At 71.8% G+C, this 57671-nt stretch carries 45 protein-coding genes and 2 pseudogenes; 32 read left to right on the forward strand and 15 right to left on the reverse strand.

Annotated features, from left to right (window positions below; genetic code table 11):
• The first annotated feature begins 356 nt into the window (after positions 1-356).
• From OHA89_RS22115 to OHA89_RS22125, 3 genes are all read left to right on the forward strand, one after another.
• The gene (locus OHA89_RS22115; protein WP_406366910.1) at positions 357-734 is read left to right on the forward strand and encodes a hypothetical protein; all 378 of its coding nucleotides are present in this window, start codon (positions 357-359) and stop codon (positions 732-734) included.
• Between the two features lie 131 nt (positions 735-865).
• Positions 866-4852 carry a hypothetical protein gene (locus OHA89_RS22120; RefSeq protein ID WP_406366911.1) on the forward strand — a complete coding sequence of 1329 codons (3987 nt, stop codon included), beginning with the start codon at positions 866-868 and terminating at the stop codon, positions 4850-4852.
• Positions 4853-4938: 86 nt separating this feature from the next.
• Positions 4939-6279: a CoA transferase gene (locus tag OHA89_RS22125; protein WP_406366912.1), complete on the forward strand. Its 1341-nt coding sequence runs from the start codon at positions 4939-4941 to the stop codon at positions 6277-6279.
• A 27-nt stretch (positions 6280-6306) separates the two neighbouring features.
• Here OHA89_RS22125 and OHA89_RS22130 read toward each other — a convergent pair whose 3' ends face one another.
• Positions 6307-6810 (reverse strand): GNAT family N-acetyltransferase, encoded by a 504-nt coding sequence (locus OHA89_RS22130; RefSeq protein ID WP_266609457.1) that lies wholly within the window; start codon positions 6808-6810, stop codon positions 6307-6309.
• A 38-nt stretch (positions 6811-6848) separates the two neighbouring features.
• Between OHA89_RS22130 and OHA89_RS22135 the strand changes: the two are divergent.
• Positions 6849-7472: pseudogene (locus OHA89_RS22135) on the forward strand (exodeoxyribonuclease III); the annotation flags it as partial.
• On the opposite strand, the pseudogene OHA89_RS22140 reads toward OHA89_RS22135, so the two are convergent.
• Positions 7471-7758: pseudogene (locus OHA89_RS22140) on the reverse strand (MerR family transcriptional regulator); the annotation flags it as partial. The pseudogenes OHA89_RS22135 and OHA89_RS22140 overlap by 2 nt on opposite strands.
• Positions 7759-7863: 105 nt before the next feature.
• Here OHA89_RS22140 and OHA89_RS22145 point away from each other — a divergent pair.
• The 4 genes from OHA89_RS22145 (at position 7864) to OHA89_RS22160 (ending at position 11521) form a co-directional block, all read left to right on the forward strand.
• Positions 7864-9426: an NAD(P)/FAD-dependent oxidoreductase gene (locus tag OHA89_RS22145; RefSeq protein ID WP_257555922.1), complete on the forward strand. Its 1563-nt coding sequence runs from the start codon at positions 7864-7866 to the stop codon at positions 9424-9426.
• Positions 9423-10358 (forward strand): alpha/beta fold hydrolase, encoded by a 936-nt coding sequence (locus OHA89_RS22150; RefSeq protein ID WP_266609460.1) that lies wholly within the window; start codon positions 9423-9425, stop codon positions 10356-10358. The genes OHA89_RS22145 and OHA89_RS22150 overlap by 4 nt, the downstream gene beginning before the upstream one ends.
• Positions 10355-11239, forward strand: a complete 885-nt coding sequence (locus OHA89_RS22155; RefSeq protein ID WP_257555925.1) for an SDR family oxidoreductase — start codon at positions 10355-10357, stop codon at positions 11237-11239. The genes OHA89_RS22150 and OHA89_RS22155 overlap by 4 nt, the downstream gene beginning before the upstream one ends.
• 78 nt (positions 11240-11317) lie before the next feature.
• A complete protein-coding gene (locus OHA89_RS22160; RefSeq protein WP_266609461.1) occupies positions 11318-11521 on the forward strand; it encodes a hypothetical protein in 204 nt (67 codons plus the stop codon).
• A 109-nt stretch (positions 11522-11630) separates the two neighbouring features.
• On the opposite strand, the gene OHA89_RS22165 is transcribed toward OHA89_RS22160, so the two are convergent.
• Complete coding sequence (locus OHA89_RS22165; protein WP_266609462.1) at positions 11631-14894, reverse strand: S41 family peptidase; 3264 nt, start codon at positions 14892-14894, stop codon at positions 11631-11633.
• Positions 14895-15063: 169 nt separating this feature from the next.
• On the opposite strand from OHA89_RS22165, the gene OHA89_RS22170 reads away from it, so the two are divergent.
• Complete coding sequence (locus OHA89_RS22170; protein WP_215144686.1) at positions 15064-15654, forward strand: TetR/AcrR family transcriptional regulator; 591 nt, start codon at positions 15064-15066, stop codon at positions 15652-15654.
• A 131-nt stretch (positions 15655-15785) separates the two neighbouring features.
• Positions 15786-17987, forward strand: a complete 2202-nt coding sequence (locus OHA89_RS22175; RefSeq protein WP_266609463.1) for an MMPL family transporter — start codon at positions 15786-15788, stop codon at positions 17985-17987.
• 76 nt (positions 17988-18063) lie between these two features.
• On the opposite strand, the gene OHA89_RS22180 is transcribed toward OHA89_RS22175, so the two are convergent.
• A complete protein-coding gene (locus OHA89_RS22180) occupies positions 18064-18486 on the reverse strand; it encodes an SsgA family sporulation/cell division regulator (protein ID WP_406366913.1) in 423 nt (140 codons plus the stop codon).
• A 165-nt stretch (positions 18487-18651) separates the two neighbouring features.
• On the opposite strand from OHA89_RS22180, the gene OHA89_RS22185 reads away from it, so the two are divergent.
• Genes OHA89_RS22185 through OHA89_RS22200 form a run of 4 tightly spaced genes read left to right on the forward strand, consistent with a single transcriptional unit; the run spans position 18652 to position 22441 of the window.
• Positions 18652-19731 (forward strand): energy-coupling factor ABC transporter permease, encoded by a 1080-nt coding sequence (locus tag OHA89_RS22185; protein WP_257555935.1) that lies wholly within the window; start codon positions 18652-18654, stop codon positions 19729-19731.
• Between the two features lies 1 nt (position 19732).
• A complete protein-coding gene (gene cbiQ, locus OHA89_RS22190; protein WP_257555937.1) occupies positions 19733-20494 on the forward strand; it encodes a cobalt ECF transporter T component CbiQ in 762 nt (253 codons plus the stop codon).
• Positions 20482-21240, forward strand: a complete 759-nt coding sequence (locus OHA89_RS22195; protein WP_215144697.1) for an energy-coupling factor ABC transporter ATP-binding protein — start codon at positions 20482-20484, stop codon at positions 21238-21240. The genes cbiQ and OHA89_RS22195 overlap by 13 nt, the downstream gene beginning before the upstream one ends.
• A gap of 37 nt (positions 21241-21277) precedes the next feature.
• Entirely contained in the window at positions 21278-22441 is a 1164-nt protein-coding gene (locus OHA89_RS22200; RefSeq protein WP_406368553.1) for a serine hydrolase domain-containing protein, read from the forward strand.
• Positions 22442-22450: 9 nt separating this feature from the next.
• Here OHA89_RS22200 and OHA89_RS22205 read toward each other — a convergent pair whose 3' ends face one another.
• Complete coding sequence (locus OHA89_RS22205; protein ID WP_406366915.1) at positions 22451-22930, reverse strand: YbaK/EbsC family protein; 480 nt, start codon at positions 22928-22930, stop codon at positions 22451-22453.
• 64 nt (positions 22931-22994) lie between these two features.
• Positions 22995-24635 carry a penicillin-binding transpeptidase domain-containing protein gene (locus OHA89_RS22210; protein WP_257555943.1) on the reverse strand — a complete coding sequence of 547 codons (1641 nt, stop codon included), beginning with the start codon at positions 24633-24635 and terminating at the stop codon, positions 22995-22997.
• Positions 24636-24817: 182 nt separating this feature from the next.
• Here OHA89_RS22210 and OHA89_RS22215 point away from each other — a divergent pair, with 182 nt between their 5' ends.
• Positions 24818-25483 (forward strand): histone deacetylase, encoded by a 666-nt coding sequence (locus OHA89_RS22215; protein WP_406366917.1) that lies wholly within the window; start codon positions 24818-24820, stop codon positions 25481-25483.
• A gap of 396 nt (positions 25484-25879) precedes the next feature.
• Positions 25880-26782 (forward strand): helix-turn-helix domain-containing protein, encoded by a 903-nt coding sequence (locus tag OHA89_RS22220; protein WP_406366919.1) that lies wholly within the window; start codon positions 25880-25882, stop codon positions 26780-26782.
• 127 nt (positions 26783-26909) lie between these two features.
• Here OHA89_RS22220 and OHA89_RS22225 read toward each other — a convergent pair whose 3' ends face one another.
• Positions 26910-28733 carry an ice-binding family protein gene (locus tag OHA89_RS22225; protein ID WP_406366920.1) on the reverse strand — a complete coding sequence of 608 codons (1824 nt, stop codon included), beginning with the start codon at positions 28731-28733 and terminating at the stop codon, positions 26910-26912.
• Positions 28734-29034: 301 nt separating this feature from the next.
• Positions 29035-30807, reverse strand: a complete 1773-nt coding sequence (locus tag OHA89_RS22230) for a dolichyl-phosphate-mannose--protein mannosyltransferase (protein ID WP_406366921.1) — start codon at positions 30805-30807, stop codon at positions 29035-29037.
• Between the two features lie 78 nt (positions 30808-30885).
• On the opposite strand from OHA89_RS22230, the gene rsmI reads away from it, so the two are divergent.
• From rsmI to OHA89_RS22295, 13 genes are all read left to right on the forward strand, one after another.
• Positions 30886-31782 carry a 16S rRNA (cytidine(1402)-2'-O)-methyltransferase gene (rsmI, locus tag OHA89_RS22235; protein WP_257555951.1) on the forward strand — a complete coding sequence of 299 codons (897 nt, stop codon included), beginning with the start codon at positions 30886-30888 and terminating at the stop codon, positions 31780-31782.
• Positions 31783-31942: 160 nt separating this feature from the next.
• Positions 31943-32449, forward strand: a complete 507-nt coding sequence (locus OHA89_RS22240; RefSeq protein WP_266609471.1) for a hypothetical protein — start codon at positions 31943-31945, stop codon at positions 32447-32449.
• A 10-nt stretch (positions 32450-32459) separates the two neighbouring features.
• Positions 32460-33350 carry a TatD family hydrolase gene (locus OHA89_RS22245; RefSeq protein ID WP_266609472.1) on the forward strand — a complete coding sequence of 297 codons (891 nt, stop codon included), beginning with the start codon at positions 32460-32462 and terminating at the stop codon, positions 33348-33350.
• A 320-nt stretch (positions 33351-33670) separates the two neighbouring features.
• A complete protein-coding gene (locus OHA89_RS22250; protein WP_406368555.1) occupies positions 33671-34930 on the forward strand; it encodes a ubiquitin-like domain-containing protein in 1260 nt (419 codons plus the stop codon).
• Positions 34927-35829, forward strand: coding sequence for a 16S rRNA (adenine(1518)-N(6)/adenine(1519)-N(6))-dimethyltransferase RsmA (rsmA, locus tag OHA89_RS22255; protein WP_257555958.1), 903 nt, complete (start codon positions 34927-34929; stop codon positions 35827-35829). Before OHA89_RS22250 ends, rsmA begins: the two co-directional genes overlap by 4 nt.
• Positions 35826-36734, forward strand: a complete 909-nt coding sequence (locus OHA89_RS22260) for a 4-(cytidine 5'-diphospho)-2-C-methyl-D-erythritol kinase (protein WP_406366924.1) — start codon at positions 35826-35828, stop codon at positions 36732-36734. Before rsmA ends, OHA89_RS22260 begins: the two co-directional genes overlap by 4 nt.
• 220 nt (positions 36735-36954) lie before the next feature.
• Positions 36955-38280, forward strand: coding sequence for an acyltransferase family protein (locus OHA89_RS22265; protein ID WP_406366925.1), 1326 nt, complete (start codon positions 36955-36957; stop codon positions 38278-38280).
• 28 nt (positions 38281-38308) lie between these two features.
• Positions 38309-40114, forward strand: a complete 1806-nt coding sequence (locus OHA89_RS22270; protein ID WP_266609475.1) for an ABC-F family ATP-binding cassette domain-containing protein — start codon at positions 38309-38311, stop codon at positions 40112-40114.
• A 154-nt stretch (positions 40115-40268) separates the two neighbouring features.
• Positions 40269-41894 (forward strand): PQQ-binding-like beta-propeller repeat protein, encoded by a 1626-nt coding sequence (locus OHA89_RS22275; protein ID WP_266609476.1) that lies wholly within the window; start codon positions 40269-40271, stop codon positions 41892-41894.
• A gap of 52 nt (positions 41895-41946) precedes the next feature.
• Positions 41947-43647 (forward strand): PQQ-binding-like beta-propeller repeat protein, encoded by a 1701-nt coding sequence (locus OHA89_RS22280; RefSeq protein WP_266609477.1) that lies wholly within the window; start codon positions 41947-41949, stop codon positions 43645-43647.
• A 128-nt stretch (positions 43648-43775) separates the two neighbouring features.
• Positions 43776-44465: a LuxR C-terminal-related transcriptional regulator gene (locus OHA89_RS22285; protein WP_215144766.1), complete on the forward strand. Its 690-nt coding sequence runs from the start codon at positions 43776-43778 to the stop codon at positions 44463-44465.
• A 60-nt stretch (positions 44466-44525) separates the two neighbouring features.
• Positions 44526-45500, forward strand: a complete 975-nt coding sequence (galE, locus tag OHA89_RS22290) for a UDP-glucose 4-epimerase GalE (protein WP_257555968.1) — start codon at positions 44526-44528, stop codon at positions 45498-45500.
• Positions 45501-45977: 477 nt separating this feature from the next.
• The gene (locus OHA89_RS22295) at positions 45978-46748 is read left to right on the forward strand and encodes a response regulator transcription factor (protein WP_215144724.1); all 771 of its coding nucleotides are present in this window, start codon (positions 45978-45980) and stop codon (positions 46746-46748) included.
• Here OHA89_RS22295 and OHA89_RS22300 read toward each other — a convergent pair.
• Positions 46707-47204, reverse strand: a complete 498-nt coding sequence (locus OHA89_RS22300) for a MarR family winged helix-turn-helix transcriptional regulator (RefSeq protein ID WP_215144726.1) — start codon at positions 47202-47204, stop codon at positions 46707-46709. The genes OHA89_RS22295 and OHA89_RS22300 overlap by 42 nt on opposite strands.
• A gap of 161 nt (positions 47205-47365) precedes the next feature.
• Here OHA89_RS22300 and OHA89_RS22305 point away from each other — a divergent pair, with 161 nt between their 5' ends.
• Entirely contained in the window at positions 47366-48223 is an 858-nt protein-coding gene (locus tag OHA89_RS22305; protein WP_406366927.1) for a trans-aconitate 2-methyltransferase, read from the forward strand.
• A 2-nt stretch (positions 48224-48225) separates the two neighbouring features.
• On the forward strand, positions 48226-48618 hold the full coding sequence (locus OHA89_RS22310; protein WP_266609479.1) for a VOC family protein: 393 nt from the start codon (positions 48226-48228) through the stop codon (positions 48616-48618).
• A gap of 82 nt (positions 48619-48700) precedes the next feature.
• Here OHA89_RS22310 and OHA89_RS22315 read toward each other — a convergent pair whose 3' ends face one another.
• On the reverse strand, positions 48701-49375 hold the full coding sequence (locus OHA89_RS22315) for a TetR family transcriptional regulator (RefSeq protein WP_386186608.1): 675 nt from the start codon (positions 49373-49375) through the stop codon (positions 48701-48703).
• Entirely contained in the window at positions 49372-50373 is a 1002-nt protein-coding gene (locus OHA89_RS22320; protein WP_406366928.1) for an acyl-CoA desaturase, read from the reverse strand. Before OHA89_RS22320 ends, OHA89_RS22315 begins: the two co-directional genes overlap by 4 nt.
• Positions 50374-50696: 323 nt before the next feature.
• On the opposite strand from OHA89_RS22320, the gene ppc reads away from it, so the two are divergent.
• Positions 50697-53468 carry a phosphoenolpyruvate carboxylase gene (gene ppc / locus OHA89_RS22325; RefSeq protein WP_406366929.1) on the forward strand — a complete coding sequence of 924 codons (2772 nt, stop codon included), beginning with the start codon at positions 50697-50699 and terminating at the stop codon, positions 53466-53468.
• An 87-nt stretch (positions 53469-53555) separates the two neighbouring features.
• Here the strand turns inward: ppc and pth are convergent, their stop codons facing one another.
• The 4 genes from pth to glmU form a co-directional block, all read right to left on the reverse strand.
• Positions 53556-54146, reverse strand: a complete 591-nt coding sequence (gene pth, locus OHA89_RS22330) for an aminoacyl-tRNA hydrolase (RefSeq protein ID WP_215144736.1) — start codon at positions 54144-54146, stop codon at positions 53556-53558.
• A 99-nt stretch (positions 54147-54245) separates the two neighbouring features.
• A complete protein-coding gene (locus OHA89_RS22335) occupies positions 54246-54830 on the reverse strand; it encodes a 50S ribosomal protein L25/general stress protein Ctc (RefSeq protein WP_257555977.1) in 585 nt (194 codons plus the stop codon).
• Positions 54831-55020: 190 nt separating this feature from the next.
• The gene (locus tag OHA89_RS22340) at positions 55021-55998 is read right to left on the reverse strand and encodes a ribose-phosphate diphosphokinase (RefSeq protein WP_215144740.1); all 978 of its coding nucleotides are present in this window, start codon (positions 55996-55998) and stop codon (positions 55021-55023) included.
• Between the two features lie 134 nt (positions 55999-56132).
• Positions 56133-57578, reverse strand: a complete 1446-nt coding sequence (gene glmU / locus OHA89_RS22345) for a bifunctional UDP-N-acetylglucosamine diphosphorylase/glucosamine-1-phosphate N-acetyltransferase GlmU (protein ID WP_266609481.1) — start codon at positions 57576-57578, stop codon at positions 56133-56135.
• Positions 57579-57671: the final 93 nt, after the last annotated feature.

Consider the following 57671-nt stretch of genomic DNA (forward strand, 5'->3'; position numbering starts at 1 on the left):
TGACGAACTCCGGAATCCGGTGCGTGGCCGGACTCGCGTTGCTCGCGTCGGTCACAGCTTGTGGAAGCTCGACGAAGCCTCAACAACCGCTGCCGGCCTCTGAGCTGCAACCGCTGTCGGCTGCTGAGCTGCGAACACACCTCCTGCCCGCAAGTCTGCCGGGCGGCTGGACCTCTGTGGCGGATCCCGAGGACGAGAACCCGAAGGGAGCCTCGGGCGCGGCGGCAACACCGCCGTCCTGTACGGACCTTCTCGACGGGCAGACTGTTGTGGATGCGAGTACGACGGCGTCGTCTGCGTCCGCAAGAGCCACGTTCAGCGGCGGAAAGTCCGCTGGGGGCGGCGTCATCCCCGGCATGGAAACGCTCTACTCGCTCCCGGGTGACGGTGCGCACCAGGCGATGCAGGACATGCGCAACCTGGTGGGCCGGTGCCGGAGCGTGGATCTGCCACGCGCGTCATGGGAGCCTGCCGAGACCGCCGGTTTCGCCGTCGCCGAAGGCCCCCGGCTCGGAGACGAGAGCCTCGTCATCCAGGCGGTGGTCACGACGAGCACCACGGGTGACTCGCAACGCGCTGACGCGACTGTCGTACGCGTGGGCGGTTCGCTCGTGGTCATCAGCACCGTCCTCTCGCTGACCCGGGCGGAGGCCGATACCGTCGCGACGTTCGTGCCCGCTGCCGTGGCGCAGGTCAAGTCGGACCATCCCGAGCCGGTCGACGCGGTCTCGTGACACCCGCTTTCCCGGTGCTACGTACTCACGCGTAAACCCCCTGCGAACCTCCAGCACCAGGTGGTTAAACTCCCCCTGCCCGTAACTCCCGTGATGGCACCGGGGTCGGGATCGCTTGAACTGGGGGGTTCATGAACTTGCTGCCCATTGGCAGAAGAACGCGCGGAAGACGGGGAAGAGGCCGCGGGGCTGTTGCCGCAGGCGCCCTGCTGCTCGCCGTACTGACCGCGGTCGGCGGCCAGACCGGATCCGCGTTCGCGGCGGCCGCGCCGCCCGAGGCCACCGCCGCGCCGCAGGCCGAGCCCACCGCGCCGGCCGCGGCCGGGCCCAAGGCTCCGCCGAAGGCGGACCCGAAGGCCGACCACGAGGCCGCCGCCCGTGCGCTCGAGAAGAGCGACGTGGCGGAGGCCTGCCCGGCGGCCCTCGCGCCGCACACGACCGTCAACTGCACGGTCGAGCCCTACAAGACGGTCTCCTTCACGCTCGCGCTGCCGCAGCAGAAGGACGTGGTGCTCCTCGAGGTCCTCGCCACGCGGGGATGGGCCTACCCCAAGCTGATCGCGCCGGACGGCGCGGCGGTGACCTGCGAGAGCGTCACCGCCTACTCGAGCGGGGTGCTCCGCTGCCCCACCGGCCAGGCGGGGACGTACACGCTGGAGGTCAGGGACAACAGCGGCATGGAGAACGACATCGCGGTGTCGTACGTCCCGCTGCTCTCCTCCACCGCCTGCAAGGCGGTCGGCGCCGCCGACCGCAAGCTCGGTGCCCCGACCGTGTTCCACGGTTCGCTGGCCGTCGGCTCGGCGGGCGACTGCTACACGCTGGACCTTGCCGCGAACGACGTGCTGCGCACGCACGCCTCCACCTACCGGGTGCTGCAGACGGTCTACGACGCCACCGGCAAGGAGATCTGCACCTCGCGGAGCCACGAGGGCGACACGCTCGACTGCAAGCTCACGGGCACCGCGCCGTACCGGATGTCGGTGCTGCAGGGCTCGGGCGCCGAGCAGACCTACGACGTCACCGTGGCGCGGCTCTCCAATCCGGAGGGCTGCGCGGTGGTGGAGCCGCAGGCGTTCGGGACCGCTCCTGACCTGAGCTCCACGGCACGCTGCCGCACCCTGCGGGTCACGCAGGCCGGCGTGTACGCCTTCGAGCCGGTCTCCTCCGGTGCCGCCCCGTACGGCGGGCTGTTCGCGTCCGACGGCACTCCGGTCGCCGACTGCGCCCAGGGCACCTGCCAGCTGGCTCCCGGTGACCGCACCTGGGTCGTCGACCCCCGCAGCGCCGCCGAAGCCGGTGCGTTCGGGATGGCCTTCCACTCCGCCAAGGAGACCCGCGGCTGCACCGCGACCCACGACAACGGCCTGGTGGCCGGTCCGGCCGCCGGCACGTTCGGGGGACCCGGGCAGAAGCTCTGCCTGACGCTTCCCACCGCCACCGGCAAGGGCGTCTACCTGATCAACCGGCCGCCCGCCGAGGGCACGAACGCCACCGTCGTCGTCTACGACGCGGCGGGCGCCGAGCAGTGCAAGAACGACGGCCGCTTCTACACCGTCTGCAAGCTGACCGGCACCGCGCCGTTCCGCGCCGTGCTGAGCGGCACCCCGGCCCTGGCGTACGGCCTGGTCGTCCACCGCACCGGCGAGACCGCGGGCTGCACCGCCTGGCAGCAGACCGGCTTCGACGGCACCTGGGGCGCCGAGGTCTCGCTGACCCCGGCCGACCCGCTGCGCTGCATGAGCGTGCCGGCGGACCGGCACTCCACCGCGGAGATGCTCGACTACGCCAACAACGCCAACACGGTGAACGCGTCGGTCCGGCTGATCGACCCCGCGGGCAACGAGGCCTGCTCCACGGTCGGTTCCTCCACCACCATCTGCACGCTCGCGGCCGGTGTCACCTACACCGCCCCGCTGATCCTCGCGGGCTGGCAGCCGGACACGTACAAGCTGGTCCGGCGTGACGTATCGGCGACCGCGAAGTGCGCCGCGCCCGCCTCGACGGCAGTCGGCGGCCAGTCGCTCCCGCTGGACCTGACCTCCGCGCTCGACGCCCGCTGCGTGCGGGTCACCGGCGCGGCCACGGACAAGATCTGGCTGAGCTCGCGGACCCTCGCGGACCCGCGGTACGCACCGTCGACGCTGCTGATGGCGGTCGACGCCAACGGCAAGTACCTCTGCCGCGGTGCCTCCTGCCGGGTCACCGGCTCGACCTCGTACGTGGCGATCGTGCTGGCCTCCGGTTACAAGGACAAGCCGATCCACACCGACGTGGACACCTGGAGGGTGGGCACGGCGGCCGGCTGGGCGCCGGAGTGCACCGCCAACCCCATCTCGGTCAACGGCTTCCCGGCGCGGAGCGGGGTGCTCTCCGAGTCCTCGACGGGCTACTGCGCCGTGATCGACGTGAAGCCCAATCAGGCGTTCAAGATCGCCGGCACCACCAGCACGACCACCAACGAGAACCCGTCGCTGAACCTGCACGGTGCCGCTCAGTGGACGAGCACGGGCGTCGAGTTCCAGTGCAACCAGTCGTGGGGCGTGTTCGGTGCCCGGTGCCTGACCCTCGGGAACGCCGAGGCCGGCCAGGCCGTTCTCCTGCTGAGCGCCGGTCGCAGTGCCACGCCCGTGGAGTTCAGCATGCAGGGACTGTGCGACTCCGAGTGCGTCTACCCGCAACCGGGGGCTCTGCCCACGTCGATCAGCCCCGCGACCGGCGCCGCCGGGACGCAGACCCACGCCGTCGTCCGCGGTACGGGGCTCACCCTGGACAGCAAGATCCATCTGGTGCGCAGTGACATCGGGGGCGATCCGAGGCCGGTCATGAAGGTGCTCTCCGTGAACACCGACGGCACCGCTCTCGATGTGCTGGTCGACACCAACGGGCTGGAGCCGGGCACCTACGACGTGGTGCGCGACGGCTACGTGTCCACTCCCGGAGTGCCCTCTCCGGGCTACCTGCCGAAGGCGTACACGGTGACGGCGGCCGCGGCCGCGGCGAAGAGCCGGTTCGTGCCGATCACGCCCTCGCGGTTCCTGGACACGCGTGACGGCACCGGGGCGACGAAGGCGCGGGTCGGTCCGGGTGGCGTGGTCACCCTTCAGGTGGCCGGCGTCAAGGGCGTCCCGGCGACCGGGGTGACCGCGGTCGTCATGAACGTGACCGCCGTCAACCCGACCGAAGCCGGGCACGTGATGGTGTACCCGAACGGGCAGCCGAAGCCCTCGGTGTCCAACCTCAACTTCTCGGCCGGGCAGATCGTCCCCAACCTGGTGACGGTCCCGGTCGTGAACGGCAAGGTGGACCTGCGCAACAACGCCGGTTCGGTGGACCTGATCGCGGACGTGACCGGGTACTTCACCGACAAGGCCGCGACCGGCTCGGCATTCACGCCGATCACGCCGTCGCGGTTCCTGGACACGCGTGACGGCACCGGGGCCAACAAGGCCCGGGTCGGTCCCGGTGGGGTCGTGACCCTGCAGGTGGCCGGTGTGAAGGGTGTTCCGGCGAGCGGGGTGACCGCGGTCGTCATGAACGTGACCGCCGTCAACCCGACCGAGGCCGGGCACGTGACCGTCTACCCGAACGGGCAGGCGGCGCCGGGGGTGTCGAACCTCAACTTCACCGCCGGGCAGGTCGTCCCCAACCTGGTGACCGTTCCGGTCGTCAACGGCAAGGTCGACCTGCGCAACAACTCGGGCTCGGTGGACCTGATCGCCGACGTCACGGGCTACTACTCGGCGAACGGGTCGACGTTCTCGGCCGGTTCCCCGGTGCGGCTGCTCGACACCCGCACCGGCACCGGCGCCCGCGCCGGGGCCGTCGGCCAGGGCGGCGTCGTCAGCCTCCAGGTCGCAGGGGTCGAGGGCGTGCCGCTGACCGGGGTGACCGCGGTGGTCCTCAACGTCACCGTCACCAACCCCACCCAGGACGGTCACCTCATCGTCCAGCCGCACGGGGTCGCACGTCCCAACGTGTCGAACCTCAACTTCCTGGCCGGCCAGACCGTCTCCAACCTGGTCGTGGTCCCGGTCGTGGACGGTCGGGTGACCTTCTACAACAACACCGGTTCAGCCGATGTGATCGCCGACCTGAACGGCTGGTTCACCTCCTGACCGACCTGTGCGAACACCGAGGGGCCCGTCCGATCTCGCGATCGAACGGGCCCCTCGGCCGTGAAAAACGGCCTGAGAATGGGCCCATGACGATCACGGGTGAGCAGGACGGCGCGACGGCGCAGGCGTGGGGTGCGCTCGGTGGGGCACCGGAGCTCGCCGGGCGGGTGCGGTACCGCGGGGCGCCGGGGCTGGGGCAGGGGCCGCTGCCCGTACGGGAGTTGGCGCGGGCCACCGTCGGAGCGTGCGCCCTGGCCGCGGCGGAGCTGGCCGCCGTACGGGCCGGGGGCGGGGCGGCCGACGCGGACCCGTCCGCCGTGGACGAGGGCGCGGTGGCCACGGCCTTCGTCAGCGAGCGGCACCTGCGGGTGCGGGGGCGGGAGCCGGTGAACTTCGCGCCGCTGTCCGGCTTCTGGCGGGGGGCGGACGGCTGGGTGCGCACCCACGCCAACTATCCGCACCACGAGGCCGCGCTGGTACGGGCCCTGGGGCTGCGGTCCGCGACGCCGGAGGCGCTACGGGCCGCGGTGGCGGGCCGGACGGCCGCCGAGGTGCAGGAACGCGTGTACGGGGAGGGCGGGCTCGCGGTCGCGGTGGCGCAGGAGTACGGGGACCCGCGGCCGCTGGTCGAGGCCGCAGGGGAGTCCGGGGCGCCGGGCCGGACGCTCGGGCGGGCCCCCGCAGGGCTGCCCGCGGCCGGGGTGCGGGTGCTGGACCTGACCCGGGTGATCGCGGGGCCGGTCGCGACGCGCACGCTCGGAATGCTGGGCGCGGACGTGCTGCGGATCGACTCGCCGGGGCTGCCGGAGGCGCCCGACACGTATGCGGACACCGGCTTCGGCAAGCGGTCGGCGCTGCTGGACCTCGCGGCCACGGCGGACCGGACGGTGTTCGAGGGGCTGCTGGCCGAGGCGGACGTGGTGGTGACCGGATACCGGCCGGGTGCGCTGGAGCGGCACGGGCTCGGGGCGGCGGAACTGCTGGAGCGGCGGCCGGGGCTGGTGGTGGCCCAGCTGTGCGCGTGGGGCTGGGACGGGCCGTGGGCCGGGCGGCGGGGGTTCGACTCGCTGGTGCAGGCGGGCTACGGGATCGCCGCGCGGTACGCCGGTCCGGGCGGCGTGCCGGGGGTGCTGCCGGCGCAGGCGCTCGACCACGGCACGGGGTACCTGGTGGCGGCCGGTGTCCTGCGGGCGCTGGCGGAGGGGGGCGGGCGCGCCCTGCGGTTCTCCCTGGCGGGAACGGCATCGTGGCTGGTCCGCGACGTCCCGGCGGCCGGGCCCGCTGCCTCGGGGTACGCGGCGGAGCCGTGGCTGCGGGAAACGGACTCGGGATACGGCCCGCTCCGGTACGCCGCCGGCCCCTTCGGGGACTGGGCCCGCGGGCCCTCCCGCTGGGGCACGGACCGGGCCGCCTGGCTCCCGCGTTAGGGCCTCTGGAGCGGTGCGAGGGACGCGTCAAGAAGGAGAATGCAGCAGTTTCGTCATGCAGCGGCTGGAGTCGTGGAAGCGGTAGTGGCCGAACTTGGCGGACAGGGCGTAGCCGGCGGACAGGTAGAGGGATATCGCCTCCGGCTGCTGGTCGCCCGTCTCCAGGACCATCCGGGTACGGCCCGCCGCGCGGGCGTCGTCCTCGAGCACTGCCAGGATCCGGCGGGCCAGGCCCAGGCCGCGGGCCTCCGGTATGACGTACATGCGCTTCAGCTCGGCGTCGCCGTCCGAGTAGCCCTCGTCGTTCTGCTCCTGGCCGCGCCACCCGCCGCTGGCGACGGGCGCGCCCGCGGCGTCGTACGCCAGCAGGTAGAGGCCCCGCGGCGGGACGAACATGGCGGGGTCGAGGAAGGTGGCGTCGCCCTCGCCGTCGTTGTACCGCGCCTGGTACTCCAGCTGGACCTGGTCACTGAGTTTGACCGCGTCCGGGTGGTCGTAAGGCACTGGCTGGAGCTGGATCCCGTGAGACATCCGGACATCGTACGGAACCCTGCCGCTATGGTGCAGGGATGCTCATCGTGACCTCCGTGAATGTGAATGGGATCCGCGCTGCCGCCAAGAAGGGCTTCGGGGCGTGGCTCGAGGGATCCGACGCCGACGTGGTCTGCCTTCAGGAGGTACGGGCCGAGGAGGGGCAGATTCCGGACGAGGTCCGGAGCCCCGAGGGCTGGCACACCGTGTTCGCGCCGGCCGCCGCCAAGGGCCGGGCCGGGGTCGCGCTCTACACGCGCCGCGCGCCCGAGCGCGTGCAGGTGGGGTTCGGGAGTGACGAGTTCGACACGAGCGGGCGGTACCTCGAGATCGACCTGCCCGGCGTGACCGTCGCCAGCCTCTACCTGCCCTCCGGTGAGGCCGGGACCGAGAAGCAGGAGGAGAAGTACCGCTTCATGGCGGAGTTCCACACCTACCTCCAGGCGCTGAAGACGCGGGCCGCCGGGGACGGGCGCGAGGTCGTGGTCTGCGGGGACTGGAACATCTGCCACCAGGAAGCCGACCTCAAGAACTGGAAGACGAACAGGAAGAACGCGGGCTTCCTTCCCGAGGAGCGGGACTGGCTGGGGAAGGTGTACGGCGAGGCCGGTTACGTCGACGTCGTGCGGGCGCTGCACCCCGACACGGAGGGCCCGACCAGCCGATGCCGAGCAGCTCGCCGAGCTGGCTGACGTCGCGGCCGCTTTCGAAGGCGGCGGTCAGTTCCGCGATGCCGCCGAGGGTGTGGCCGCGCTCCAGCAGGGCGGCGATGGTGCGCAGCCGGGCCAGGTGGTGGTCGTCGTACCAGGCGATGCGGCCCTCGCGGCGCGGCGGCGGGAGCAGTTTTCGCTCGCGGTAGAAGCGCAGGGTGCGGACCGGGATGCCGGCCGCCTCGGCCAGCTCCTCCGTACGGTATTCGCGCACTGTCGTCCCCGCTTCCCTGTCCACCACGGACGAAGCCTATGGCGTACCCCCGGTAACTTTCCGGGCGCGACCCCTACCCATGAGTACGAGGCTGCTCTACTCTCCCGATTGTGCCAGTGATTGCTGGCAATGTTGCAGATGCGGAAGGCGGCGGGCATGGGCGGCATGGGCGAGCACGTACGCGTGGCGGTGATCGGGTCCGGATTCGGCGGGCTCGGCGCGGCCGTACGGCTGCGGCGCGAGGGGATCACGGACTTCGTCGTACTGGAGCGCGCCGACTCGGTCGGCGGGACCTGGCGCGACAACAGCTATCCGGGGTGCGCGTGCGATGTCCCCTCGCACCTGTACTCCTTCTCCTTCGCGCCCAACCCGGACTGGCCCCGGACCTTCTCCGGGCAGCCGGCCATCCGGGAGTACCTCGAGCACGTCGCCGACACCTTCGGGCTGCGCCGGCACATCCGGCTCGGCCACGAGGTCCTGATGATGCGCTGGGACGCGGACGAGCTGCGCTGGGAGATCGAGACCTCGGCCGGAACGCTCACCGCGGACGTCGTGGTCTCGGCGACCGGGCCGCTGTCCGACCCCAGGATGCCGGAGGTCCCGGGACTCGCCGAGTTCCCCGGCAAGGTCTTCCACTCCGCGCGCTGGGACCACGACTACGACCTCGCCGGCAAGCGCGTCGCCATGATCGGTACGGGCGCTTCCGCCATCCAGATCGTGCCCGCCATCGCACCCGACGTGGAGCGGCTGACCCTCTTCCAGCGGACCCCGCCGTGGGTGATGCCGCGCACCGACCGGGCCATAACGGCCGTGGAGCGCTGGCTGCACCGCCAGCTGCCCTTCACCCGGGCGGCGCGGCGCGGGCTGCTGTGGGGCATCCGGGAACTGCAGGTCAGCGCCTTCACCAAGCGGCCGAACCAGCTCGGGCTCATCGAATCGCTGGCCAAGGCCAACATGGCGCGCTCGATCAAGGACCCGGCGCTGCGCGCCAAGCTGACGCCCTCCTACCGGATCGGCTGCAAGCGGATCCTGCTCTCCAGCGAGTACTACCCGGCGCTGGCGCGGCCCAACGTGGATCTGGTCGCCTCCGGGCTGAAGGAGATCCGCGGCTCGGTCCTGGTCGCCGCCGACGGTACGGAGACCGAGGTCGACGCGATCGTCTTCGGCACCGGCTTCCACGTCACGGACATGCCGATCGCCGACCGGGTGGTGGGCGCGGAGGGCAAGACCCTCGCGGACGAGTGGAAGGACGGGATGCAGTCGCTGCGCGGGGCCACCGCGGCCGGCTTCCCCAACTGGATGACGATCATCGGCCCGAACACCGGGCTCGGTAACAGCTCGATGATCCTCATGATCGAGTCGCAGCTCAACTACATGGCCGACTACCTGCGGCAGATGGGCGTGTTGGGCGGGCGGGTCGCGCTGGCGGCCAGGCCCTCGGCCGTGAACAAATGGAACCGGCAGGTCCAGACCCGGATGGAGCGCACGGTGTGGAACACCGGAGGCTGCACCAGCTGGTACCTCGACGCCCAGGGGCGCAACACCACCGTCTGGCCCGGCACCACGGGCGAGTTCCGCCGTGAGACGCGGAGCGTCGATCTGGGGGAGTACGAGGTCGTACGGGTACGGGAGCGCGAGCGGGTCCCGGCCCCCGTGGGGTCCGGGGCTGAAGAGGCGGAGGGCGCCGCGTGAGCCGCCTGACGCACGTCATGTCCGGGCCCTACGCACCGCCCGCCGCCCGGCGCGAGCTCGTCGCCGACTCCGCCGACGGGGCCCGGCTGCACGTCGAGGTCCACGGGGACGAGGGCGCGCCGGCCGTGGTGCTGGCGCACGGCTGGACCTGTTCCACCGCGTTCTGGGCCGCGCAGATACGGGAACTGGCGAAGGACCACCGGGTCATCGCCTACGACCAGCGCGGCCACGGCCGCAGCCCCGCCGCCCTGGCCCACAGCACCACCGCCCTCGCCGACGACCTGGTGGCCGTGCTCAAGGCCGCCCTCGCCCCCGGGGAGCGGGCGGTCGTCGCCGGGCACTCCATGGGCGGCATGACGATCATGGCCGCCGCAGCCCGGCCGGAGTTCGCCGAGCACGCCGCGGCCGCGCTGCTGTGCAGCACCGGCAGCGCCCGGCTGGTCGCCGAGTCGAAGGTCCTGCCGCTGCGCCCCGGGCGCGTGCGGACCCGTGTCACCGGCGCGGTCCTCGGGTCCCGGGCGCCGCTCGGCCCGGTCACGCCCGTCGCCAGGAAGATCCTCAAGTACGCCACCATGGGCCCCGGTTCCGCGCCCGACAAGGTCGAGGCGTGCGCCCGTATCGTGCACGCCTGCCCCACCCGGGTCCGGCACGCGTGGTCCCAGGTGCTGGCCGGGCTGGACCTGGACGCCGACGTGGCCCGGCTCACCGTGCCCACCGCCGTCATCGGCGGCAAGAACGACCGGCTCACGCCCGTCGTGCACGCCCGGCGACTCGCGGCCGCGCTGCCGAACTGCGTGGGCCTGACCGAGCTCACCGGCATGGGGCACATGACCCCGATCGAGGCCCCGGAGGCCGTCACCAACGCCGTGCGCGAGCTGGCCGCGCAGTTCTTGGATCAGCACGGCCTCGACCAGAAGGAGAAGACGTCGTGAGCGCTCGCAGGAGTCTGGAAGGCCAGGTCGCCGTCGTCACCGGCGCCGCCCGCGGGGTCGGCGAGCTGCTGGCCCGCAAACTCTCCGCGCGCGGCGCGCGGATCGCGCTCGTCGGCCTGGAGCCGGAAGCCCTCAAGGAGGTCTCCGAGCGGCTGCACACCGACAGCGACCACTGGTACGCCGACGTCACCGACCACGAGGCCATGGCCCGGGTCGCGCAGGAGATCAAGCAGCGCTTCGGCAAGGTCGACATCGTCGTCGCCAACGCGGGCGTGGCCGCCGGCGGGCCCTTCGCCGACTCCGACCCCGACGCCTGGCGCCGGGTGATCGAGGTCAACCTCATCGGCGGCGCCGTCACCGCCCGGGCCTTCCTGCCGGTCCTGACGGAGAGCCGCGGCTACTTCCTCCAGATCGCCTCGCTCGCCGCGATCACCCCGGCGCCGATGATGACCGCCTACTGCGCCTCCAAGTCCGGCGTCGAGGCCTTCGCCCACTGCCTGCGCGCCGAGGTCGGCTACAAGGGAGTCAAGGTCGGCGTCGGCTACCTCTCCTGGACCGACACCGACATGGTGCGCGGGGCCGACCAGGACGAGGTCATGCGGGAGCTGCGCCAGCGCCTGCCGTGGCCCTCCAACCGCACGTACCCGCTGGGTCCGGCCGTCGACCGGATCGTCGCGGGCATCGAGCGGCGCTCGGCGCACGTGTACGCGCAGTGGTGGCTGCGCGGCATGCAGGGGGTGCGCGGTTACCTGCCGGCGGTCATCGGGGCGGTCGGGCAGCGCGAGATGAAGCGGTTCGAGCCGCGGCTGGCCGGTGTTTCCAAGGGACTTGTGGGAGCGGGCGGGGCCGCGGACGAGCGGGAGCGCACGCAGAGTAACTGATCGAAATGCGAGCTTTGTCCGCCCATGCAAGTCTGGTCGAGGCCCAACCAACCAACACCCCTTCTGGAGTGAACAAGCATGGGTATCAAGGACCAGTTCCACGACAAGGCGAACGAGCTCAACGAGCAGGCGCAGAAGGCCGCGCGGGGCGTGAAGGACGAAAAGTCCCAGCGCGCCGGGCAGATGAAGGGCAAGAAGCCCCAGGGCCCCCAGAGCCCCCAGAGCCCGCAGGCGCCGGACACGGCGCGCCAGTCGTGGGACGACGTCGACGACAGCTTCTAGCGGCCCTGGGCTGCGGTCCTGAGCCGCGGCACCGAGCTGCCCCGAGGGGCGCGATCCGTACGGATCGCGCCCCTCGGGCATGCCCTGTTCCTCCGAAGCTGCCCCCGCGCTACGCCCTCGGCGGCAGCTTCGGACGCCGCAGGTCCGGTACGTCCGTGTAGCCGGGCGGCACCGCTGCCGGGTCCTGCTCCAGCAGTTCGAGCGCCAGGTGCACGGCGTCGTCCAGCTGTGCGTGCCGCCCCTCCGCCCAGTCGAGCGGGGTGCGCAGGATCGCGAGGTCCGGTTCCACCCCGTGGTTCTCCACCGACCAGCCGTACTCCGGGAACCAGGCGGCGTTCATCGGCACCGTGATCACCGTGCCGTCGCCGAGGGTGTGCCGGCCGGTCATGCCGACCACCCCGCCCCAGGTGCGCTGGCCCACCACCGGGCCCAGCCCCAGCAGTTTGATGGCCGCGGTGATCATGTCCCCGTCCGAGGAGGTCGCCTCGTCGGCGAGCGCCACGATCGGACCGCGGGGCGCGTTGGAGGCGTACGAGACCGGCTGGGCGTTGCGCGTCAGGTCCCAGCCGAGGATGGAGCGGGTCAGCTTCTCCACCACCAGCTCGCTGATATGCCCGCCCGCGTTGCCGCGTACGTCCACGATCAGCGCGGGCCGGGACATCTCCATCCGCAGGTCGCGGTTGAACTGCGCCCAGCCCGAGCCGCCCATGTCGGGGATGTGCAGGTAGCCGCACCGGCCGCCGCTGATCTCCCGGACCACCGCGCGCCGCTTGGACACCCAGTCCTGGTAGCGCAGCGGCCGTTCGTCGACCAGCGGTACGACGGCCACCCGGCGGGCCCGGCCCTCGCCCTCCGCGGGCTGGAAGGTCAGTTCCACGGTGGTGCCCCCGGCCGCCGACAGCAGGGGGTACGGGCCGGTGACCGGGTCCACCGGGCGCCCGTCCACATGGGTGAGCACCGCGCCCTCCCGGATGCCGGTGCCGGCCAGCGGGGAGCGGGCCTTGGAGTCGGAGGACTCGCCGGGCAGGATCCGGCTGACCACCCATGCCCCGTCCCGCGGCACGAGGTTGGCGCCGAGCAGCCCGATCGCCCGCTGGTAGTGCGGGGGCCCCTCGTTGCGGCGTGCGGGGGCGACGTACGCGTGCGAGGTGCCGAGCTCGCCGAGGACCTCGCGCAGCAGGTCGGCGAACTCGTCGGGCGAGGCGACCCGTTCGACCAGGGGGCGGTACTGGCGCAGCACCCCGTCCCAGTCGATGCCGCACATCTTCGGCTCCCAGAAGTACGCGCGGATGATCCGCCCGGCCTCCTCGAAGGCCTGGCGCCACTCGGCCGCCGGGTCCACCTCGTGCAGGATGCGCCGCAGGTCCAGGTAGACGGTCGAGTCGCTGTCGCCCGACTCGGTGGCCGGGACCGCCCGCAGGTCGCCGTCGTCGTTGATCACGAGCCGGGTGCCGTCGCCGCTGGCCGCGAACCAGTCCAGCCCCGAGGCCAGTTCGGTCTTGCGGGCCTTGGTGAGGTCGAAGTGCTCCAGCGTGGGCTTGCCGCTGATGTCGTTGGGGTTGGCGAACGTCTCGCCGAGCGCGCCCGAGATCGGCCAGCGCAGCCACACCAGCCCGCCTCCGTGCACCGGGTACAGGGCCGAGTACTTGGACGCGGACACCGGGAAGGGGGTGACCCGGCTCTCCAGGCCCTCCACCTCCACGCTCACCGCGCCGTCGCCGGTGTCCGGCTCCCCTTCGCCGGGGTCGAGTCCGCCCGCCGCCGGGCGCCCCTCGGGGGACAGCGCGAACGGCGAGGGGGTCGCCGAGGAGAGCGGGACCAGGTACGGGCGGCAGCCCAGCGGGAAGGACAGGTCGCCGGTGTGCACGTCGTACACCGGGTCGAAACCGCGCCACGACAGGAACGCCAGATAGCGGCCGTCCCGGGTGAAGACCGGATTCTCGTCCTCGAAGCGGCCGTTGGTGACGTCCACGATGGTCCGCCCGCCCGGTCCGGAGATCCGCGCCATCTTGATCTGCCGCAGCGAACGCCCGATGCCCGGGTGCGACCAGGTCAGCCAGCCCCCGTCGGGCGAGAACGCCAGGTCGGTGACGGGCCCGTTGATGGACCGGATCAGCTCGGTGGCCTCTCCGGTGGACCCCTCGGTCGCATCGAGGAGCAGCAGCCGCCCGTCGTTGGAGGCGATGGCGAGCCGCTCCCCGTCCGGGTCCGACAGGAGCTCGGTCACGCGCCCCAGCTCGCCCGAGGCCAGCCGGCGCGGCTCCCGCTCCCCGGAGGCCCGCGGCAGGTAGGCGATCTCGATGGCGTCCTCGCCCTCGGCGTCGGTCACGTACGCGACCTGCCCGCCGCTGCCGAGCATCTCGGGCAGCCGCACCCGTACGCCCGGGGTGTCGGCGATGGTCCGGGCCGGGCCGTCGCGGTGGGTCAGCCAGTACAGGCTGCCGCGCACCACGACCGCGCTGGCCCGGCCGGTGGCGTCCACGGACAGCGAGTCGACATGGCTTGCGGCCGGCACCTGGTACGTACGGCGGCCCGCGCGCGGCCCGCCGAGCCGGACGTCGAGCCTGCGCGGGACGGCGTCGGGAGCCAGCGACTCCACGAGCCAGATCTCCCCGGCGCACTGGTAGACGATCCGGCTGCCGTCGCTGGAGGCGTGCCGGGCGTAGAACTCCTCGTGGTCGGTGTGCCGGCGCAGGCCGGTGCCGTCGGGCAGGCAGGAGTAGAGGTTGCCGATGCCCTCGTGGTCGGAGAGGAAGGCGATGCGGCCGCCGACGAACATCGGGGAGTCGAGGTGGCCGTCGATGTCCTCCAGCAGCTGTGTGCCGTGCAGCCACAGCCGGCCGGTGGCGCCGCCGCGGTAGCGCTTCCAGGCGGCTGGCTCGTGCGGCGGCTTGCCGGTCAGCAGCAGGGTGCGGTGCTCCCCGTCGATGTCGGTGACCTGGATGTCGGAGCAGGGCCCCCAGGGCAGGCGTCCGCCGGGGCTGCCGTCCGTGGGCAGCTTGTAGGCCCAGGCGTAGTAGGAGAAGGGCTGGCCGTGCGAGGAGACCGCCAGGACGTTGCCGTCCGGGTCCCAGCCGCAGACCCGGGTGTCGGTGGAGCCCCAGTGGCTGAGCTGGCGGGCCGGGCCGCCGTCCACGGGGGCGAGGTGGATTTCGGGATCGAGGCTGCGCCAGGTGGTGAAGGCGATGTGCCGGCCGTCGGGGGAGAAGCGCGGATGGCTGACCCGGGTCCGGTCGACGGTGAGCCGCCAGGCCCGGCCGACCGGATCTCCAGGGGGAACCAAGGGCGCCACCCAAAGATCGTCCTCGGTGGCGAAACACAGCAGGTCGTCGTGCAGGTGCGGGAAGCGGAGGTACGCGACGTCGTGACTCACCCCCCAATGCTTTCCGCGCCAGGGGGGCCCGGCAACTCGTACAGGTGATCCATGCCACTCCCCGAAGCGAAACGGAACGGTTTCGTTTCGCTTGGGTCGGGGGTATCGTCGTATGAGTACGGAACACATTCGTTTCGATAAGAGGCGCGTTCGGACGGGAGACACGGAGATGACCGAGGCGATGGCGGCTCGGCGCAGCCGGATCACCCCCGAGCGGGAAGCCGAACTCCACGGAGCGGTCCTGGACCTGCTCCGCGAAGTGGGCTACGAGGCGCTGACCATGGACGCGGTCGCCGCCCGTACCAAGTCCAGCAAAGCCACCCTCTACCGCCAGTGGGGGAGCAAGCCGGAGCTGGTGGCCAAGGCCCTGCGATGCACGCAGCCCGTCTCGCTGCGGGAGATCGACACGGGCAGCCTGCGCACGGACTTCGCGCGCATGGTCGAATGCTCCGACGACGCGCAGATGGCCAAGGACACCGCGCTGATGCGGGGTCTGGCCCATGCGGTCCACGAGAGCCCGGAGCTCCACAAGGCCCTGCGGGACCTGCTGGTCGACCCGGAGATCAACGGCCTTCAGGCGATGCTCCAGCGCGCGGTGGACCGGGGCGAGATCCGTCCCGACTGTCCGGCTCTGGACTTCGTACCGCACATGCTCATCGGGGCGTTCATCGCGCTCCCGCTGATCGAGGACCGCCCGGTGGACCGGAACTTCCTCGGCCACTTCATCGACGCCGTGGTCTTCCCCGCCCTCGGCGTCTGAACCCCTTCCCCCTTCCCGTCCCCGCTGTACCGCCTGCTGTTCCTGACACGCCGCTCTCGTCGTCGGGCCGGCTCTCCATGCCCTGATCCGCACCGGATCCATCCCACGACCCGAACGGGAGAACCACCGACGTGGCCACCTTCCTCTACCGTCTCGGCCGGGGCGCCTTCAGGCGCCGCGGTCTTGTCGCCCTCATCTGGGTGGCGCTGCTGTTCGCCGCCGGTTTCGGCGCGGCATCGGCGTCCGCACCCACCTCAGGCTCCTTCTCGATACCCGGTACGGAGGCCCAGAAGGCCTTCGACGTGCTGGACAAGAAGTTCCCGGGGATGGCCGCCGACGGCGCCACCGCCCGGATCGTCATCAAGGCCCCGGCCGGCGCCAAGGTCTCCGACCCGGAGCCCAAGGCCCAGGTCGAGAAGATCGTCGAAGACCTGAAGTCCGGTCCGGGCAAGGACCAGATCTCCTCGGTCGCCGACCCGTACCAGAGCCAGGCAGTGAGCCAGGACGGCTCCACCGCCTACATCAGTACCAAGTACAAGGTCAGCGGCATGGAGCTGACCGACGCGACCCGCGACGCGCTGAAGGAGTCCGGCAAGGACGCCCAGGCGAAGGGGCTCACCGTCGAGATCGGCGGCGACGCGCTGATGGCGGCCCCCGAGACCGGCTCCGGTGAGATCATCGGCATCGCGATCGCCGCGATCGTCCTCGTCATCACCTTCGGCTCGCTGATCGCGGCCGGGCTGCCGCTGCTGACCGCGCTGATCGGCGTGGGCATCGGCGTCTCTTCCATCACCGCGCTCGCCAACGTGCTGGACCTCGGCAACACCACCTCCACCCTCGCGATGATGATCGGCCTCGCGGTCGGCATCGACTACGCCCTCTTCATCGTCTCCCGCTACCGCGCGGAGCTCGCCGAGGGCCGCGAACGCGACGAGGCCGCCGGCCGGGCCGCCGGAACCGCCGGCTCCGCCGTCGTCTTCGCCGGTCTGACCGTGGTCATCGCCCTGGTGGGCCTGGCCGTCGTCAACATCCCGATGCTGACCAAGATGGGCTTCGCGGCCGCCGGAACCGTGGTCATCGCGGTGCTGGTCGCCCTCACGCTGGTCCCGGCCATCCTGGGCTTCGCGGGCAAGAAGGTCCTGCCGGCCGGCGAGAAGAGCAAGCTGTTCGGCAAGGGCAAGCCCGCGGGCGCCGAGAAGAAGGCCAACGGCGGCACCCGCTGGGCCCGCTTCGTCCTGCGCCGCCCGGTCATGGTCCTGCTGGCCGGTGTGATCGGCCTCGGCATCATCGCCATCCCGGCGAGCAAGCTGGAGATGGGCCTGCCGGACGACGGTGCCCAGCCGGTCTCCACCACCCAGCGCCAGGCGTACGACATGCTGTCCGACGGCTTCGGCCCCGGCTTCAACGGCCCGCTGATGGTCGTCGTCGACGGGGACAAGGCGCTCGCCGACCGGACGGTCGAGCGGATCAAGGGCCTGGAGGGCGTGGCCGCGGTCATGCCGCCGATGCCCAACGAGCCCGGCGACGCCTCGATGATCAGCGTCATCCCGAAGGACCGCCCGTCCTCCACCCAGACGGAGAACCTGGTCCACACGATCCGCGACGGCAGCGGGGGCGACGTCATGGTCACCGGCGCCACCGCGATGAACATCGACTTCTCGCAGAAGATGAACGACGCGCTGCTGCCCTACCTGGCGCTCGTCGTCGGCCTCGCCTTCCTGCTGCTGATGCTGGTGTTCCGCTCGATCCTGGTCCCGCTCAAGGCGGCCCTCGGCTTCCTGCTCTCGGTCGTCGCCGCCCTCGGCGCGGTCGTCGCGGTCTTCCAGTGGGGCTGGCTCGGCTCGCTCTTCGGGGTGGAGCAGACCGGTCCGATCATGTCGATGATGCCGATCTTCATGGTGGGTGTCGTCTTCGGTCTGGCCATGGACTACGAGGTCTTCCTCGTCACCCGGATGCGGGAGGCGTACGTCCACGGCGAGCGCCCGGGCCAGGCCGTGGTGACCGGCTTCCAGTACAGCGCGCGGGTGGTCGTGGCCGCCGCCGTCATCATGATCGCGGTGTTCGCGGGCTTCATCGGGGCCAGTGAGCAGATGGTCAAGATGATCGGCTTCGGTCTGGCCGTCGCCGTCTTCTTCGACGCCTTCGTGGTCCGGATGGCGATCGTCCCGGCGGTGCTCGCACTGCTCGGGCACAAGGCCTGGTGGCTGCCGCGCTGGCTGGACCGGCTGCTGCCGAACGTCGACGTGGAGGGCGAAAGCCTGCGCCGGCACCTCAAGGACGCGGCCGGCTCCTCGGAGGGCCCGGACAAGGACCGCGAGCTGGTCAACGTCTGACCCCGTTCCGTACGTCTGACACCCCGGCCCCGTACCGCCTGATCATCAGGCGGTACGGGGCCGGGGTGCGTTGCGCCTAACGGGTGGCGGAGTACGTACGGCGCAGGAAGCGGCGCAGGGCCGCGATGTCGAACTGGACGACGGCGACGCCCTCGGGGGAGTGGAACTCCACGACGGCCTGGACGCGGCCGCAGGGCCAGACGCGTACGTCCCCGGTTCCGGTCGGGGCCTGGAGGCCCGCCTCGAGGAGGGCGCGGGGGAAGACCCACTCGTTGTCGGTGCCCTCGGGGGACAGGTCCGCGGGGAAGACGATCCGTACGGCCAGCGGTTCGGCCTCGGCGAAGCGCAGGGCCACCGGAACCTTCCGGTAGAGGGGGTCGTCGCTGATCACGCGCGCGGTGACGCGCTCCTCGACGGCAGTCGCGGTCGCAGTCGCGGTCGCGGTCGCGGTCGCAGTGGCGGTGGCGCTCGCGGCGGGATTCTCGGCGGTGGATGACACGACAAGACTCCTCTATTCGGAACATATGCGTCCGTTTGTCCCAAGCCTCGCACATTCCGCCGGATCCGCACGGATGTACTTGTCACGTGGACGCTCTTGCCAATGGTTCGCAATTGGGCACTATTCTTGAACGGTTCACGACTGGGTGAGAAGCGGAGCGTCTCCATGCATGTGCCCGACGGATTCATCAACGCACCTGTGTCGGTGGCCGCCGGAGTGGCGGCCGCCGCCGCCGTCGCGGTCAGCCTCCGCGGCGCCCGGCGCGAGCTTGGGGGTCCCTCCCAGGCCGGAGGCCCAGGGGGAGAGCGGACGGCGCCGCTGGCGGGTCTCGTCGCCGCCTTCATCTTCGCCGTGCAGATGCTGAACTTCCCCGTCGCCGCCGGCACCAGCGGACACCTGCTGGGCGGTGCGCTCGCCGCGATACTCGTCGGCCCCTACACGGGCGTGCTGTGCGTGTCCGTCGTCCTGCTCATGCAGGGCATCCTCTTCGCCGACGGCGGCCTGACCGCCCTCGGCGTGAACATCACCGTCATGGGCGTCGTCACCGTCGTCCTCTCCTACGCGGTCTTCCGCGGGCTGCTCAAGGTGCTGCCCGGCACCCGCCGCTCCGTGACCGTCGCCGCCTTCGCCGGAGCCCTGCTCTCGGTGCCCGGCGCGGCCGCCGCCTTCACCGCGATCTACGCCATCGGCGGCACCACCGACGTCTCCATCGGCAAGGTGTTCACCGCGATGGTCGGCGTGCACGTGCTCATCGGCATCGGCGAGGCCGCCATCACCGCGGCCACCGTGGGCGCCGTGATCGCCGTACGGCCAGACCTGGTCCACGGGGCGCGCGGACTGACCACCCGGCTGAAGCTGCGCGTCGACGGCGTACTGGTGGACGCCCCGGCCGCCGCTCCCGCCCCGGTCGCGGCCCGCTCCACCACGAAGGTGTGGGCCACCGGCCTGGTCACCGCCCTGGCTCTCGCCGGGTTCGTCTCCTTCTACGCCTCCGCCAGCCCCGACGGCCTGGAGAAGGTCGCCGCCGACAAGGGCATCGACGCCAAGGTCGAGGAGCACGCGGCCGCCGGCTCCCCGCTCGCCGACTACGCCGTCAAGGACGTCGCCAGCGCCCGCCTCTCCGGCGGCCTCGCGGGCGCCCTCGGGGTCGGGGCGACCGTCGCCGTCGGCACCGGCGTCTTCTGGGTGGTCCGCCGCCGCCGTACGGACGAGCAGCCGGCCGCGGCAGCGGCTTCGGCGGTCTGAGGTGGGTGCGGGCCACGCCCACCGGCTCTACCGGCACGGCCACTCACCGGTGCACGCGCTGCCGCCGCACTGCAAGCTCGCCGCGGCCTTCGCCTTCGTGGTGGTCGTGGTCTCCACCCCGCGCGAGGCGGTGTGGGCCTTCGGGGCCTACGCCGTGCTGCTCGCCGCCGTCGCGGCCGCCGCCCGGGTGCCGGCCGGCTTCCTGCTGCGGCGGCTGCTGATCGAGATCCCGTTCGTGGCCTTCGCGGTGCTGATGCCCTTCGTCGCCGAGGGCGAGCGCGTGGACGTACTGGGCCTCTCGCTCAGCGTCTCCGGACTCTGGGGCGCCTGGAACGTGCTCGCCAAGGGCACCCTCGGGGTGGCCGCGTCCGTACTCCTCGCCTCGACGACGGAGCTGCGGGCGCTGCTGCTGGGCCTCCAGCGGCTGAAGCTGCCGCCGCTGCTGGTACAGATCGCCTCGTTCATGATCCGGTACGGGGACGTGATCACCGGCGAGCTGCGGCGTATGTCCATCGCACGGCGCTCGCGCGGGTTCGAGGCGCGCGGGATCCGGCACTGGGGGGTGCTGGCCAAGACCGCGGGCGCGCTGTTCATCCGCTCCTACGAGCGCGGCGAGCGGGTCTACCTGGCGATGGTCAGCCGCGGCTACGCCGGTTCGATGCCGGTGATCGACGAAGCCGTGGCCACGCGCGCGCAGTGGGCGTACGCGGCCGCGCTACCGGTGACGGCGCTCGCCGTCTGTCTGATGGGATGGACGCTATGACCGCACCTTCGCTGGAAGTCTCGGGCCTCGCCTACGCCTACCCCGACGGGCACCAGGCCCTCTTCGGGGTCGACCTGACCGTCGCGCACGGCGAGCGGGTGGCCCTCCTCGGGCCGAACGGCGCCGGGAAGACCACCCTCGTGCTGCACCTCAACGGGATCCTGGCCGGCGGGGTCGGTTCCGTGCGCGTGGCCGGGATGCCGGTGGAGAAGCGCAACCTCGCCGAGGTCCGCCGCCGGGTCGGGATCGTCTTCCAGGACCCCGACGACCAGCTCTTCATGCCGACCGTCCGGGAGGACGTGGCCTTCGGCCCGGCTGCGGCCGGGATGCGCGGCGCCGAACTGGAGGAACGGGTCCGGGACGCCCTGGAGCAGGTCGGGATGGCGGCCTTCGCCGACCGGCCCCCGCACCACCTGTCCTTCGGCCAGCGCCGCCGGGTGGCCGTCGCCACGGTTCTGGCCATGCGGCCCGAGATCCTGGTCCTGGACGAGCCCTCCTCCAACCTGGACCCGGCCTCGCGGCGCGAGCTCGCGGACATCCTGCGCTCGCTCGACGTGACGGTGCTGATGGTGACCCACGACCTGCCGTACGCGCTGGAGCTGTGCGCGCGCTCGGTCATCCTGAGCGAGGGCGTGATCGCCGCCGACGGCCGGACCCAGGACCTGCTGTGCGACGAGCAGCTCATGCGCGCCCACCGCCTGGAGCTGCCCTTCGGCTTCGACCCGCGTTCCGTATCGGTGGCATAAGCATCGGTGGCATAAGCGCTGGTCGCGGGTTGTTGGACTGGCCGTGGACATCCAGGGTGTGGTGACGGAGGGCTTCGAGCCCGTCAGAGACGCGTTCGTGCGCAATTTCGAGGTGCTGGGGGACCGGGGCGCGGCGGTGGCCGTGTACCGGGACGGCCGCAAGGTCGTGGACCTCTGGGGCGGCACCAAGGACGCGAACGGCACGGAGCCGTGGACCGAGGACACCGCCCAGATCGTCCGCTCCGCGACCAAGGGGGTGGCCGCCGCCGTACCCCTGCTGCTGCACCAGCGCGGACTGCTCGACCTGGACGCGCCGGTGGGCTCGTACTGGCCGGAGTTCAAGGCGGGCGGCAAGGACCGGACCCTGGTCCGCGACGTGCTCGCGCACCGCGCGGGGGTTCCGGCGCTGGACCGCGGGCTGACCGCGGCCGAGGCCGCCGACGGGGTCTCCGGACCGCGCGCGGTCGCCGCGCAGCAGCCCTTCTGGCAGCCCGGCACCGAGCACGGCTACCACGCGCAGACCTACAGCTGGCTGCTGTCCGAGCTGGTGCTGCGGGCGACCGGGCGCACGGTCGGGGGCATCCTGGCCGAGGAGATAGCGGAGCCGCTGGGCCTGGACTTCTGGATCGGCCTGCCGGAGAGCGAGGCCCACCGGGTGGGGCGGGTGGCGCCGGTCGACCCGCCTTCGAGCGCGGGCACGCTGAAGACCCGGCCGAGGAGAAACGTTTCCGAGGCCTACGCCGACCCGGACTCCCTCACCCGCCGCGCCTTCGCCGCCATCGACCCCCTGCCGGACGAGAACGACCCCGCCTACCGGGCCGCCGAGCTCCCGGCCTCGGCGGGCATCGGCACGGCCCGCGCCCTGGCCCGCTTCTACGCGGCCACCATCGGCGTGGTGGAGGACGGCGCGCGGATCTTCACACCGGCCACCACCGCCTCCGCCGGCAAGGAGCTCTCGGCGGGCCCGGACCGCGTCCTGGTGGTGAACACCCGCTTCGGCCCCGGCTACATGCTGCACGGCCCGGCCTCGCCGCTGCTCTCGCCGGCCTCCTTCGGCCACCCGGGCCGCGGCGGCTCCCTGGCCTTCGCGGACCCGGAGGCGGGCATCGGCTTCGGCTACGTCACCAACGCCCACGCCCAGTCGGTCACCGCCGACCCGCGCGCCCAGGCACTCGTACGGGCCCTGCGCTCAGCCTTGTGAGGCCCGCGGTCAGCCGGTGACTTCCCGTACGTCGGCGAGCGTGGCGCCCGCGTGCTCGATGAGCTCCCGCGGACCCATCGGGAACACGGTGTTCGGGGTGCCGGCGGCCGCCCAGACCACGTCGTGGTCGAGCAGCCGCCGGTCGGCCAGCACCCGGGTGCGGGTGCGGTGCCCGAAGGGCGGCACCCCGCCGATGGCGTAACCGGTCGTCTCGCGGACCACGGCCGCGTCGGCCCGCGTCACCTTCCCCGCGCCGATCTCCCGGCGTACGGCCTCCACGTCGACCCGCGAGGCCCCGTCCATCAGGACCAGCACCGGGACCCCGTCCGCGGCGAAGATCAGCGACTTGACGATCGGGCTCAGCTCGCAGCCGATCGCGGCGGCCGCGTCGGCGGCGGTACGGGTCCCCTCGGGGAAGGCCCGGACGGTGAGTTCGAGGCCCAGCCCGGCGAGGGCCTCGGCGAACAAGGGGTGCGTGGACGTCGTCATACGCGGACGCTAGCGCCGCGCGGGCCGGCGGCGCGAGGCGGTTTCACCTGCCGGACCCCGCGCCTCAGCCCGCGTTCAGGACCTCGGCGACGATCGGGCCCGCCGTGTCGCCGCCGTGGCCGCCGGCCTCGACCATCGCCGCCGCGGCCACGTCGCCGCTGAAGCCCGTGAACCAGCTGTCGGGGTTGCCCGCGCCGTCGACCTCCGCGGAGCCGGTCTTCGCGCCCTTGTCCGAGCCGCCGACCGAGGCCATCGCCTCACTGGCGGTGCCGCTGGTCGCCGTCAGCTTCATCATCGAGACCAGCTGCTGCTGCACCGAGGGCTTCATCCGGCGCTGCGCGGTCGCGATCGTACGGCCGTCGAGGTCCGGGGAGACCAGCAGCGGCTGGCGGAACACGCCCGTGCGGGCGGTCGCCGTGATGGACGCGACGTTCATCGGGTTCATGGTGATCTGGCCCTGCCCGATGTACTCGGCGGCCGCCGCCGCGCCCGTCGCCGGCGGTACCTTGCCGTCGGTGGTCTTGATGCCCGTCTTCCAGTCCAGTTCGATGCCGAAGACCTCCGTGGCCTCCTTCGGCAGCGCGGAGTCGTCGTTGACGGGCTTGATCTGCTTGATGAAGGCGGTGTTGCAGGACCGGGCGAACGAGGTCGCGAAGTTGGTGCCGGCCGGCAGGTCGAAGTTCTTCAGGTTGTGGAACGGGCGGCCCCAGGTCACCTCCTTCGCGCACTCCGCCGGCTTGTCGGCCGCCACCAGGCCGCGGTCCAGCAGCATGGCCGCCGTCACGATCTTCATCGTGGAACCGGGCGCCCGGTTGCCCCTCATCGCCGCGTTGTAGCCGTCCTTGCGGTGGTTGGCCACGGCCAGGATGTGCCCGTTGCTCGGCTTGATCGCGACCACGGAGGCCTCGGGGAACCGGGCGACCGCCTTCTCGGCCGCCGCCTGGACCTTCGCGTCCAGGTACGTCTTGATGGTGCTCGGCTCGCCCTCGACCAGGGTCAGCAGCGTCCGCTTGGGCCCGCTCCCGTCGCCCGACTGGATCCACAGCTCGGCGCCGGGCTTGCCGCCCGCCTTGCTGCCGTACGTCTCGCGCAGCTCGTCCAGGATCGGCCGCAGCGAGGGGTACTTCTCCGCGGTCAGCTCCTCGTTGTTGCGGTCCACGGCCTTGACCGGCGGATTCGCGGGAGCGCCGGCGCGCAGGGTCTCGTACTGCCCCAGCTGTGGGTGGAGCACCGAGGCCTGCCAGTCGACCAGCGGCTTCCCGCTGGTCAGCCCGCGCACCACGGTCAGCTGGGACTCGTACGCGAGGGGCTTGGTCGTGCCCTCGTACGTGATCTCAGCCTCGACCTTGAACGGCACGGTGGTGCCGTTCGGCGTGCCCGGGGTGATCACGGCCTTGGATACGTACGCCTTGGTCTGATAATCGCCCACCGCGGTCTGCGCGGCCTGCGCGTTGTTCGTCAGGTCGGCGGCCGTCCGCGCGTCCCCGGCGGCCCACGCGGCCAGGAAGGCCTTCGCGGTGGCCGCGGTCTCCTTCTCGGTGACGGGACCGCTGCCCTTCTCCGACTGCGCGGCGGTGTCGCCCTTGGCGCTCCCCTTGCCGTCGCCGTCGGAGTCCCCGACCAGGGCGTACACCCCGTACCCGGCGCCGCCGACCAACGCGAGGAATACCCCGCCGACGATGGCGCCCTTCGCTGCCCCGTTCATTTGAGTCCCTTTCAGAGTCCCCGTTCCCTGAACATGTTCAAAGAACCTCTGGTGCGGACCTTACGCTCTGCGAGCGAACCGTCTCCTTGTTGTTACCGGACCGGAACATCGATGGCCGAAAATGATCGCCCGCCCGGAGTCCCTTGGCAGGGTCTGGCCGGTATGCCGGTATAGATCGCACGATGAGCCTTGTTCGCACGGTGGGAGGGGTCCGTATCGACATGGACGGAGCCGCGCCCGATTTGATCTGGTACACGTCCTACGGCTCGAACATGCACCGGGACCGGCTGGCCTGGTACCTCGCCGGAGGCACCCCTCCGGGCGCCGCCCGCAGCTACCCCGGATGCCGCGATCGCCGCGCGCCGGCGCGGTCGGTGCCGGTCGAGCTGCCGGGGCGCCTGTACTTCGCCACGGAGTCGACCGTGTGGACGGGCGGCAGGGCCTTCTATGACCCGGCGGCGGCTGGCCGCACGCGGGCGCGCGCCCACCTGGTGACGGCGCAGCAGTTCTCCGACATCGCCGCCCAGGAGATGTACCGGGAGCCCGGGGCCGACCTCGACCTCACCGAGGTCCTGCGTTCGGGACGGGACGAGCGGGGTCCGGGCCGCTACGAGACGCTGATCTGCTCCGGCGTGCTGGAAGGCGTACCCGTGCTGACCTTCACCGCCCCCTGGGTGATGCACGAAGTGGACTGGGTCAAGCCGTCCGCCGCGTACGTCACGCACCTGGCGGCGGGCATGCTGGAGTCCGGGGCATGGAACGAGCGGTCCATCGCCGACTACCTCACACGGTGCCCGGGCGCGGCCGGCCGCTGGAGCGTGGATCAGATCCTGGATCTGCTGGGGTGACACAGCAACGACCCCGGCACATTCACACGCCGGGGCCGCCCTTCCGGGCCGCCGCACGTGAGAGTGCAATGACCCACTTGTCATACTATGTCTCTCGCGCGCCTGCGGCATCAGGGACGCTTCGTGACGCCCGGCCGCACGCGGGGTCGACCGCGTATCCACAGCCCGGCATATTGCGCAGAAATTCATACGAGAATGGGCCTGTCCGCAGTGGAAAATATGGTCAGTTTGAATTCACTTGGGAAGTGAAGGCGGGAAGTATTACGAAGCGCCAGGTCGTTCTTCGCTCGGTGTGCATCGCCGTGTGCGACACGGTGAAAAGGCGGACCCGATTGACCCTCTGGGCGTGACAATCTGCTGGCCATGGCAAGATCTTTTGAGCGAGGTAAACGGCCCGTGGGTGCCCATGTCAATCCCACCGTCAGCAGGCGCCGGCTTGGATCGGAGCTCCGTCGGCTCCGGGAGATCAGGGGCATGACGACGCCGCAGGTGGCGGAGAGCCTGCTGATCTCCCAGCCCAAGATCAGTCTCATGGAGAACGGCCGCCGCCTCATCAAGCCGCGCGACGTGCGCGATCTCTGCGGGCTGTACGGAGTCCAGGACCGGAGGCTCGTTGACCAGCTGATGCAGTTGGCCAGGGAATCGGGGCAGCAGGGCTGGTGGAACGCCTACGGTGACATCCCGTACGGCGCCTACATCGGCCTGGAGGCCGAGGCCGCAGCGATCCGATGCTACGAGCCCCTGGTGATTCCCGGCCTGCTGCAGACCCCCGCCTACGCTCGGGCGGTCATTGCAGGAACGATCCCTCAGGCCACCGCCGAACAGGCCGCCACACGTCTCCAGGTACGGCTGCGGCGCCAGCAGCGGTTGAGCGCCCCGGGCAACCCGCTGCGCTTATGGGCCGTACTGGACGAATCGGCACTGCGGCGTCTCGTGGGCAGCCGCGAGGTCATGCGCGAGCAGCTGGAGCATCTGACCCGGCTCGCAGCACAGCCGCACATCACCATGCAGGTTCTCCCCCACGACACGGGGGCGCACCCGGGTGTCTCGGGACAGTTCGCGCTGCTCGAGTTCGCCGACGCCACCGACGCGAGCGTGGTGTATTTGGAAAGGTTCACCAGCGATCTCTATTTGGAGAAACGTTCCGACGTCAGGATCTACAGCGGTATGTATGCCCACCTGCAGGCCCAGGCGCTGAGTCCGGACAGGACCCGGTATTTCATCAACGAAGCCATCAGGGCGTACGTCGGCACGGAATTCCAGCCAGACGTCCGCACGCCGTCCCGGCCGAACCCGTGAGCGCCGTGCGGTAGGCATCCTGACATCGGGAACCGAGCCCCTGGACGACGTGTCCAGGGGCTCGGCTGCGGGTCATCCGAGACCGATCGGTCAGACGTGTGAGGCTGTCACGCCCGCCATGTGCCGGCTACTCCTGTCGAGTCGCTGCACCTCGGCGGGTCCTCTTCATCGTGAAGAGGGCCGAGCCTCCGACGAATGCCACCGCGGCCGCGAAGGCGGCCATGATGCCGGTCTCGCTGCTTGTGCCGGTGGCGGCGAGGCCGGGCGACGCCCCCTTCGGCTGCTGGCCGGTGGTGGCGCTCACGGGGGCGAAGTTGACGCTCTTGGCCGTGTGGCCGGGGAGCGCGTGGCCCAGAGCATCGTCGAAGCCGCCCGGCAGGAAGTCGGCCCACGGAGGCTTGCCCTGGTCGTGGTTGTCGGGACCGTGGCCGGGCTTGCCGTGGTCGTGGTCGCCGGGACCGCCGGGACCGCCGGGACCGCCGGGACCGTCGTGCTCGCCCTGATCGTGGTCGTCGGGACCGCCGTGCTCGCCCTCGTCGCCCTCGTGGCCCTCGTCGTCTTCGTCGTCCTCGTAGTCGTCGTGGTGGCCGGGGCGGCCGTGGTCGTGCTTGCCCGAGTCACCCTTTTCGCCCTTGTCGCCGCGGGGCCCCTTGGGTCCGGTAGGTCCGACGGGTCCAGCAGAACCGGTGGGTCCGGCAGGTCCGGCAGGTCCGGCGGAACCGGTGGGTCCGGCAGGTCCTGCGGAACCGGTGGGCCCGGGCGAACCCGTTGCGCCGGGGCTGCCGTCAGGGCCGGGGCTGCCGGTCGGGCCGGGTGAGCCGTCAGGGCCGGGCGAGCCGTCAGGGCCGGGGGCGCCGGGGCTGCCGGTCGGGCCGGGCGAGCCGTCAGGGCCAGGTGAACCGGTCGCGCCGGGGCTACCGGTCGGGCCGGGGGAGCCGTCAGGGCCGGGGGCGCCGGGGCTGCCGGTCGGGCCGGGGCTGCCGGTCGGGCCGGGGGAGCCGTCAGGGCCGGGCGAACCGGTCGCGCCGGGGCTACCGGTCGGGCCCGGGCTACCGGTCGGGCCGGGGGAGCCGTCAGGGCCGGGCGAGCCCGTCGGGCCCGGGCTGCCGGTCGGGCCGGGCGAGCCCGTCGGTCCGGTAGGCCCGGTCGGTCCGGGAGCCCCGGTCGGTCCGGGAGGCCCAACGGCGCAGGTCGGCACCGTAATGGTGTTGTTGTTCATCGTGACCGCGGCCTCACGCGCCAGGGCGCGGCCTTCGATCACGGCGCTGTTGTTCAGCGTGATGGACGCCAGGGCCAGGATGGTGCCCTTGAACTGGGTGGTCGTGCCGAGGGTGGCGGAGCTGCCCACCTGCCAGAACACGTTGCAGGCATTTGCTCCGTTGATGAATTCCACGGCACTGGCCGAAGCCGTGGTCAGGGTCGAGGGGATCCGGAAGATGAAGACGGAGTTGGGGTCGCCCTCGCCGTCGAGGGTGAGCGTCCCGGTGAGTTGCAGGGAATCCGGGGACGCCGGGGCCGAGTAGACGCCGGGCCCCAGTGTCAGTCCGCCGATCTCGTCCGAAGCGAGAACGGTCCCGGGTCCCCGGCCTGCCGCGTCGTCGTAGGCGACGACGAGGTCGGACTTCGCCTGAGCGGCGGCGGCGTTGGGGGCAACGCGCGTCACCCCGTTGACGGTGCCGGGCGGGAAGCCGGTCACCGATGTGCCCGGATAGAGGCCCAGGTCGCCGTTGATGACGGTGCCGAGCGTGTTGGTGACCGTCGAACCGGCCAGGACCCCGTAACTGGCGGTGGTCCCCAGCAGCACGGGGGCATCTGCGGCGTGGGCGACGGTCGGGACCAGGGTGGCCGCCGCCAGGAACGCTGCGGGGAGCAGGGCAAAGGCTCCCTTTTTGAACAGCGCGAGTTGAGGGCTTGTGTCGGGTGGAGCCGACCGGAGGACATCCAATGCCATTGCAGGACCTTTCTTGTCGCTGGTCAGGGCTGCCGGCCCGCTGCCTGCGCCGACACGCAGGCTCACCCCCGAGCAGGGGACGCAGATCTGCTCCGCGCCAAAGGTGGTGATGGGTCGTCACACGGGAGTCTTCCCGCATATTTCGCAGCAATAGACCGCAAATCGGAAAAAGGGTCTGCATGAGTGACATAATGTCAGGAATGGTCTGTGGGTCGTCCAGAGACAGTTGAGAACGACGTACGGCAACGACGACGGCCCCGGCGCCGGTGAGCGCCGGGGCCGAGGCCGTCGTATCGGGTCGCTAGACCCAGGTGTCCAGCCACATGCGGCCGCGCCAGGAGTCCATCGGGAGGGTCTGGCCGGTGAAGATCGGCCAGAAGTAGATGAAGTTCCACACGATCAGCAGGACCAGGACCCCCGCCCCGATCGCGCCCAGCGTCCGCCGCCGCTCCGTCGATCCGGCCGGGCCCAGCAGGGCGCCGATCATCATCGCCACCGCCAGGCACAGGTACGGGACGAAGACCACCGCGTAGAAGAAGAAGATGGTCCGCTCCTGGTAGTTGAACCAGGGCAGCAGGCCCGCGCCCAGCGCGCACGCGACCGCGCCCGCCCGCCAGTCGCGGCGGAAGAACCACCGCCACAGCACGTACAGCAGCGCGAAGCAGCCCGCCCACCACAGCAGCGGAGTGCCCAGCGCCAGCACCTCGCGGGCGCACTTGCCGGCCGCCGTCGCCGGGCACCCGTCGGTGCCGGGCTCCGGGGACTCGTAGAAGTACGAGACGGGCCGGCCCAGGACCAGCCAGCTCCACGGGTTCGACTCGTAGGTGTGCCCCGAGGTCAGACCGACGTGGAACTTGTACACCTCGGTCTCGTAGTGCCACAGGCTGCGCAGCCACTCCGGCAGGAACGACAGCGCGCTGTTCTGGTCGCTCTTGGCGGCCCAGTCGCGCAGGTAGCCGCCCTTGCCGTTGTCCGGGCTGAAGATCCAGCCCGACCAGGAGACCAGGTACGTCACGATCGCCACCGGCACCGTCGACACGAACGCGGGCAGCGCGTCGCGGCGCAGCATCGCCGCGTACGGGGCGCCCGCGCCCGCGGTGCGCCGCGCGGCGGCGTCCCACAGCACGGTGAGGACGCCGAAGAAGGCCAGGACGACGAAGCCGTTCCACTTCGTGCCCGCGGCGAGGCCCAGACAGACCCCCGCCAGGATCCGGTACGGGCGCCAGCCCAGCCCCAGCGTCTCGGCGATCTTCACATCGGGCCGGGTCCGGCCCTCGTCGTCCACCGGGAGCGCGTCCGCGAGCCTGGCCCGGGCCTTGTCCCGGTCGATGAGCAGCGCCCCGAAGGCGGCCAGCACGAAGAACATCAGCACCAGGTCGAGCAGCGCCGTGCGGCTCATCACCAGGTGCAGGCCGTCCACCGCGAGCAGCGCACCCGCCAGGCAGCCCAGGAAGGTCGAGCGGAACAGGCGCCGCCCGATCCGGCACAGCATCAGCACGGAGAGGGTGCCGAGCACGGCGGTCATGAACCGCCAGCCGAAGGGGGTGAAGCCGAACATCCACTCGCCGAGCCCGATGACCCACTTGCCGACGGGCGGGTGCACGACGTAGCCCGGATCCAGCGGGAGGGCGACCGCGTCGGGGTTGGCGAGGATCGACTTGTCGATGTCCTTGGGCCAGCTCGCCTCGTAGCCCTGCTGAATCGTGGCCCAGGCGTCCTTGGCGTAATAGGTCTCGTCGAATATCACCGCCTTCGGGCTGCCCAGGTGCACGAACCGCAGCACCCCGGCCACCAGCGCCACCAGCAGCGGCCCGGCCCACGACATGATCCGCTGCCAGGTGCCCCACACCTGCGGCGGCAGCCCGAAGGTCATCCACAGCTGGGGGGACGGCTGGGCGTACGGGGGCACCAGGCGGGCGCGCACGTCGCCGCGCGCCGAGCCGGCACCGCCGCGCGGCACGTAGCCGAAGGCGCGCAGGCGGCGCAGCCAGGTGGGCGGCTCTTCTTCGCGTCCCGCCGGCGGGGAGGGCGGGGCCCCCGCGGGGCTGGGCGGCGGCGTCGCGGTCTTGGTCACCGGGTCATCGTAGGGAACGGATCTGTGTGAACCCCAGCACCGGGCAGCTCGAGGGCGCGGGACTGAGAGGATGGGCGGGTGACGACTGACCAGCCCCGCGGTACCGAGCCCACCTCTCCGGCAGGAGTCCTCGTACTCGCCGGCACCCCGATCGGCGACCTCGCGGACGCCCCGCCGCGGCTCGCGACCGAGCTGGAGCGGGCCGACGTGATCGCCGCCGAGGACACCCGGCGGCTGCGCCGGCTGACCCAGGGCCTGGGCGTGCACACCACCGGGCGTGTCCTGTCGTACTTCGAGGGCAACGAGTCCGCGCGCACCCCGGAGCTGGTCGAGGCCCTGACCGGCGGGGCGCGCGTCCTGCTGGTGACCGACGCCGGAATGCCCTCGGTCTCCGACCCCGGCTACCGGCTGGTCGCCGCCGCCGTCGAGAAGGACATCAAGGTCACCGCCGTCCCCGGGCCGTCCGCCGTGCTCACCGCGCTGGCCATGTCCGGACTGCCGGTGGACCGGTTCTGCTTCGAGGGGTTCCTGCCGCGCAAGGCGGGCGAGCGCCTCGGCCGGCTCCGCGAGGTCGAGGCCGAGCGGCGCACGCTCGTCTACTTCGAGGCCCCGCACCGGCTCGACGACACCCTGGCCGCCATGGCCGAGGTCTTCGGCGCCGAGCGCCGCGCCGCCGTGTGCCGTGAGCTGACCAAGACGTACGAGGAGGTCAAGCGAGGCGGGCTCGGCGAGCTGGCCGCCTGGGCCGCAGAGGGCGTCCGCGGGGAGATCACCGTCGTCGTGGAGGGCGCCCCGGCGGCCGCCCCCGGCGATGTGGACGACGAGGAGCTGGTGCGCAGGGTGCGGGTGCGCGAGGAGGCGGGGGAGCGGCGCAAGGAGGCCATCGCCGCTGTCGCCGCCGAGGCCGGGGTACCCAAGCGGGACGTGTTCGACGCGGTCGTCGCGGCAAAGAATGCGGCACAAAAGGTGCCGTAAGTCGGTAAAGAGCTAACCTGAAAAGCAAAGCTCAGACCGCGCACCGGGCGCTTTGGGCATGAGTCGCCCAAAGACCGTCCAACACTAGACAGGGCCTGATGCGCTCCCGCCCGAAGAGGCGTCCACTGGCAATGGCACCAGTGGAACAAGAGGAGCTGGCATGAGTGAGATCGCTGACACCCCGGTACCCGTAGCCGTGCCGGGCGCGCCCGGCACCCCCGTCGGCGCGCCCGTGCAGACCGTGCACGAGGCGTACTCCTTCGCGTGCATGCGGTGCGGGTACGGCTGGGAGCAGGCCTACGACATAGAGCACCACGTGGACGGCAAGGGCGATCCGTTCATCATGTACAAGGTCAGCGGCGAGCGGGTGCCGTCCCCGCTGTCCAACCCGACCTGCCACAACTGCGGCGGCCACGTGGTCCGGATCATGCGCGCCGGACAGGTCTCCTCCGTGCTCGGCATGCTCGACCAGCTCTACCACCACCGCATCGCCCCGGGGATCGCCGGGCCCGTCCCGGCGGGCGCGAACGTCCCCCGGGCCCCCAAGCCCCCCAAGCCGCACAAGACGCCCCCTGCGCACGACGCCCCCGGACCCGTCGCCATCGACGAGGCCGAGAAGCACCCGGGCCTCCTCTCCCGCCTGCTGGGGATCTTCCGCCGGTCATAAGATCGGCCGCATGAGCACTTCGTCAGCCTCCAGAGCCTCCAAGGACGCACCGCCGCCGCTGCCCGAACCCCTCCGGGTGGCGGTGGCGGACTCGCACACCCACCTGGACATGCAGTCCGGAACCGTCGAGGAGGGCCTCGCGAAGGCCGCCTCGGTGGGCGTGACCACGGTCGTCCAGGTCGGCTGCGACGTGAAGGGCTCCCGCTGGGCCGCCGAGACGGCCGCCGCGTACGAGAACGTCCACGCGGCCGTGGCCCTGCACCCGAACGAGGCCCCCCGGATCGTCCACGGAGACCCCGACGGCTGGTCCCGCCAGGGCGCCCGGACCGGCGGCGGCGAGGCCGCGCTCGACGAGGCGCTGGCCGAGATCGAGGCCCTGGCCGCGCTCGACCACGTCAAGGCGGTCGGCGAGACCGGACTCGACTATTTCCGCACCGGGCCGGAGGGAATGGCCGCGCAGGAGCGTTCCTTCCGCGCCCACATCGAGATCGCCAAGCGCCAGGGCAAGGCCCTCGTGATCCACGACCGCGACGCCCACGCGGACGTGCTGCGCGTGCTGCGGGAGGAGGGCGCGCCGGAGCGCACCGTCTTCCACTGCTACTCCGGGGACGCCGGCATGGCGCGGGAGTGCGCCGCCGCCGGGTACTACATGTCCTTCGCCGGAACGGTCACCTTCAAGAACGCGGCCCCGCTGCGCGAGGCCCTGGCCGTGGCCCCGCTGGAGCTGGTGCTCGTCGAGACGGACGCCCCGTACCTCACCCCGGCGCCGTACCGCGGACGGCCCAACGCCCCGTACCTCATTCCGCTGACGGTACGGGCGATGGCGGCGGTCCGCGGCATCGACGAGGACGCGATGGCCACGGCGCTGGCCGCCAACACCGCTCGCGCCTTCGCCTACTGACCACCCGCGCCGGACTCCCCACGGCGACACGCTGTGTGACCGCCTGGCTTTGGAGCGTGACGCCTCCTCCGCTATGGTGCCGTGCCCGAACCAGCGGGTGCCGGAACACCAGTGGAGCGAGCGTCGTGAGCGATACGCAGGGCAGTCACCGCCGTGGCGGTCCCGTTCCGGGGGCGTACGAGGATCCCGGCGCCCCGGAGCCCGGGGTGCCGGCCCCGCGCGGGGCGGGCCGCCGCCGCGCACGCCAGAGCGGGCAGCAGCCGGCCGGATGGCCCGACCCCGAGGCGCCGACGGTGTCCTCCTTGGCATCCGTGACTCCCATGGCTCCCGTGGCGGTGACCGCCGTGCCCGTAGCCGCCGGATCGGGGCGCCGCCGGGCCCCCGCCCCCGTCGCCCTGCTGCCGGAGCCCGCACCCGCACCCGCGCCGTGGCCGGCGCCGGGGCCCGGCACCGGCAGACGCCGCCGCACCACCCCCGCCGAACCCCCGCCCGGCGCCTGGCGGCGGATCGTGCCCCAAGCCCTGGTCGTCGCCTTCCTCGCGGGCGGCACCACCGCCTTCGTCGCCGCCGACAAGTCGGTACGGCTCACCGTCGACGGCGTCCCGCGCACCCTCCACACCTTCGCCGACGACGTTGACGAACTGCTGGCCGCCGAAGGCCTCGACGTCGGCCCCCACGACCTCGTCGCCCCCGCCCCCGGCGAACCCCTCGACGACGGCGAACAGGTCGTCGTCCGCTACGGCCGCCCCCTGCGCCTCACCCTCGACGGACAGCAGCGCCAGGTGTGGACCACCGCCCGCACCGTCGAGGGCGCGCTCCGCCAGTTCGGCATCCGCGCCGAGGGCGCCTACCTCTCCGCGCCCCGCACCGCCCCCGTCCCGCGCGCGGGGCTGGTCCTCAGCGTCCGCACCGAACGCAGCGTCACCTTCATGGCCGACGGCCGCGAACGCACCATCCGCACCAACGCCGCCACCGTCCAGGAGGCCCTCGAACAGGCCGGCATCACCCTGCAGGGCCAGGACACCACCTCCGTGCCCCCCATCGCCTTCCCGCGCGACGGGCAGACCATCACCGTGCTGCGCATCACCGGCACCCGCGAGGTCCGCGAGGAGCGCGTCCCGTACGAGACGCAGCGGGTCGAGGACGCCACCCTGTTCGCCGGCACCGAGGTCGTCGAGCGGGCCGGCCGGCCCGGAGCCCGCCGGGTCACCTACAGCCTGCGCACCGTCAACGGGGTCCGCCAGAAGCCCCGCCGCATCGCGGAGGAGACCGTCCGCGAGCCCGTGACCCAGCTCGTCAAGGTCGGCACGAAGCCGCTGCCGGCCTCCGTCTCCGGCGCCGACGGCCTCGACTGGGGAGCCCTGGCCCAGTGCGAATCGGGCGGCCGCCCCTCGGCCACCGACTCCTCGGGCACGTACGGCGGCCTCTACCAGTTCGATGTACGCACCTGGCAGAGCCTCGGCGGCAGCGGCCGCCCCCAGGACGCCCCGGCCGGGGAACAGACGTACCGGGCGAAGAAGCTCTACGTGCAGCGGGGGGCGAGTCCGTGGCCGCACTGCGGCCGTAGGCTTATCCGGTGAGCACCGCAGAGCAGCAGCCCAACGAGACCCCTTCTGATGCCCTCCTCGGACCGGCCGACATCCGGGAGCTGGCCGCCGCACTCGGTGTGCGCCCGACCAAGCAGAAGGGCCAGAACTTCGTCATCGACGCCAACACGGTGCGCCGGATCGTGCGTACCGCCGAGGTGCGGCCGGACGACGTGGTCGTCGAGGTCGGCCCCGGCCTGGGCTCGCTGACGCTCGCGTTGCTGGAGGCCGCCGACCGGGTCACTGCCGTCGAGATCGACGACATCCTGGCGGCGGCGCTGCCCGCCACCATCGAGGCCCGGATGCCCGGGCGCAAGGACCGCTTCGCGCTGGTCCACTCCGACGCGATGCTGGTGACCGAGCTGCCCGGCCCGGCGCCGACCGCGCTCGTGGCGAACCTGCCGTACAACGTGGCCGTGCCCGTCCTGCTGACCATGCTCGACCGGTTCCCGAGCATCGAGCGGACCCTGGTGATGGTGCAGGCGGAGGTGGCCGACCGGCTCGCCGCCGAGCCCGGCAACAAGGTCTACGGGGTGCCCTCCGTCAAGGCCAACTGGTACGCGCACGTCAAGCGCGCCGGGTCCATCGGCCGCAAGGTCTTCTGGCCCGCGCCGAACGTCGACTCCGGTCTCGTCTCGCTGGTGCGGCGCGCGGAGCCGATCAAGACCACCGCCACGAAGGCCGAGGTCTTCGCCGTCGTGGACGCGGCCTTCGCACAGCGCCGCAAGACGCTGCGCGCGGCGCTGGCCGGCTGGGCCGGGTCGGCGGCGGGAGCCGAGGCGGCGCTGGTCGCCGCCGGGATCTCGCCGCAGGCGCGCGGGGAGTCGCTGACGGTGGAGGAGTTCGCCGCGATCGCCGAGCACAAGCCCGCGGCGGAGAGGCCCGCGCTGTGAGCGAGCGCACGACCGTGACCGTACGGGTCCCCGCGAAGGTCAACGTGCAACTGGCGGTGGGCGCGGCCCGCCCCGACGGCTTCCACGACCTCGCGAACGTCTTCCTCGCCGTCTCGCTGTTCGACGAGGTCACGGCGACCGTGGCCGGCGAGCTGACCGTGACCTGCGCGGGCCCGGACGCCGACCAGGTCCCCCTGGACCGCACCAACCTCGCGGCGCGCGCCGCCGAGATCCTGGCGGCCCGGGCCGGCATCGACCCCGCGGTCCACCTGCACATCGCGAAGAACATCCCGGTGGCGGGCGGCATGGCGGGCGGCAGCGCGGACGGCGCGGCGGCCCTGCTGGCCTGCGACACCCTGTGGGGCCTGGGCACGCCGCGGGCCGAACTGCTCGACATCTGCGCGGAGCTGGGCAGTGACGTGCCGTTCAGCCTCGTGGGCGGGGCCGCGCTCGGCACGGGCCGGGGCGAGCTGCTGACCCCGGTGGACGCGGGGGCGTTCCACTGGGTGTTCGCGGTGGCCGACGGGGGTCTGTCCACCCCGGCGGTGTTCCGCGAGTTCGACCGGCTCACCGCCGGTACGCGAATCCCGGAGCCGCAGGCCTCGCCGGCCCTGCTGGCGGCCCTGGCCTCGGGGGATCCGGACGCGCTGGCCGCCACCCTGGCCAATGGCCTCCAGGAGGCCGCCCTGTCGCTGCGGCCGCAGCTGGCCGCGACGCTGGACGCGGGCACCGGGGCCGGGGCGCTGGCCGCGCTGGTCTCCGGGTCCGGGCCCACGACGGCCTTCCTGGTCCGGGACGCGGAAGCCGCCGCCAAGGTGGCTGCCGCGCTGGATGCCTCGGGCACGTGCCGTGCCACGCGCGTGGCCTCGTCCCCGGCCCCGGGCGCCACTGTCCTGCCGTCCTGACCCCGCGCCGCCGTTGCCGGGGGCCAGCCCCCGGACCCCCGCGCCTCAAACGCCGGCGGGGCTGAATTTGCCCTGCGGGTAATCCAGCCCGCAGGGCAAATCAGCCCCGCCGGCGTTTGAGGCGCGGGGTCTGGGGCGGAGCCCCAGTAGCGGGTACCTAGGCGGGAGTTGAGTATCCGCACCCTGTCGGGAGACGCCCCGCGGCGGCGACCGTAGGGCCATGACAGTCAGCGCACGCGCCATGGCCACCGCCACGCCCGCCACGCGGGACCGGTACGTCGACCTGTTGCGGGTCGCCTCGCTCGGGACCGTCGTGCTGGGGCACTGGCTGATGGCCGCCGTCAGCAGTGACGGCATGGGGAACCTGCTCGCCCTCGTGCCCGGGCTCCAGGTGCTCACCTGGGGGCTTCAGATCATGCCCGTCTTCTTCTTCGTCGGCGGGTTCTCGCACGCCCTGTCCTACCGTTCCCTGGCCCGCCGCACCGACGCCCCCGTCTACGCCGTCTTCCTGCGGGCCCGGCTGCGGCGGCTGCTGCGGCCGACCCTCGTCTTCGTCCTCGTCTGGGCCGCCGCCGCGCTCGCCGTGCAGCTCGCCGGGCGGGGCGGGGGCGGGCTGACCGGGGCCGCGCTGCGGCTGGTGACCCAGCCGCTCTGGTTCATCGGGATCTACCTCGCGATGGTCGCCTTCACCCCGCCGCTGCTGAAGCTGCACGAGCGCCACGGCTGGGCCGCCTTCGGGGCGCTGGTCGCCGCGGCCGCCGCCGTCGACGTACTGCGCTTCGCGCTCGGGGTCCCGTACGTCGAGTTCCTCAACTTCGCCTTCGTCTGGCTCGCCGTCCACCAGCTCGGCTTCCTGCGCGCCGACGGCCGGATCCACCGGCCCGCCGCCCTGGCCGCCGCCGGGCTCGCCGGGGCGGTCCTGCTCGTCGCGTACGGCCCGTACCCGCTGTCCATGGTCGGGATGCCGGGGGAGAAGGTGTCCAACATGGCCCCGCCGACCCTCGCGCTGCTCGCGCACGGGATGTGGCTCGTCGGCGCGGTCCAGCTCCTTGCCGGGCCCGCGACCGCCTGGCTCGCCCGCCCCCGCGTCTGGCGGGGCGTGGTCGCCGCCAACGGGATCGCCATGACGGCCTTCCTCTGGCACCTCACCGCCATGCTCGGCGTGTACGGGGTCCAGCTCGCGCTGGGTGTCCCCCTCCCCGAGCCCGCGTCCGCGGCCTGGTGGGCGGAGGTTCCCGTACGGATCCTGCTCGCCGCCGCGCTGACCGGCGTACTCGTCGCCCTCTTCCGGCGCTTCGAGGCCCCGGCCGCGAGCGCCGGCGCCACCGCCCCCGGCAGCGGCCCCCGCGCCGCCCTCGGCATCACCCTCTGCCTGCTGGGCATCCTCGGCCTGTCGATGACCGGTCTCGGGGGCCTGCTCGACGGCCACAGCGCCACCCTGATCGCCCTGCCGGTCACCGCGCCGGCCGCGATCGGCATGGCACTGGGCGGCTGGCTCCTCGTGGAACGGTCGGGCCCGGCCCGGAGGGTTAGGCTGAGGGGCTGATCCACACCCTTTCCCTGGAGCGCGTCTGATGGCCGTCAATCTGGTCAATGTCGAGGCAGTCAGTAAGGTGTACGGCACACGTACCCTGCTCGACGGCATCTCCCTCGGCGTGTCCGAGGGAGACCGGATCGGTGTCGTCGGCCGCAACGGCGACGGGAAGACCACCCTCATCCGCATGCTCGCCAAGCTGGAGGAACCCGACACCGGCCGGGTCACCCAGAACAGCGGCCTGCGCATGGGCGTGCTCACCCAGCACGACTCCCTCGACCCCGCGGCCACCATCCGCCACGAGATCATCCGGGACATGGCCGACCACGAGTGGGCCGGCAACGCCAAGATCCGCGACGTCCTGACCGGCCTGTTCGGCGGGCTCGACCTGCCCGGCTTCGGGCAGGGCCTGGACACCGTCATCGGCCCGCTCTCCGGCGGCGAGCGCCGCCGCATCGCGCTCGCCCAGCTGCTCATCGCCGACCAGGACCTCCTCGTACTCGACGAGCCCACCAACCACCTCGACGTCGAGGGCATCTCCTGGCTGGCCCGGCACCTCCAGGAGCGCCGCTCCGCCCTCGTCTGCGTCACCCACGACCGCTGGTTCCTCGACCAGGTCTGCACCCGCATGTGGGACGTGCAGCGCGGTGACGTGCACGAGTACGAGGGCGGCTACAGCGACTACGTCTTCGCCCGCGCCGAGCGCGAACGGATCGCCGCCACCGAGGAGTCCAAGCGGCAGAACCTGATGCGCAAGGAGCTGGCCTGGCTGCGCCGCGGCGCCCCCGCCCGGACCTCCAAGCCCCGCTACCGCATCGAGGCCGCCAACGAGCTGATCGCCGACGTGCCGCCGCCGCGCGACCGGTCCGAGCTGATGCGCTTCGCCAACGCCCGCCTCGGCAAGACCGTGTTCGAGCTGGAGGACGTGACCGTCCAGGCCGGTCCCAAGACCCTCCTCAAGCACCTCACCTGGCACCTGGGCCCCGGCGACCGCATCGGCCTCGTCGGCGTCAACGGTGCCGGCAAGACCTCCCTGCTGCGCGCCCTGGCCGAGGCCGCCCGTACCCAGGGCGAGGCCCAGCCCGCCGCGGGCAAGGTCACCGTCGGCAAGACCGTGAAGCTGGCCTACCTCTCCCAGGAGGTCGGCGAACTCGACCCGTCCCTGCGCGTCCTGGAGGCCGTCCAGCGCGTCCGCGACCGCGTCGACCTCGGGCAGGGCCGCGAGATGACGGCGGGCCAGCTGTGCGAGCAGTTCGGCTTCACCAAGGAGAAGCAGTGGACGCCGGTCGGCGACCTCTCCGGCGGTGAGCGGCGCCGGCTCCAGATCCTGCGCCTGCTGATGGACGAGCCCAACGTCCTGTTCCTCGACGAGCCCACCAACGACCTCGACATCGAGACCCTGACCCAGCTGGAGGACCTCCTCGACGGCTGGCCCGGCTCGATGATCGTGATCTCCCACGACCGGTTCTTCATCGAGCGCACCACCGACACCGTGATGGCGCTGCTCGGCGACGCGAGCCTGCGGATGCTGCCGCGCGGCCTGGACGAGTACCTGGAGCGCCGTCAGCGGATGATCGAGGCGGCCGCCCCGGCGCCCGTCCCGGCCGCCGCCGCCGCGGCGAAGTCCAGCGCCTCGGGGGACTCCCGCGCCGCGAAGAAGGAGCTCCAGAAGATCGAGCGGCAGCTGAACAAGCTCTCCGACCGCGAGAGCGGCCTGCACGCCCAGATCGCCGAGAACTCCACCGACTACGACAAGGTGGCCAAGCTCGACGCGGAGCTCCGGGAACTCCTCGCGGACCGCGACGACTTGGAGATGCGCTGGCTGGAGCTGGCCGAGGAGGCGTAGCCTCCGGCGGCCCGCGAGGCCAACTGGCCGGATAACGACGGCGTCACGGGCCGGTCCGCCCTTGGGTACAGGGGGTGGACCGGCCCGGCGTATGGCCTGCGTGAGTGATAGAAAGGTCATCCTCCCCGACCCCTGACACCGAAGGTATGCGCTGATGACCGAGCCGCCCCAGCCGCCGAACCAGCCGCCGACACCTTCGGGTTACGGCCACCTGCCCGGCCCGCCGCAGCCCGGTTACGGCTACCCGCCGGAGGGCGCGAACCCGTACGCCCAGCAGCCGCCGACCGTCCAGCAGCAGCCGGCGTACAACTACCCGCCGCCGCCCCCCGGCGCGCCCGCGATGCCGCCGGGCGCTCCCGGCACGCCGCCGAAGAAGAAGGCGACCGCGCTGATCGCCGCGGCGGTCGCGGGCGTCCTCGTCCTGGGCGCCGGCACGTACTTCGCCTTCTTCCGGGGCGACGACAAGGACCCGAAGCCGCCCGTCGCGCAGGAGTCCACCTCGCCCGACGCCAAGCCCTCCGGCTCCCCTTCCATCGACAAGGGAGACGGCAGCGGCAACGGCGGCGGCGACGCCGACCTCAACTCCGGCCGCAAGCAGGGCGAGGACAAGGTCCTCTGGCTCAAGACCGTCAAGATCGACGGCCCCGGCGCCGGAGTGCACTCCGAGGGCCAGTGGGTCGTGGGCGACGCCGTCGTCAAGGTCGTCGACAAGGCCGTCACCGGCTACGCGGTCGCCGACGGCAAGCAGAAGTGGACGCTGTCCCTTCCCGCCGCGGTCTGCGCCGTCACACGCCACACCACCGCCGACGGCAAGACCGTCGTCATGTACCGGGACGGCGAGTCGACCAGCGCCAACTGCAACCAGATGCGGCTGATCGACCTCAAGACGGGCAAGGAGGGCTGGTCGAAGGAGGTTCCCAAGGAGGGCGCGTTCGACCTTTTCATCGACCCCAGCCTGGCCATCACCGGGGACATCGTCACCGTCAGCCGCCTCACCCGCGCCACCGCCTTCAAGCTCAGCACCGGCGACAAGCTCTTCGCCAGCCCGACCGAGGGCTGCATGCCCGGCGCCTACCCCGCGGGCAGCGGCAAGATCCTCGGGATCGCCACCTGCCACGACGCCGACAGCACCGTCGAGGTCCAGGACGTCGACCCGGCCACCGGCAAGAGCACCTGGTCCTACCGGCTCCCCAAGGGCTGGAAGGTCAACCGGGTCTTCTCCCTCGACCCGATCGTCCTGGACCTCGGCAACAGGAACAACTCCAAGGAACGCTCCATCGTGGTCCTCGGCCCCGACGGCAAGCAGCGCGCCACCGTCACCGGCGAGGGCAGCTTCTCGACCGAGTGCGGGATGAACCACGACGACTCGCTGCAGGGCTGCGCCACCGCCGTCGTCGACGCGGGCACCCTCTACATGCCCACGACGACCGACCTCCTCACCGCCAACGAGGTCGTCGCCTTCGACCTGGGCACGGGCAAGGCCAAGTGGCGTGTTCCCGCAGGGGACAAGCGCACCATCGTGCCGCTCAAGGCCGCGAACGGCCAGCTGGTCATCTACCGGAGGGCGTTGGACTCAATGGGCGGCGAGGTCCTCACGGTCCCGGCGGGCGGAGGCACGCCCACCGCGGTCCTTCGCCACCCGTCCGGCCCGGCCGCGGAGGTGGAGAGCACCTTCTACTCCCCGGAGGTCGACTACGTGGACGGGCGGTTCTTCATCTCCACCATCCGTCTGCAGGCCCAGGGCAAGGACGAGAAGTTCTTGATGGTCTTCGGCAAGTGAACCCGTCCACCGAGCCGCCACCGAGCCGCCCAGCGAGAGGCAGTAGCAACGCATGAGTACCCCGCCGCCCCCCAGCCAGCCGCCGTCCGGCGGCTTCGGCGCGCCGCAGGATCCTGCCCCGGGCGGGTTCGCCCCGCCCCCGCCGTCCATGCCCCCGGCGCCGCCGCAGCAGCCGCCCGCGCAGCCCGCGTACGGGTACCCGCAGCAGCCCGGAGCGGGCTACGGCTACCCGCAGCAGCCCGGCACGCCGCCGCCCTTCGGGCCGCCGACCACGCCGATGCACACCGCCCAGCCCCCGGCCGGCGGCTCGGGCGGCGGCGGCAACGACGTGCGCAATCAGCTGATGATCGTCGGCGCGGCCCTGCTGGCGATCGTCCTGATCGTCGGCGGCGGCTTCTGGTACGTCTCCGGCGACGGTGACGGCAAGAAGGACACCGCGGACGGCGGTCCCGCCAAGCCGGGCGACGACAAGGCCCAGGCGGGCGCGGGCGGTACCGAGAAGGTGCCCGCCAACACCAAGTCGAAGGTGCTGCTCAACCAGCCGAGCCCGACGCCGGAGGAGATGGTCCAGGTCCCCGGGTCCTGGCTGACCGACTCCACCTACGTCAAGTCCGATGTGTTCAAGATCGTCGGCTACAACCTCGTCGACGGCGGCAAGAAGTGGGAGGTGCCGCTCCCCGGTGAGATCTGCGGCGCCACCCCGCACGTCAGCGACAAGAAGTCGGCGGTGATCTTCCGGCCCACGAAGGCCACGCCGGAGGTCAAGTACCCGCCGTGCACCGAGGTCGGCGTCATCGACCTGGAAGCCGGCAAGCTCCTCTGGACCGGCAACGCCAAGAGCGCCACCAGCGGCGACAAGCCCGTGCAATACAACGAGGTCACCCTCAGCGGGCAGACGGTCGCCGCGGGCGGCACCTCGGGCGGCGCCGCCTGGAACCTCACCGACGGCAAGTCCCTGTGGCTGCCCAAGACGGACGCCGAAGGCTGCTACGACGCCGGCTACGCCGGTGGCGAGGCCCTCGCCGTCATGCGCAAGTGCGGCAAGAGCGGCAACCCGAGCCTGTACGCGCAGGTCCTCGACCCGGCCACCGGCGCGCCGCAGTCCTCGTACAAGCTCTCCGCGGGCATCGAATACGCCAGCATCGTCTCCACCAAGCCGCTGATCGTCGCCGCCGACGTCGGCAAGACCGCCAAGAACGCCAGCGGCGTGAGCGACCTCTTCGTCGTCGACGCCGCGGGCCAGCTGAAGGCGCGCATCTCGCTCTCCTCCGGCACCTTCGGCGGTGAGTGCGAGACCGAGGTCGAGCGGTGCTCCGGCATGGTCATCGGCAACGGCAAGCTCTACCTGCCCTCGTACGAGCACCAGGGCCAGGACCCGTACGGCAAGACCAACGAGCTGCTCTCCTTCGACCTGGAGACCGGCAAGCAGACCAACGACGCCGCCCCCGCGGGCGAGCGGCACAAGCTGTTCCCGCTGCGCATGGACGGGTCGAACATCATCGCCTACAAGGAGCCCCCTTACGACAAGGGCGGCCAGATCGTCAGCATCGACGGCAAGACGATGAAGGAAACCGTCCTGATGGAGAACCCGTCGGACAAGACGACCCAGCGCATCGAGACGGCCTACTTGGTCGGCCACCACGAGTACCGCTACCACAACGGCAAGCTCTTCATCGCCCGTGTGACGGTCAAGAAGCCGTACTCCGCCACGTCCGACCCGGAGTTCATCTTCAGCTCCTTCACCGCGAGCTGATCCGTCCGCCCGCGTCCACGAAGCCCCCGGAAGGTCCGCCTTCCGGGGGCTTCTGCGCGGTAACCCCCGCGCACCGTCGAACAAGCGTGTAGCTTGCCGGGGCAGAAGGGTCGGGGGTGGGTGCCGCAATGGGCGTACGGGTCGTGGTGGTCGACGAGCACCGGCTGCTGGCCGAGGCGCTCGCCTCGGCCCTGAAACTGCGCGGTCACCGGGTGCTCGCCGCTGCCGCCCCGGCCTCGGGAGCCGCCGAACTGGTCATCAGCCGCGCCCCGGAGGTCTGCCTCCTCGGCACCGCCGTCCCCGCCGAGCCCGGGGTGTTCGAACCCGTCGTCCGGATCAAGCGGGAGCGCCCGCAGATCGCCGTCGTCGTCCTCGGCCCGGTGCCCAGCCCGCGCGGGATCGCGGCCGCCTTCGCCGCGGGCGCCTCGGGATACGTACGCCACGACGAGCGGATCGAGGGCGTGGAGCGGGCACTCGCCAAGGCCCGGGCGGGCGAGGTGGCGATCGCCCCGCAGCTGCTGCAGAGCGCCTTCGCGGAGCTGCTCAACCCCGCCGCCCAGCCCGACGACGAGGGCAGCCGGCTGCTGCGGCTGCTCACCCCGCGCGAGGTGGAGGTGCTGGTCCGGGTCGCGGAGGGCGAGGACACCCGGCTGATCGCCGCGGGCATGGCCATCGCGCCGAGCACCGCCCGTACACATGTGCAGCGGGTGCTGATGAAGCTGGGCGTGGGCTCGCGGCTGGAGGCGGCCGCGCTGGCCGCCCGTACCGGCCTGCTGGACCGGGCGGCACCGGCGGGGGCCGGCCAGACGGTAGTTTGACGGCACGATCCAGCACGCGCGCGCACCCGCGTGTGCTCCCCCGCGAGAGGCAGTAGGCGAGTGAGCGAGACGGCGAAGCACAAATACCTGGTAACCGGTGGCGCCGGATACGTCGGCAGCGTGGTCGCCGCCCACCTGCTGGAGGCGGGCCACGAGGTCACCGTCCTCGACGACCTCAGCACCGGCTTCCGCGTGGGGGTGCCGGCGGGTGCCACCTTCATCGAGGGCCGGATCCAGGACGCGGCCCGCCACCTGGACTCCTCCTACGACGCGGTGCTGCACTTCGCGGCCTCCTCGCAGGTCGGCGAGTCCGTGGTGAACCCGGGCAAGTACTGGGAGAACAACGTCGGCGGCACGCTCGCCCTGCTGGCCGCCATGCGGGAGGCGGGCGTGCACAAGCTGGTCTTCTCCTCCACCGCCGCCACCTACGGGGAGCCGACGGAGGGCCTGCTGACCGAGGCCTCGGTGACCGCGCCCACCAATCCGTACGGGGCATCGAAGCTGGCCGTGGACCACATGATCGCGGGGGAGTGCGTGGCGCACGGCCTGGCCGCGGTGTCCCTGCGCTACTTCAACGTGGCGGGTGCGTACGGGGAGTTCGGCGAGCGGCACAGCCCCGAGACCCACCTGATCCCGCTGGTCCTCCAGGTGGCCCTGGGCGAACGCGAGTCGATCTCGGTGTTCGGCGAGGACTACCCGACCCCCGACGGCACCTGCGTGCGCGACTACATCCACGTCGCGGACCTGGCGGAGGCCCACCTGGCCGCGCTGGAGGCGGCCGCCGCCGGGGAGCACCTGATCTGCAACCTGGGCAACGGCAGCGGGTTCTCGGTCCGCGAGGTCGTCGAGACGGTCCGCAAGGTCACCGGACGGGAGATCCCCGAGGTCGTCGCCCCGCGCCGGGCGGGCGACCCGGCGGCGCTGGTCGCCTCGGCCAGGACGGCCCATGAGCGCCTCGGCTGGACTCCGAGCCGATCGGACCTCACCGGCATCATCACGGACGCGTGGAACTTCGCGCGGACGCACACCTCCTGAACCTTCCGAACCTCCGGAACATGCCCTTCCCACGCGCCCCCCGCACCTGCCCGGTGCGGGGGGCGCGCGCATGTCCGCGGTGCGCTGTGCGCGGGCGCTGCGCGCGGGCGCCCAGCGTGCACACGCCGGGTGAAATGCACACCGTGCAACTGCCCGTGGCACGCGCCGGTCAGGAAACCGCCAACCGAACCTTCGGTACGGGCGAAATCAAGCCACGATAAAGGCCATTCACTACGGCCGCGCCGGAAAATCCCCGGGAAAACTTCTGCTATTCAGCCAACCGTGAGCGGCACGGCGCCCTACGCTGATGCGTGACACCGGTGGGGGCCGGTGTTGATTCAGGGGTCGAGACAAGTCGGGTACGGCGTCCGGTCCGGGGTAGTGCAGAGATGTCACGGCGGCGGCCGCGGCAGCTGCGGATCACCCGGTCCGGGCGCCGTACCCGCCGTCGTCCGTTCCCCGACCCTTGGGGGTTTTGTGGTTCGTATCCGGGTTCTCGTGGTCGACGATCACCGCATCTTCGCCGAATCGCTCGCCGCCGCACTGGCGGCCGAGCCGGACGTGGACGTGTCCGCGGCCGGCAGTGGCCCCGCAGCACTGCGCTGCCTCGAACGCGCGGTGGCCGAGGGCCGCCGCTTCGACGTCATGCTGGTCGACGCCGATCTCGGCGCCGTCGCCGGGGGCGTGCCCGGCCAGCGGGAGCCGGGGTCCGCGTCCGGCCCACCGCCCGCCTCCGACGGGATCGCACTGGTCGCGGGGGTGCGCGTGTCCCACCCCGGGGTGCGCACGGTCGTGCTCGCCGAGCGGGACGACCCCCGGCGGGCAGCCCACGCCCTGCAGGCAGGGGCGTCCGGCTGGGTGGCGAAGGACTGCTCGCTCTCGCGGCTGCTGGCCGTCATCCGGGGGGTCCTGCGCGAGGAGACGCACCTGCCGCCCGCACTGCTCACCGGGGTGCTCCGTGAGCTGACCGCCGCGCGAAAGCACCGTACGGACAGCGAACGGCTCGTCGAGTCGCTCACCCCGCGCGAACACGAGGTGCTGCGCTGCATGGTGGCGGGGCTGGGCCGCAAGGACGTGGCGGCGCGGCTGTTCCTGTCCCCGCACACCGTCCGCACCCACATGCAGAACGTGCTGGGCAAGCTCGGGGTGCACTCCACCCTCGCGGCGGTGGCCCTGGCCCGGCGGGCCGGCGTACGACCGGCCGACCTAGCCGGGGACGTTGTCGAACGGAGCGGTCAACTGGCGTAGCAGCGCGGCGAGATCGCCGCGCTGGATGCGCGAGAGCTGGGCCAGGATCGCCCGCTCCTGGGCCAGCAGCCCGGCGAGGGCCTGGTCGGCGCGGTCGCGGCCCTCGGGGGTCAGCCGCACCAGGACTCCGCGGCGGTCGCTGGGGTCGGGCAGCCGTTCGACGAGGCCCTTCTTGGCGAGCCGGTCGATCCGGTTGGTCATGGTCCCGGAGGTGACGAGGGTTTGGGTCAGCAGCTGGCCGGGCGAGAGCTGATAGGGCGCGCCGGCGCGGCGCAGGGACGTGAGGACGTCGAACTCCCACGGCTCCAGGCCGTGCTCGGAAAAGGCGAGCCGGCGAGCGCGGTCGAGGTGACGGGCGAGCCTGCTGACGCGGCTGAGCACCTCGAGCGGTTCCACGTCGAGGTCAGGGCGTTCCCGCCGCCATGCCGCTACAAGTCGGTCGACCTCGTCCTCCATGCGGATCAGTGTAAGGGGTCTGTCGACGTGAAGTCTCTTCATGTCATGCATCTCGAGATCAAGTATCTTGACGTCGAGATATAAATGCGGCGACCATGGGGCATGGAGGGGGCCGGAACTGATTCCGCTTCCGACCGCCCCGCCAGCAGGGAGGCTCGAACATGTATTCCGATACCACGCAGGCCGGGATCCCCACGGCCACCGCACCCTCCGCACCCATCTGGGACCCCCAGCAGTACCTCCGGCACGCCGGCCATCGCACACGGCCCTTCCTGGACCTGCTGACCCGCATACCCGAACTCCCCACCCGGCCCGCCCGCATCGCCGACCTCGGCTGCGGCCCCGGCAATGTCACCACCCTTCTCTCCGACCGGTGGCCCGAGGCCCGCATCACCGGTTTCGACCTCTCGCCCGAGATGCTCCACCGCGCCACCAAGGAGTACGCCGGCCCCACCGCGGGCGGCGGCAACCTCGAGTTCCGGCACGGAGACCTCGGCACCTGGCTGCCCGAAGAGCCCTATGACCTGATCGTCTCCAACGCCGCCCTCCAGTGGGTCCCCAGCCACCCCGCCTCCTTCGGCGCCTGGATCAACGGCCTGCGCCCCGGCGGCACCTTCGCCTTCCAGATCCCCGGCAACTTCAACGCCCCCAGCCACGCCCTGCTCGCCGAGCTCTGCGACGCCCCGCGCTGGCGGGCCCGGCTCGCCGGACACGGCGCCCGCTACATCCACCTGCTCGAACCCGCCGAATACCTCGCCCGGTTCACCGAGCTCGGCTGCGCCGTGGACGTCTGGGAGACCACCTACCACCAGATGCTCCACGGTCCCGACCCGGTGCTCGACTGGGTGAAGGGCACCGCGCTGCGGCCCGTCCTCACCGCGCTGGGAGACGACGACGACGCCGTGGACGCCTTCCTCACCGAATACCGCGACCGGCTGCGCGAGGCCTACCCGCCCGGCCCGCGCGGCACCGTCTTCCCGTTCCGCCGGATCTTCGCCGTCGCCCGCAAGGAGGTCTGACCGTGCTCACCGCAGTCGACCACGTCCAACTCGCCGCGCCGCCCGGGTCGGAGGACCGGCTCCGCGCGTACTACACAGATGTCCTCGGCATGACGGAGATTTCCAAACCGCCCCTCCTCGCCGCGCGCGGGGGCTGCTGGTTCGCCGCCGGACCCGTGCAGCTGCACCTCGGCGTCGAGGAGGGATTCCGGCCCGCCCGCAAGGCTCACCCCGGGCTGCGGGTGACCGGCATCGACGCCTACGCGAAGAGACTGGAGGAACGCGGCGCCGAGGTCGTCTGGGACGACGGCCTGCCGGGCCACCGCCGCTTCTACTCGGAGGACCCGGTGGGCAACCGGCTCGAGTTCTTGGAACCACACAGCCTGGAACCACACAGCCAGGAACCGCTCGGCTGACGCCGACCGTACGACGGCGCCCCGCCACCGGAGATCCGGTGACGGGGCGCCGTCGTACCGCGCGCGACGCGCGCGCACGGGTTCAGCTCTTGCGGCGGCCCACCAGCTGCGGCTTCGACTCCAGCCCGTCCAGCCCGTGCCAGGCCAGGTTGACCAGATGCGCCGCCACCTCCGCCTTCTTGGGACGGCGTACGTCCAGCCACCACTGGCCGGTCAGCGCCACCATCCCGACCAGCGCCTGCGCGTACAACGGGGCCAGCTTCGGGTCGAAGCCCCGCGCCTTGAACTCCAGGCCCAGGATGTCCTCGACCTGCGTGGCGATGTCGCTGATCAGCGAGGCGAAGGTGCCGGTGGACTGGGCGACCGGGGAATCCCGTACGAGGATCCGGAAACCGTCCGTGTAGGACTCGATGTAGTCCAGCAGCGCGAACGCCGCCTGCTCCAGCAGCTCCCGCGGGTGCCCGGCCGTCAGCGCCCCCGTCACCCCGTCCAGCAGCTGGCGCATCTCCCGGTCCACGACGACCGCGTACAGGCCCTCCTTGCCGCCGAAGTGCTCGTACACCACCGGCTTGGACACCCCGGCCTTCGCCGCGATCTCCTCCACCGAGGTGCCCTCGAAGCCCTTCTCCGCGAACAGGGTCCGGCCGATGTCCAGCAGTTGCTGGCGCCGTTCCGCGCCCGTCATCCGCACCCGGCGGCCACGCCTGGGCTTGTCGCTGCTGGAATTACCGCCGTCGATCGCCACGCCCCCCATCATGCCGCGTTCGGCTCGTTTTCCCTGCGGCGGGCTTCGATGCGGTCCGCCGAGGGCCAGCGCACGTCCGAGGCCCAGCCCAGCTGCTCGAACCAGCGGATCAGGCGCGCACTGGAGTCGACCTGGCCGCGCAGCACCCCGTGCCGCGCCGAGGTCGGGTCGGCGTGGTGCAGGTTGTGCCAGGACTCCCCGCAGGACAGCACCGCCAGCCACCACACGTTGCCCGAGCGGTCACGCGACTTGAACGGCCGCTTGCCCACCGCGTGACAGATCGAGTTGATCGACCACGTCACGTGGTGCAGCAGCGCCACGCGCACCAGCGAGCCCCAGAAGAACGCCGTGAACGCGCCCCACCAGGACATCGTCACCAGACCGCCCACCAGCGGCGGGATCGCCAGCGAAACCATCGTCCAGAAGATGAAGTCGCGCGAGATCCGCCGGATCGCCGGATCCTTGATCAGGTCGGGGGCGTACTTCTGCTGATCGGTCTGCTCCTCGTCGAAGAGCCAGCCGATGTGCGCCCACCACAGGCCCTTCATCAGGGCCGGCAGCGTCTCGCCGAACCGCCACGGCGAATGCGGGTCGCCCTCGTGGTCCGAGTACTTGTGGTGCTTGCGGTGGTCGGCCACCCAGCGCACCAGCGGACCCTCCACCGCCATCGAACCCATCACGGCGAGGGCGATCCGCAGCGGCCGCTTCGCCTTGAAGGAACCGTGCGTGAAGTAGCGGTGGAAACCGATGGTGATCCCGTGGCAGGCCAGGAAGTACATGAAGACCATCAGGCCGACGTCGAGCCAGCTCACCCCCCAGCCCCACGACAGCGGGATCGCCGCCAGCAGCGCCAGGAAGGGAACGGTGATGAACAGCAGAAGGGCGATCTGCTCGATGGACCGCTTGTTCTCGCCGCCGAGTGTCGCGGACGGCGCAGATGTGTCGGAGGACGCGGCAGAAGTGTCGGAGGACGCGGAGGCGTCCTCGATCAGATCGGGACTGGTGGTCATGGGGTCCCCTGGGGGGTGAGAGATGTCGGCAGGCTCCCTGGCCACGGATCCTACGGACCCGTAACCTACGGCATCGTAAGTATGGCAAAGCCGGGTCCCGCGGCAAGAGGACCGCGCTGCCGGGGGCCGTGGCGGCCGCCCGAGCAGTTCACGAGCCGCCTGATGAGACATTTGCCCAGGCACGCGCATCGGACACCTATCCTGGTCCCGTCGGACAGCGCGGTCCGCACGGGCAGCCCGGGCTGTGATCAGGAGCGGCACAGCCGCGCACAGTCGGGAGCCCACCGCCCAGTAGCGCTCGAACACTGCAAGGAGCCGCACCTGTGAGCAGTGCTGACCAGGCCCCCCTGGCCACCCAGCCGGCCGCCCCCGTCACCCCGGCCGCCACCGCCAACGCAGAGCTGCGCGCGGACATCCGCCGGCTCGGTGACCTCCTCGGCGAGACCCTCGTACGCCAGGAGGGCCAGGACCTCCTCGACCTCGTCGAACAAGTGCGCGCTCTGACGCGCACCGACGGCGAAGCCGCCGCCGCCCTGCTCGGCGACACCGACCTGGAGACCGCCGCCAAGCTGGTGCGCGCCTTCTCCACCTACTTCCACCTCGCCAACGTCACCGAGCAGGTGCACCGCGGCAAGGAACTGCGCGCCCACCGCGCCGCCGAGGGCGGGCTCCTCGCCCGCACCGCCGACATGCTCAAGGACGCCGACCCCGAGCACCTGCGCGCGACGGTCAAGAACCTCAACGTCCGCCCCGTCTTCACCGCGCACCCCACCGAGGCGGCCCGCCGCAGCGTCCTCAACAAGCTGCGCCGCATCGCCGCCCTGCTGGAGGAGCCCGTCACCGGCGCCGGCGACCGCCGCCGCCACGACCTGCGCCTCGCCGAGAACATCGACCTCGTCTGGCAGACCGACGAGCTGCGCGTGGTCCGCCCCGAGCCCGCCGACGAGGCCCGCAACGCGATCTACTACCTCGACGAGCTGCACGCCGGCGCGGTGGGCGACGTACTCGAGGACCTGGCCGCCGAGCTCCAGCGCGTCGGCGTCGAGCTCCCCGCCGGGACGCGCCCGCTGACCTTCGGCACCTGGATCGGCGGCGACCGCGACGGCAACCCCAACGTCACCCCGGACGTCACCCGGGACGTGCTGATCCTCCAGCACGAGCACGGCATCACCGACGCCCTCGAGCTCATCGACTTCCTGCGCGGGCTGCTGTCGAACTCCATCCGCTACACCGGCGCCACCGAGGAACTCCTCGCCTCCCTCCAGGCCGACCTCGAACGCCTCCCCGAGATCAGCCCGCGCTACAAGCGGCTGAACGCCGAGGAGCCGTACCGCCTGAAGGCGACCTGCATCCGGCAGAAGCTCGTCAACACCCGCGCGCGCCTCGCCAAGGGCACCCCCCACGAGGAAGGCCGCGACTACCTCGGCACCGCCGAGCTGCTCACCGACCTCACCCTCATCCAGACCTCCCTGCGCGAGCACCGCGGCGCCCTGTTCGCCGACGGCCGCATGGACCGCACCATCCGCACCCTGGCCGCCTTCGGCCTGCAGCTCGCCACCATGGACGTACGCGAGCACGCGGACGCCCACCACCACGCGCTCGGGCAGCTCTTCGACCGGCTCGGCGAGGAGTCCTGGCGCTACGCGGACATGCCCCGCGACTACCGCCGCAAGCTCCTCGCCAAGGAGCTGCGCTCGCGCCGTCCGCTGGCCCCCACCCCCGCGCCCCTCGACGCCGCCGGACAGAAGACCCTCGGCGTGTTCCTCGCCATCAAGGACGCCTTCGAGAAGTTCGGCCCCGAGGTCATCGAGTCCTACATCATCTCGATGTGCCAGGGCGCCGACGACGTCTTCGCCGCCGCAGTCCTGGCCCGCGAGGCCGGACTCATCGACCTGCACGGCGGCTGGGCCAAGATCGGCATCGTCCCGCTCCTGGAGACCACCGACGAGCTCAAGGCCGCCGACGTCATCCTCGACGAGATGCTCGCCGACCCCTCCTACCGGCGCCTCGTCTCCCTGCGCGGCGACGTCCAGGAGGTCATGCTCGGCTACTCCGACTCCTCCAAGTTCGGCGGCATCACCACCTCCCAGTGGGAGATCCACCGCGCCCAGCGCCGGCTGCGCGACGTAGCCCACCGCTACGGGGTGCGGCTGCGCCTCTTCCACGGCCGCGGCGGCACCGTCGGCCGCGGCGGCGGCCCCTCCCACGACGCGATCCTCGCCCAGCCCTGGGGCACCCTGGAGGGCGAGATCAAGGTCACCGAGCAGGGCGAGGTGATCTCCGACAAGTACCTGGTGCCGTCGCTGGCCCGGGAGAACCTCGAACTGACCGTCGCGGCCACCCTGCAGGCTTCCGCCCTGCACACCGCCCCCCGCCAGTCCGACGAGGCCCTCTCCCGCTGGGACGCGGCCATGGACACCGTCTCGGACGCCGCGCACGCCGCGTACCGCGCGCTCGTCGAGGACCCGGACCTGCCGGCGTACTTCTTCGCCGCCACCCCGGTCGACCAGCTCGCCGACCTGCACCTGGGCTCCCGCCCCTCGCGCCGCCCCGACTCCGGCGCCGGCCTCGACGGCCTGCGGGCCATCCCGTGGGTCTTCGGCTGGACCCAGTCCCGCCAGATCGTCCCCGGCTGGTACGGGGTCGGCTCGGGCCTCAAGGCCCTGCGCGAGGCCGGCCAGGACGGCGTCCTCACCGAGATGGGCGAGCGCTGGCACTTCTTCCGCAACTTCCTGTCCAACGTCGAGATGACGCTGGCCAAGACGGACCTGCGGATCGCCCGCCACTACGTCGACACCCTCGTACCCGACGACCTCAAGCACGTCTTCGCCCGCATCGAGGCCGAGCACGAGCTGACCGTCCGCGAGGTCCTGCGCATCACCGGCGGCGAGAAGCTCCTGGACTCCAACCCGGTGCTCCAGCAGACCTTCGCCGTCCGCGACGCCTACCTGGACCCGATCTCCTACCTCCAGGTCTCGCTGCTGGCCCGTCAGCGCGCCGCGGCCGCCCGCGGCGAGGACGCGGACCCGCTGCTCGCCCGCGCCCTGCTGCTCACGGTCAACGGCGTGGCCGCGGGCCTGCGCAACACCGGCTGACACCGAGCCCCGGTATCCGTGTCCGTCACCCTTCGGGATGACGGACACGGATTCCGGAGCCGGACGTGTCCGTCAGCCTCTGACCGACTACGAGTTGTAGGCCGACTGCGCGCGCTCCAGGCCCTCCTGGATCAGGCACTCCACCGAGTCGGCGGCCCGGTCCACGAACCAGTCCAGCTCCTTGCGTTCGGTGGAGGAGAAGTCCTTCAGCACGAAGTCCGCGACCTGCATCCGGCCCGGCGGCCGGCCGATGCCGCAGCGCACGCGGTGGTAGTCCGGACCCATCGACTTCGTCATCGACTTCAGCCCGTTGTGGCCGTTGTCCCCGCCGCCCAGCTTCAGCCGCAGCGTCGGGTAGTCGATGTCCAGCTCGTCGTGGATCGCGACGATCCGGTCGAGCGGAACCTTGTAGAAGTCGCGCAGCGCCGTCACCGGGCCGCCGGACAGGTTCATGTACGTCATCGGCTTGGCCAGGACCACCCGGCGGTTGGCCGGTCCCGGCGGGCCCATGCGGCCCTCGACCACCTGGGCCCGGGCCTTGTGCGCCTTGAACTTCCCCCGGATCCGGTCCGCCAGCAGGTCGGCCACCATGAATCCGATGTTGTGGCGGTTGCCCGCGTACTCCGGTCCCGGGTTGCCGAGGCCGACGATCAGCCAGGGCGCCGCGTCGTCCGACATCAAAAGCTCCTTAAGCCCGTATACGAAGACGACCGCCGTCCCGCTCCAGTGGAGCCGGACGGCGGTCGGTCAGCAACTGCTGAGGGGGAAGGGCGAGGCTCAGGCCTCGGTGCCCTCGGCGGCCTCGGCGGCCGGCTCCTCGGCCTGCGGGGCCACGACCTGCAGGACGGCGATGTCGCCGTCGACGGCCAGGGTGGTGCCCGCCGGGAGGACCAGGTCCTTGGCGTGGATGGTGGCGCCGGCCTCGAGGCCCGCGATGGAGACGGTGACCTCGGTCGGGATGTGGGTGGCCTCGGCCTCGACGGAGATGGTGTTCTGGAGGGTCTCCAGCATGTTGCCGCCGACGGCCAGCTCGCCCTCGGTGACGATCGCGACGTCGACGGTGACCTTCTCGCCCTTCTTGACGATCAGGAAGTCGACGTGGGAGATCGAGCGCTTCAGCGGGTGCTTCTGCACGGCCTTCGGGATGACCAGCTCGTTGCCCTCGCCCGCGATGTCCAGGGAGATCAGGACGTTCGGGGTACGAAGCGCAAGCTGCAGGGCGTGGGCGTCGACGTTGACGTGCTTCGGGTCGGTGCCGTGGCCGTAGATGACGGCGGGGGTCAGGGCGTCACGACGGGCCTGACGGGCAGAGCCCTTGCCGAACTCGGTGCGGACCTTGGCGGAAAGCTTGATCTCGGACATGCTCACTCCTCGTGGGGTGACGGAAATGGACGACAGTCACCCGGCCGGAACGGCCTGCTACGAAGAGCGCGTCGATAACGGAGTGCCCGCACATGAAAGTGCGGCCTCCCTCGCCGAGCAACTCGATGAGTCTACCCGGCGGGGAGGCCGCCCTTCAAAACGATCTACTGTGACGCTTACCGCTGCTCTTCTACTGCTGCTCTTCGAACAGGCTGGTGACCGAGCCGTCTTCGAAGACCTCGCGCACGGCGCGCGCGATCATCGGGGCGATCGACAGCACCGTGATCTTGTCGAGCTCCAGGTCGGACGGGTCCGGCAGGGTGTTCGTGAAGACGAACTCGCTGACCTTGGAGTTCTTCAGGCGGTCGGCGGCCGGGCCCGACAGGATGCCGTGCGTGGCCGTCACGATGACGTCCTCCGCGCCGTGCGCGAACAGCGCGTCGGCGGCGGCGCAGATGGTGCCACCGGTGTCGATCATGTCGTCGACCAGGACGCAGACGCGGCCCCGGACCTCACCGACGACCTCGTGGACGGTCACCTGGTTGGCGACGTCCTTGTCGCGGCGCTTGTGCACGATCGCCAGCGGCGCGTCCAGACGGTCGCACCAGCGGTCGGCCACGCGCACGCGGCCGGCGTCCGGGGAGACGATCGTCAGCTTGGAGCGGTCCACCTTGGCGCCGACGTAGTCCGCGAGGACCGACAGGGCCGAGAGGTGGTCGACCGGGCCGTCGAAGAAGCCCTGGATCTGGTCCGTGTGCAGGTCGACCGTGAGGATGCGGTCCGCACCCGCGGTCTTCAGCAGATCGGCGACCAGGCGGGCCGAGATCGGCTCGCGGCCCTTGTGCTTCTTGTCCTGGCGGGCGTACCCGTAGGACGGGACGATCACGGTGATGGAGCGTGCCGACGCGCGCTTGAGCGCGTCGATCATGATCAGCTGCTCCATGATCCACTTGTTGATCGGAGCCGTGTGGCTCTGGATCAGGAAGCAGTCCGCGCCACGAGCCGACTCCTGGAAGCGGACGTAGATCTCACCGTTCGCGAAGTCGAAAGCCTTGGTCGGCACGAGGCCGACTCCCAGCTGGTGCGCGACCTCCTCGGCCAGCTCGGGGTGGGCGCGGCCGGAGAAGAGCATCAGCTTCTTCTCGCCGGTCGTCTTGATCCCGGTCACAGCACTGTCTCCTCAGACGTGTTGAAAGCTGCTCGCCCCCGTGTGCGTCCGTCCCGCACACGGTGAGCCAGCCGAATTGCGTGCACCTATCACGGTACGCCGTCCCTGACGTACCCGTTTCCGGTCAGTTCACCTCAACGGCTGTCGGAGTCCACCTGGACCGCCGACTGAGCCGCCGTCGCGGCAGCGCTTCCCGGACGCTTGCGGGCCACCCAGCCCTCGATATTCCGCTGCTGGCCACGGGCCACGGCCAGCGCACCGGGCGGTACGTCCTTCGTGATCACGGACCCGGCGGCCGTGTAGGCCCCGTCCCCGATGGTGACGGGCGCCACAAACATGTTGTCCGAGCCCGTCTTGCAGTGCGAGCCGACGGTGGTGTGGTGCTTGTGTTCACCGTCGTAGTTCACGAAGACGCTCGCCGCGCCGATGTTGGTGTACTCGCCGATCGTCGCGTCGCCCACGTACGACAGGTGGGGCACCTTGGTGCCCTCGCCGATCGTCGCGTTCTTCATCTCGACGTACGTGCCGGCCTTGGCCTTCGCGCCGAGGACCGTGCCGGGGCGCAGGTACGCGAACGGGCCCACGGACGCCGAGTCGCCGATCACCGCGCCGTCGGCCACCGTGTTGTCCACCCGTGCCCCCGCGCCCACCCGGGTGTCCTTCAGGCGGGTGTTGGGGCCGACCTCGGCCCCTTCGGCGACGTGGGTGGCACCGAGGAGCTGCGTCCCCGGGTGGATCAGGGCGTCCTGTCCGAAGGTGACGGTGACGTCCACGAACGTGCTGGCGGGGTCGACGACCGTCACGCCCGCGAGCATGGCCTGTTCCAGCAGCCGCGCGTTCAGCAGGGCGCGGGCCTCGGCGAGCTGGACGCGGTTGTTGATCCCGAGGATCTGGCGGTGGTCGCTGCCGACGGCCGCGCCGACCCGGTGGCCGGCCTCGCGCAGGATTCCCAGCACGTCGGTGAGGTACTCCTCGCCCTGGCTGTTGTCGGTGCGCACCTTGCCGAGGGCGTCGGCGAGCAGGGCGCCGTCGAAGGCGAAGACGCCGGAGTTGATCTCGCGGATGGCGCGCTGGGAGTCGGTGGCGTCCTTGTGCTCGACGATGGCCGTCACGGCGCCGCCGGCGTCGCGCACGATCCGCCCGTAGCCAGTGGAGTCCGGCACCTCGGCGGTGAGCACGGTGACGGCGTTGCCGTCGGCCTCGTGGGTCGCCGCGAGCTGCTCGAGGGTCTCGCCGGTCAGCAGCGGGGTGTCGCCGCAGACGACGATCACGGTGCCGCCGACGACCCCGCCGAGCTCTTCGAGGGCCATCCGGACGGCGTGCCCGGTGCCGTTCTGCTCGTACTGGACGGCCGTGCGCACACCGGCGTCGATCGCGGCGAGGTGTGCGGTGACCTGCTCGCGGGCGTGCCCGACGACCACGACGAGGTGGGCGGGGTCCAGCTCACGGGAGGCGGCGACGACGTGACCGACGAGCGAGCGCCCGGAGATCTCGTGCAGAACCTTGGGAGTGGCCGACTTCATGCGGGTGCCTTCACCCGCTGCGAGTACGACGACGGCTGCCGGGCGGTTGGCGCTCACGGGGATGCCCTTCGGCTTCGGGGGTGGACCCGTGAAGGATACCGGGGGCCCAATGCCCCCAAACGAACGCGGGTCCCGACCGGAGGTCAGGAC

Source organism: Streptomyces sp. NBC_01546, assembly GCF_045208355.1.
Classification (GTDB): domain Bacteria; phylum Actinomycetota; class Actinomycetes; order Streptomycetales; family Streptomycetaceae; genus Streptomyces.

Bases quoted from the DNA above. Each gene is read 5' to 3' on its own strand.
- OHA89_RS22115 (WP_406366910.1), top strand. From the start codon at position 357: ATGGAAACGCTCTACTCGCTCCCGGGTGACGGTGCGCACCAGGCGATG.
- OHA89_RS22120 (WP_406366911.1), top strand. From the start codon at position 866: ATGAACTTGCTGCCCATTGGCAGAAGAACGCGCGGAAGACGGGGAAGA.
- OHA89_RS22125 (WP_406366912.1), top strand. From the start codon at position 4,939: ATGACGATCACGGGTGAGCAGGACGGCGCGACGGCGCAGGCGTGGGGT.
- OHA89_RS22130 (WP_266609457.1), bottom strand. From the start codon at position 6,810: ATGTCTCACGGGATCCAGCTCCAGCCAGTGCCTTACGACCACCCGGAC.
- OHA89_RS22145 (WP_257555922.1), top strand. From the start codon at position 7,864: ATGTTGCAGATGCGGAAGGCGGCGGGCATGGGCGGCATGGGCGAGCAC.
- OHA89_RS22160 (WP_266609461.1), top strand. From the start codon at position 11,318: ATGGGTATCAAGGACCAGTTCCACGACAAGGCGAACGAGCTCAACGAG.
- OHA89_RS22170 (WP_215144686.1), top strand. From the start codon at position 15,064: ATGACCGAGGCGATGGCGGCTCGGCGCAGCCGGATCACCCCCGAGCGG.
- OHA89_RS22185 (WP_257555935.1), top strand. From the start codon at position 18,652: ATGCATGTGCCCGACGGATTCATCAACGCACCTGTGTCGGTGGCCGCC.
- OHA89_RS22195 (WP_215144697.1), top strand. From the start codon at position 20,482: ATGGACGCTATGACCGCACCTTCGCTGGAAGTCTCGGGCCTCGCCTAC.
- OHA89_RS22205 (WP_406366915.1), bottom strand. From the start codon at position 22,930: ATGACGACGTCCACGCACCCCTTGTTCGCCGAGGCCCTCGCCGGGCTG.
- OHA89_RS22210 (WP_257555943.1), bottom strand. From the start codon at position 24,635: ATGAACGGGGCAGCGAAGGGCGCCATCGTCGGCGGGGTATTCCTCGCG.
- OHA89_RS22215 (WP_406366917.1), top strand. From the start codon at position 24,818: ATGAGCCTTGTTCGCACGGTGGGAGGGGTCCGTATCGACATGGACGGA.
- OHA89_RS22225 (WP_406366920.1), bottom strand. From the start codon at position 28,733: ATGGCATTGGATGTCCTCCGGTCGGCTCCACCCGACACAAGCCCTCAA.
- OHA89_RS22240 (WP_266609471.1), top strand. From the start codon at position 31,943: ATGAGTGAGATCGCTGACACCCCGGTACCCGTAGCCGTGCCGGGCGCG.
- OHA89_RS22245 (WP_266609472.1), top strand. From the start codon at position 32,460: ATGAGCACTTCGTCAGCCTCCAGAGCCTCCAAGGACGCACCGCCGCCG.
- OHA89_RS22250 (WP_406368555.1), top strand. From the start codon at position 33,671: ATGGCTCCCGTGGCGGTGACCGCCGTGCCCGTAGCCGCCGGATCGGGG.
- OHA89_RS22265 (WP_406366925.1), top strand. From the start codon at position 36,955: ATGACAGTCAGCGCACGCGCCATGGCCACCGCCACGCCCGCCACGCGG.
- OHA89_RS22270 (WP_266609475.1), top strand. From the start codon at position 38,309: ATGGCCGTCAATCTGGTCAATGTCGAGGCAGTCAGTAAGGTGTACGGC.
- OHA89_RS22275 (WP_266609476.1), top strand. From the start codon at position 40,269: ATGACCGAGCCGCCCCAGCCGCCGAACCAGCCGCCGACACCTTCGGGT.
- OHA89_RS22280 (WP_266609477.1), top strand. From the start codon at position 41,947: ATGAGTACCCCGCCGCCCCCCAGCCAGCCGCCGTCCGGCGGCTTCGGC.
- OHA89_RS22285 (WP_215144766.1), top strand. From the start codon at position 43,776: ATGGGCGTACGGGTCGTGGTGGTCGACGAGCACCGGCTGCTGGCCGAG.
- OHA89_RS22300 (WP_215144726.1), bottom strand. From the start codon at position 47,204: ATGGAGGACGAGGTCGACCGACTTGTAGCGGCATGGCGGCGGGAACGC.
- OHA89_RS22305 (WP_406366927.1), top strand. From the start codon at position 47,366: ATGTATTCCGATACCACGCAGGCCGGGATCCCCACGGCCACCGCACCC.
- OHA89_RS22315 (WP_386186608.1), bottom strand. From the start codon at position 49,375: ATGATGGGGGGCGTGGCGATCGACGGCGGTAATTCCAGCAGCGACAAG.
- OHA89_RS22320 (WP_406366928.1), bottom strand. From the start codon at position 50,373: ATGACCACCAGTCCCGATCTGATCGAGGACGCCTCCGCGTCCTCCGAC.
- pth (WP_215144736.1), bottom strand. From the start codon at position 54,146: ATGTCGGACGACGCGGCGCCCTGGCTGATCGTCGGCCTCGGCAACCCG.
- OHA89_RS22335 (WP_257555977.1), bottom strand. From the start codon at position 54,830: ATGTCCGAGATCAAGCTTTCCGCCAAGGTCCGCACCGAGTTCGGCAAG.